The 55250-nt window shown below is 67.5% G+C and carries 58 protein-coding genes, 1 tRNA gene and 3 pseudogenes (2 of these 62 only partly in view); 34 read left to right on the top strand and 28 right to left on the bottom strand.

All coding sequences use genetic code 11. The features are described 5' to 3' along the window. The 3 genes from ACLIVD_RS26840 to ACLIVD_RS26830 all read right to left on the bottom strand — a co-directional run. Positions 1-648, bottom strand: partial view of an alpha-ketoacid dehydrogenase subunit beta gene (locus ACLIVD_RS26840; protein WP_283335839.1) — the 5' portion only. Its footprint begins 336 nt before the window's first position; the window shows 648 of its 984 coding nt (coding positions 1-648); it begins with the start codon at positions 646-648; its stop codon lies off the left edge, out of view. After that, positions 645-1742 carry a pyruvate dehydrogenase (acetyl-transferring) E1 component subunit alpha gene (pdhA, locus tag ACLIVD_RS26835; protein WP_283335841.1) on the bottom strand — a complete coding sequence of 366 codons (1098 nt, stop codon included), beginning with the start codon at positions 1740-1742 and terminating at the stop codon, positions 645-647. Before pdhA ends, ACLIVD_RS26840 begins: the two co-directional genes overlap by 4 nt. A gap of 242 nt (positions 1743-1984) precedes the next feature. Next, positions 1985-2353, bottom strand: a complete 369-nt coding sequence (locus ACLIVD_RS26830) for a DoxX family protein (RefSeq protein WP_283335842.1) — start codon at positions 2351-2353, stop codon at positions 1985-1987. Positions 2354-2468: 115 nt separating this feature from the next. Between ACLIVD_RS26830 and ACLIVD_RS26825 the strand changes: the two genes are divergently transcribed. Then, positions 2469-3497, top strand: coding sequence for a phosphotransferase family protein (locus tag ACLIVD_RS26825; RefSeq protein ID WP_283335843.1), 1029 nt, complete (start codon positions 2469-2471; stop codon positions 3495-3497). Between the two features lie 22 nt (positions 3498-3519). On the opposite strand, the gene ACLIVD_RS26820 is transcribed toward ACLIVD_RS26825, so the two are convergent. Continuing rightward, positions 3520-3981, bottom strand: coding sequence for an acyl-CoA thioesterase (locus ACLIVD_RS26820; protein WP_491930901.1), 462 nt, complete (start codon positions 3979-3981; stop codon positions 3520-3522). A gap of 59 nt (positions 3982-4040) precedes the next feature. Between ACLIVD_RS26820 and ACLIVD_RS26815 the strand changes: the two genes are divergently transcribed. From ACLIVD_RS26815 to ACLIVD_RS26805, 3 genes are all read left to right on the top strand, one after another. Beyond that, positions 4041-5231, top strand: a complete 1191-nt coding sequence (locus ACLIVD_RS26815; RefSeq protein ID WP_491930900.1) for a benzoate/H(+) symporter BenE family transporter — start codon at positions 4041-4043, stop codon at positions 5229-5231. Positions 5232-5238: 7 nt separating this feature from the next. Further along, the gene (locus tag ACLIVD_RS26810; protein ID WP_283335846.1) at positions 5239-5748 is read left to right on the top strand and encodes an O-acetyl-ADP-ribose deacetylase; all 510 of its coding nucleotides are present in this window, start codon (positions 5239-5241) and stop codon (positions 5746-5748) included. A 96-nt stretch (positions 5749-5844) separates the two neighbouring features. Next, positions 5845-7098, top strand: coding sequence for a cation:proton antiporter (locus tag ACLIVD_RS26805; protein WP_283335848.1), 1254 nt, complete (start codon positions 5845-5847; stop codon positions 7096-7098). A 46-nt stretch (positions 7099-7144) separates the two neighbouring features. Here ACLIVD_RS26805 and ACLIVD_RS26800 read toward each other — a convergent pair whose 3' ends face one another. The 6 genes and pseudogenes from ACLIVD_RS26800 to ACLIVD_RS26775 all read right to left on the bottom strand — a co-directional run bounded on the left by ACLIVD_RS26800 (position 7145) and on the right by ACLIVD_RS26775 (position 11520). Then, positions 7145-8578, bottom strand: a complete 1434-nt coding sequence (locus tag ACLIVD_RS26800) for a nucleobase:cation symporter-2 family protein (protein WP_280783673.1) — start codon at positions 8576-8578, stop codon at positions 7145-7147. 10 nt (positions 8579-8588) lie between these two features. Then, a complete protein-coding gene (gene pucL, locus ACLIVD_RS26795) occupies positions 8589-9482 on the bottom strand; it encodes a factor-independent urate hydroxylase (protein WP_280783672.1) in 894 nt (297 codons plus the stop codon). 2 nt (positions 9483-9484) lie between these two features. Next, positions 9485-9829: a hydroxyisourate hydrolase gene (uraH, locus tag ACLIVD_RS26790; protein WP_105422880.1), complete on the bottom strand. Its 345-nt coding sequence runs from the start codon at positions 9827-9829 to the stop codon at positions 9485-9487. Continuing rightward, a complete protein-coding gene (gene uraD, locus ACLIVD_RS26785) occupies positions 9826-10335 on the bottom strand; it encodes a 2-oxo-4-hydroxy-4-carboxy-5-ureidoimidazoline decarboxylase (protein WP_280783670.1) in 510 nt (169 codons plus the stop codon). Before uraD ends, uraH begins: the two co-directional genes overlap by 4 nt. Before the next feature lie 269 nt (positions 10336-10604). Further along, positions 10605-10703, bottom strand: a pseudogene (locus ACLIVD_RS26780) (DUF6328 family protein); the annotation flags it as partial. 1 nt (position 10704) lies between these two features. After that, on the bottom strand, positions 10705-11520 hold the full coding sequence (locus ACLIVD_RS26775; protein WP_491930899.1) for a shikimate 5-dehydrogenase: 816 nt from the start codon (positions 11518-11520) through the stop codon (positions 10705-10707). An 85-nt stretch (positions 11521-11605) separates the two neighbouring features. Here ACLIVD_RS26775 and ACLIVD_RS26770 point away from each other — a divergent pair, with 85 nt between their 5' ends. Beyond that, complete coding sequence (locus ACLIVD_RS26770; protein ID WP_491930898.1) at positions 11606-13180, top strand: molybdopterin-dependent oxidoreductase; 1575 nt, start codon at positions 11606-11608, stop codon at positions 13178-13180. 35 nt (positions 13181-13215) lie between these two features. Here ACLIVD_RS26770 and ACLIVD_RS26765 read toward each other — a convergent pair. After that, positions 13216-13497: pseudogene (locus ACLIVD_RS26765) on the bottom strand (HNH endonuclease family protein); the annotation flags it as partial. 238 nt (positions 13498-13735) lie between these two features. Between ACLIVD_RS26765 and ACLIVD_RS26760 the strand changes: the two are divergent. The 3 genes from ACLIVD_RS26760 (at position 13736) to ACLIVD_RS26750 (ending at position 17428) form a co-directional block, all read left to right on the top strand. Then, entirely contained in the window at positions 13736-14857 is a 1122-nt protein-coding gene (locus ACLIVD_RS26760) for a tyrosine-type recombinase/integrase (protein WP_491930897.1), read from the top strand. Positions 14858-15008: 151 nt separating this feature from the next. Next, positions 15009-17015, top strand: a complete 2007-nt coding sequence (locus ACLIVD_RS26755; protein ID WP_197487936.1) for a tyrosine-type recombinase/integrase — start codon at positions 15009-15011, stop codon at positions 17013-17015. Between the two features lie 11 nt (positions 17016-17026). After that, on the top strand, positions 17027-17428 hold the full coding sequence (locus tag ACLIVD_RS26750) for a DUF6262 family protein (RefSeq protein WP_061042815.1): 402 nt from the start codon (positions 17027-17029) through the stop codon (positions 17426-17428). A gap of 143 nt (positions 17429-17571) precedes the next feature. On the opposite strand, the pseudogene ACLIVD_RS26745 reads toward ACLIVD_RS26750, so the two are convergent. From ACLIVD_RS26745 to ACLIVD_RS26735, 3 genes and pseudogenes are all read right to left on the bottom strand, one after another. After that, positions 17572-18000 (bottom strand): annotated as a pseudogene (locus tag ACLIVD_RS26745) (deoxyribonuclease); the annotation flags it as partial. Between the two features lie 64 nt (positions 18001-18064). After that, positions 18065-18382, bottom strand: a complete 318-nt coding sequence (locus ACLIVD_RS26740; protein ID WP_037240073.1) for a hypothetical protein — start codon at positions 18380-18382, stop codon at positions 18065-18067. A 71-nt stretch (positions 18383-18453) separates the two neighbouring features. Continuing rightward, on the bottom strand, positions 18454-19356 hold the full coding sequence (locus ACLIVD_RS26735) for an NADP-dependent oxidoreductase (protein ID WP_491932923.1): 903 nt from the start codon (positions 19354-19356) through the stop codon (positions 18454-18456). Positions 19357-19718: 362 nt separating this feature from the next. Between ACLIVD_RS26735 and ACLIVD_RS26730 the strand changes: the two genes are divergently transcribed. The 6 genes from ACLIVD_RS26730 (at position 19719) to ACLIVD_RS26705 (ending at position 25512) form a co-directional block, all read left to right on the top strand. Then, a complete protein-coding gene (locus ACLIVD_RS26730; RefSeq protein WP_491930896.1) occupies positions 19719-22550 on the top strand; it encodes a DEAD/DEAH box helicase in 2832 nt (943 codons plus the stop codon). Continuing rightward, positions 22547-23320 (top strand): SWIM zinc finger family protein, encoded by a 774-nt coding sequence (locus ACLIVD_RS26725; RefSeq protein WP_105422892.1) that lies wholly within the window; start codon positions 22547-22549, stop codon positions 23318-23320. The genes ACLIVD_RS26730 and ACLIVD_RS26725 overlap by 4 nt, the downstream gene beginning before the upstream one ends. A gap of 59 nt (positions 23321-23379) precedes the next feature. Next, a complete protein-coding gene (locus ACLIVD_RS26720; RefSeq protein ID WP_283335861.1) occupies positions 23380-23664 on the top strand; it encodes an AfsR/SARP family transcriptional regulator in 285 nt (94 codons plus the stop codon). Between the two features lie 10 nt (positions 23665-23674). After that, on the top strand, positions 23675-24106 hold the full coding sequence (locus ACLIVD_RS26715) for a YkvA family protein (RefSeq protein ID WP_283353537.1): 432 nt from the start codon (positions 23675-23677) through the stop codon (positions 24104-24106). Positions 24107-24175: 69 nt separating this feature from the next. Then, the gene (locus tag ACLIVD_RS26710; RefSeq protein ID WP_283335864.1) at positions 24176-24655 is read left to right on the top strand and encodes a DUF1990 domain-containing protein; all 480 of its coding nucleotides are present in this window, start codon (positions 24176-24178) and stop codon (positions 24653-24655) included. 113 nt (positions 24656-24768) lie between these two features. After that, positions 24769-25512 (top strand): GntR family transcriptional regulator, encoded by a 744-nt coding sequence (locus tag ACLIVD_RS26705; RefSeq protein WP_491930895.1) that lies wholly within the window; start codon positions 24769-24771, stop codon positions 25510-25512. Between the two features lie 37 nt (positions 25513-25549). On the opposite strand, the gene ACLIVD_RS26700 is transcribed toward ACLIVD_RS26705, so the two are convergent. The 4 genes from ACLIVD_RS26700 to ACLIVD_RS26685 form a co-directional block, all read right to left on the bottom strand. Then, the gene (locus tag ACLIVD_RS26700) at positions 25550-26074 is read right to left on the bottom strand and encodes a YceI family protein (protein ID WP_491930894.1); all 525 of its coding nucleotides are present in this window, start codon (positions 26072-26074) and stop codon (positions 25550-25552) included. A gap of 31 nt (positions 26075-26105) precedes the next feature. Beyond that, on the bottom strand, positions 26106-26255 hold the full coding sequence (locus tag ACLIVD_RS26695) for a hypothetical protein (protein WP_167344014.1): 150 nt from the start codon (positions 26253-26255) through the stop codon (positions 26106-26108). Positions 26256-26417: 162 nt separating this feature from the next. Continuing rightward, complete coding sequence (locus ACLIVD_RS26690) at positions 26418-26882, bottom strand: PTS sugar transporter subunit IIA (protein WP_105422901.1); 465 nt, start codon at positions 26880-26882, stop codon at positions 26418-26420. Then, on the bottom strand, positions 26879-27109 hold the full coding sequence (locus ACLIVD_RS26685; protein WP_005563039.1) for a PTS sugar transporter subunit IIB: 231 nt from the start codon (positions 27107-27109) through the stop codon (positions 26879-26881). Before ACLIVD_RS26685 ends, ACLIVD_RS26690 begins: the two co-directional genes overlap by 4 nt. A 249-nt stretch (positions 27110-27358) precedes the next feature. Between ACLIVD_RS26685 and ACLIVD_RS26680 the strand changes: the two genes are divergently transcribed. The 8 genes from ACLIVD_RS26680 (at position 27359) to ACLIVD_RS26645 (ending at position 35487) form a co-directional block, all read left to right on the top strand. Next, complete coding sequence (locus tag ACLIVD_RS26680; protein WP_491930893.1) at positions 27359-28612, top strand: PTS transporter subunit EIIC; 1254 nt, start codon at positions 27359-27361, stop codon at positions 28610-28612. Then, positions 28609-28884 carry an HPr family phosphocarrier protein gene (locus tag ACLIVD_RS26675; RefSeq protein ID WP_283335868.1) on the top strand — a complete coding sequence of 92 codons (276 nt, stop codon included), beginning with the start codon at positions 28609-28611 and terminating at the stop codon, positions 28882-28884. Before ACLIVD_RS26680 ends, ACLIVD_RS26675 begins: the two co-directional genes overlap by 4 nt. After that, on the top strand, positions 28884-30563 hold the full coding sequence (ptsP, locus tag ACLIVD_RS26670) for a phosphoenolpyruvate--protein phosphotransferase (protein ID WP_491930892.1): 1680 nt from the start codon (positions 28884-28886) through the stop codon (positions 30561-30563). Before ACLIVD_RS26675 ends, ptsP begins: the two co-directional genes overlap by 1 nt. Further along, positions 30560-31744 carry an N-acetylglucosamine-6-phosphate deacetylase gene (locus ACLIVD_RS26665; RefSeq protein ID WP_491930891.1) on the top strand — a complete coding sequence of 395 codons (1185 nt, stop codon included), beginning with the start codon at positions 30560-30562 and terminating at the stop codon, positions 31742-31744. Before ptsP ends, ACLIVD_RS26665 begins: the two co-directional genes overlap by 4 nt. Next, entirely contained in the window at positions 31732-32511 is a 780-nt protein-coding gene (gene nagB / locus ACLIVD_RS26660) for a glucosamine-6-phosphate deaminase (protein ID WP_491930890.1), read from the top strand. The genes ACLIVD_RS26665 and nagB overlap by 13 nt, the downstream gene beginning before the upstream one ends. Next, positions 32512-33225, top strand: coding sequence for a copper homeostasis protein CutC (locus tag ACLIVD_RS26655; RefSeq protein ID WP_491930889.1), 714 nt, complete (start codon positions 32512-32514; stop codon positions 33223-33225). A gap of 412 nt (positions 33226-33637) precedes the next feature. After that, the gene (locus tag ACLIVD_RS26650; protein ID WP_491930888.1) at positions 33638-34960 is read left to right on the top strand and encodes an HNH endonuclease; all 1323 of its coding nucleotides are present in this window, start codon (positions 33638-33640) and stop codon (positions 34958-34960) included. Between the two features lie 35 nt (positions 34961-34995). Then, complete coding sequence (locus ACLIVD_RS26645) at positions 34996-35487, top strand: pyridoxamine 5'-phosphate oxidase family protein (RefSeq protein ID WP_491930887.1); 492 nt, start codon at positions 34996-34998, stop codon at positions 35485-35487. Positions 35488-35491: 4 nt separating this feature from the next. Here the strand turns inward: ACLIVD_RS26645 and ACLIVD_RS26640 are convergent, their stop codons facing one another. Continuing rightward, positions 35492-36079 carry a nucleotidyltransferase family protein gene (locus ACLIVD_RS26640; protein WP_491930886.1) on the bottom strand — a complete coding sequence of 196 codons (588 nt, stop codon included), beginning with the start codon at positions 36077-36079 and terminating at the stop codon, positions 35492-35494. A 99-nt stretch (positions 36080-36178) separates the two neighbouring features. Here ACLIVD_RS26640 and ACLIVD_RS26635 point away from each other — a divergent pair, with 99 nt between their 5' ends. The 5 genes from ACLIVD_RS26635 to ACLIVD_RS26615 are packed head-to-tail and all read left to right on the top strand — an operon-like array spanning position 36179 to position 41612. Continuing rightward, a complete protein-coding gene (locus ACLIVD_RS26635; protein WP_491930885.1) occupies positions 36179-37681 on the top strand; it encodes a CoA-acylating methylmalonate-semialdehyde dehydrogenase in 1503 nt (500 codons plus the stop codon). Between the two features lie 10 nt (positions 37682-37691). Next, the gene (locus ACLIVD_RS26630) at positions 37692-38843 is read left to right on the top strand and encodes an isobutyryl-CoA dehydrogenase (protein WP_491930884.1); all 1152 of its coding nucleotides are present in this window, start codon (positions 37692-37694) and stop codon (positions 38841-38843) included. Between the two features lie 5 nt (positions 38844-38848). Then, positions 38849-39907 carry an enoyl-CoA hydratase/isomerase family protein gene (locus tag ACLIVD_RS26625; RefSeq protein WP_491930883.1) on the top strand — a complete coding sequence of 353 codons (1059 nt, stop codon included), beginning with the start codon at positions 38849-38851 and terminating at the stop codon, positions 39905-39907. Beyond that, the gene (mmsB, locus tag ACLIVD_RS26620; RefSeq protein WP_274542891.1) at positions 39904-40839 is read left to right on the top strand and encodes a 3-hydroxyisobutyrate dehydrogenase; all 936 of its coding nucleotides are present in this window, start codon (positions 39904-39906) and stop codon (positions 40837-40839) included. Before ACLIVD_RS26625 ends, mmsB begins: the two co-directional genes overlap by 4 nt. After that, on the top strand, positions 40836-41612 hold the full coding sequence (locus ACLIVD_RS26615) for an enoyl-CoA hydratase (RefSeq protein WP_005252879.1): 777 nt from the start codon (positions 40836-40838) through the stop codon (positions 41610-41612). Before mmsB ends, ACLIVD_RS26615 begins: the two co-directional genes overlap by 4 nt. 58 nt (positions 41613-41670) lie before the next feature. Here ACLIVD_RS26615 and ACLIVD_RS26610 read toward each other — a convergent pair whose 3' ends face one another. Continuing rightward, on the bottom strand, positions 41671-42204 hold the full coding sequence (locus ACLIVD_RS26610; RefSeq protein ID WP_009474224.1) for a MarR family winged helix-turn-helix transcriptional regulator: 534 nt from the start codon (positions 42202-42204) through the stop codon (positions 41671-41673). A 54-nt stretch (positions 42205-42258) separates the two neighbouring features. Beyond that, on the bottom strand, positions 42259-43509 hold the full coding sequence (locus ACLIVD_RS26605; protein WP_283335878.1) for a multidrug effflux MFS transporter: 1251 nt from the start codon (positions 43507-43509) through the stop codon (positions 42259-42261). 93 nt (positions 43510-43602) lie between these two features. On the opposite strand from ACLIVD_RS26605, the gene ACLIVD_RS26600 reads away from it, so the two are divergent. Further along, positions 43603-43674 (top strand) — tRNA-Cys (locus tag ACLIVD_RS26600). A gap of 48 nt (positions 43675-43722) precedes the next feature. On the opposite strand, the gene ACLIVD_RS26595 is transcribed toward ACLIVD_RS26600, so the two are convergent. Further along, entirely contained in the window at positions 43723-45027 is a 1305-nt protein-coding gene (locus ACLIVD_RS26595; RefSeq protein WP_491930882.1) for an MFS transporter, read from the bottom strand. A gap of 53 nt (positions 45028-45080) precedes the next feature. Then, the gene (locus ACLIVD_RS26590; RefSeq protein WP_280783646.1) at positions 45081-46694 is read right to left on the bottom strand and encodes a class I adenylate-forming enzyme family protein; all 1614 of its coding nucleotides are present in this window, start codon (positions 46692-46694) and stop codon (positions 45081-45083) included. Between the two features lie 207 nt (positions 46695-46901). Between ACLIVD_RS26590 and ACLIVD_RS26585 the strand changes: the two genes are divergently transcribed. Both ACLIVD_RS26585 and ACLIVD_RS26580 read left to right on the top strand, forming a co-directional pair. Continuing rightward, positions 46902-47204: an ArsR/SmtB family transcription factor gene (locus ACLIVD_RS26585; protein WP_280783645.1), complete on the top strand. Its 303-nt coding sequence runs from the start codon at positions 46902-46904 to the stop codon at positions 47202-47204. Beyond that, positions 47201-47719: an SRPBCC domain-containing protein gene (locus tag ACLIVD_RS26580; RefSeq protein ID WP_280783644.1), complete on the top strand. Its 519-nt coding sequence runs from the start codon at positions 47201-47203 to the stop codon at positions 47717-47719. Before ACLIVD_RS26585 ends, ACLIVD_RS26580 begins: the two co-directional genes overlap by 4 nt. Before the next feature lie 181 nt (positions 47720-47900). On the opposite strand, the gene ACLIVD_RS26575 is transcribed toward ACLIVD_RS26580, so the two are convergent. Next, complete coding sequence (locus ACLIVD_RS26575; RefSeq protein ID WP_280783643.1) at positions 47901-48509, bottom strand: TetR/AcrR family transcriptional regulator; 609 nt, start codon at positions 48507-48509, stop codon at positions 47901-47903. 99 nt (positions 48510-48608) lie between these two features. On the opposite strand from ACLIVD_RS26575, the gene ACLIVD_RS26570 reads away from it, so the two are divergent. The 3 genes from ACLIVD_RS26570 (at position 48609) to ACLIVD_RS26560 (ending at position 51695) form a co-directional block, all read left to right on the top strand. After that, a complete protein-coding gene (locus ACLIVD_RS26570) occupies positions 48609-50396 on the top strand; it encodes an N-acyl-D-amino-acid deacylase family protein (RefSeq protein WP_491930881.1) in 1788 nt (595 codons plus the stop codon). Continuing rightward, the gene (locus ACLIVD_RS26565; protein WP_491930880.1) at positions 50393-51241 is read left to right on the top strand and encodes an alpha/beta fold hydrolase; all 849 of its coding nucleotides are present in this window, start codon (positions 50393-50395) and stop codon (positions 51239-51241) included. Before ACLIVD_RS26570 ends, ACLIVD_RS26565 begins: the two co-directional genes overlap by 4 nt. A gap of 106 nt (positions 51242-51347) precedes the next feature. Then, positions 51348-51695 (top strand): helix-turn-helix domain-containing protein, encoded by a 348-nt coding sequence (locus ACLIVD_RS26560; RefSeq protein WP_280783710.1) that lies wholly within the window; start codon positions 51348-51350, stop codon positions 51693-51695. A gap of 8 nt (positions 51696-51703) precedes the next feature. Here the strand turns inward: ACLIVD_RS26560 and ACLIVD_RS26555 are convergent, their stop codons facing one another. Both ACLIVD_RS26555 and ACLIVD_RS26550 read right to left on the bottom strand, forming a co-directional pair. Next, positions 51704-52288 (bottom strand): ATP-dependent Clp protease proteolytic subunit, encoded by a 585-nt coding sequence (locus ACLIVD_RS26555; protein ID WP_005264590.1) that lies wholly within the window; start codon positions 52286-52288, stop codon positions 51704-51706. Between the two features lie 4 nt (positions 52289-52292). Beyond that, positions 52293-52901 carry a ClpP family protease gene (locus ACLIVD_RS26550; protein ID WP_005568279.1) on the bottom strand — a complete coding sequence of 203 codons (609 nt, stop codon included), beginning with the start codon at positions 52899-52901 and terminating at the stop codon, positions 52293-52295. Positions 52902-53206: 305 nt separating this feature from the next. Between ACLIVD_RS26550 and ACLIVD_RS26545 the strand changes: the two genes are divergently transcribed. Next, positions 53207-53890 carry an arsenate reductase/protein-tyrosine-phosphatase family protein gene (locus tag ACLIVD_RS26545; RefSeq protein ID WP_491930879.1) on the top strand — a complete coding sequence of 228 codons (684 nt, stop codon included), beginning with the start codon at positions 53207-53209 and terminating at the stop codon, positions 53888-53890. On the opposite strand, the gene ACLIVD_RS26540 is transcribed toward ACLIVD_RS26545, so the two are convergent. Both ACLIVD_RS26540 and ACLIVD_RS26535 read right to left on the bottom strand, forming a co-directional pair. Beyond that, positions 53874-55031 (bottom strand): sulfotransferase family protein, encoded by a 1158-nt coding sequence (locus tag ACLIVD_RS26540; protein ID WP_283335885.1) that lies wholly within the window; start codon positions 55029-55031, stop codon positions 53874-53876. The two genes, ACLIVD_RS26545 and ACLIVD_RS26540, sit on opposite strands and share 17 nt — an antisense overlap. 19 nt (positions 55032-55050) lie before the next feature. After that, positions 55051-55250 carry the end of an SDR family oxidoreductase gene (locus ACLIVD_RS26535; RefSeq protein ID WP_317571334.1) on the bottom strand. 589 nt of this gene lie beyond the right edge of the window, so only the last 200 of its 789 coding nucleotides appear in the window; its start codon lies beyond the right edge, outside the window; it ends in the stop codon at positions 55051-55053.

Raw genomic sequence — 55250 nt, 5'->3', positions numbered from 1 at the left:
CACGACGGAACCGTACGCGACGACGGTGGCGTCCGTGCCCTCCCTGGTCACCCGGGCCCGGTGCAGTGGCAGGTCCGGTTCGGCGTCCACGTCGAACTCGGCCTTGTCCCAGTACCGCCGCTTCGGTTCGAAGAACACCACCGGGTCGTCCGCCGCGACGGACTGCTGGATCATGTGGAACGCGTCCGCCGGGTTGCTGGGAGTCACGACGCGCAGTCCGGCGGTGTGAGCGAAGTAGGCCTCCGGCGACTCCGAATGGTGCTCGACCGCGCCGATGCCGCCGCCGTACGGGATCCGGATCGTGAGGGGCGCGGTGACCCGGCCCTGCGTGCGGTAGTGAATCTTGGCCACCTGGGACACGATCTGGTCGAACGCGGGGTAGACGAAGCCGTCGAACTGGATCTCGCAGACGGGCCGGTAGCCGCGCAGGGCCATGCCGAACGCGGCGCCGATGATGCCGGACTCGGCGAGGGGGGTGTCGATGACCCGGTTGTCGCCGAAATCCTTCTGCAGGGTGTCGGTGACGCGGAAGACCCCGCCGAGGCGTCCGACGTCCTCACCCATGATCACGACCTTGCGGTCGTGTTCGAGGGCGCGCCGGAGGCCTGCGTTGAGTGCGGCGCCGAGCGACAGTGTGGTGGTGGTCATGACAGTGCCTCCTCGATGCCTGCGAAGCCCGCGAGGTACGCGGCGTACTGCTCGCGCTCCTCGTCGATGAGTGGGTGGTCGGTGGAATACACGTGCTCGAACAGGTCGAGCGGCTCCGGATCGGGAGCGCCGATGGTCCCGGACCGCAGTCGCGCCGCGACGTCGTCGGCGGTGGCCTGCACCCCGGCGAGGAACGTGTCGTCGAGCAGGCCCTCCCGGTCGAGGAGGCGCCTCATCCGGTCGATCGGGTCGCGGGCCTTCCAGACCTCGGTCTCGGCTGCCGCCCGATACCGGGTGGGATCGTCCGACGTGGTGTGGGGGCCCATCCGGTACGTGACGGCCTCGATGAAGGTCGGCCCACTGCCTTCGCGCGCCCGCTGAGTGGCCTGGCGGGTGACCGCGAGGACCGCGAGAACGTCGTTGCCGTCCACTCGGAGGGCGGGCATGCCGTACCCGGCGGCGCGCTGCGCGATGGGGACGGGACTCTGCAGGTGGACCGGTTCGCTGATCGCGAACTGGTTGTTCTGGCAGAAGAATACGACCGGCGCGTTGAAGCTCATCGAGAAGCCGAGGGCCTCGGCGAGGTCGCCCTGACTGGTGGCGCCGTCGCCGAAATAGGCGATCGTCGCGATCTCCGCGCCGTCCAGGTGGGCGCCCATGGCGTAGCCGGTGGCGTGCAGCCCCTGGGAGCCGACGACGATCGCGGGATTCGTCACGTTCACGGCACTCGGATCCCATGCGGAATGGGCGCATCCCCGCCACATGCGGGTCATCACCCCCGGGTCCACGCCCCGGCAGTAGGCGACGGCGTGTTCGCGGTAGCTGATGAACGCGTAGTCGTCGGGGCGGAGGGCGCGGGCGGAGCCGACCTGTGCGGCTTCCTGTCCGAGCATGGGGGCCCAGAGTCCCAGTTCGCCCTGGCGTTGCAGGGCGACCGCTTCGACATCCATCCGACGCGCGACCACGAGGTCCTCGTAGAGGCCGCGCAGTTGGTCGGGTCCGATGTCGCGGACCAGGCTCGTGTAGTCGGGTCTGAAGACCCGTCGGCCGTCCGGCTGGATGAGCTGGACCGGATAGGCAATCTTGTCGACCATCGGGGTCACCTCGCGTTGTCGAGTCCGTGAACCTTGTGGGTTCGTAGGAGACGGGTACTGCGGCAGGACAGGTGTGTGTCCTACTTCACAGCATCCACGGGAACGCGAAGTGCGCAAGTGGCACCGCCGGCTTCGGGCAGAATGCCCAGTTTCGGGGGGTCTGGAGGTGTCATGCTGCGTCTAATGACCAATTCGGACACAGCCGACGCCAGGTTGTTGCTGCAAGGGTCCGAGGACCCGGATCACCCCGCGAACACGAACCCGATCGAGGCGAGGACGGCCAGCACCGCGAGGTACACCGCGGGCATCGCGACGGCCCGGGTGTCGGGGTTGCCGTAGTCGCCGTGCCGGACGTGAAAGCCGATTGCGCACAGGAGGAGAATCAGCAGCGCCACCGCTGCGATCACTCCCAGTGGGGTCCAGTAGAGGCCGACGAGAACGCCGACACCCCCGGCGAGTTCCGCCACGCCGATCAGCCGGACCTGCTGCCCGCTCAGGCCCCGGGATTGCAACCCCGTCCACGCGGTTCCCTTCAGCCTCAGCTTGGGAATGCTCACGGCGACGGCACTCACGGCGAGGAGCACGCCGCACACGATGAGGAAAACTTCCACGTCGGTCCCTCCAGTTCCGGCCGAATCGGCCTCACTGTTGCCACCCTAGGGCCGCGACCTGCGGTGCGGACCGGTTCCCTCCGCATCGGGCTTCCGAGCGGTTAGCATCGAGCGCGTGAATGCTGTGGGGCTGAACGAAGATGCCGTTTCTGCGTGGATTGCCGGACTCGGCGTGGGAGCGATCGCGCCGCTGAGCTTCGAGAGGATCGGGAACGGTCAGTCGAATCTCACGTACGCGGTCAGCGACGCGGGTGGTGGTCGGTGGGTGCTGCGGCGGCCACCGCTCGGACATCTGCTCGCATCGGCGCACGACGTGGTCCGCGAACATCGGATTCTGTCCTCTCTGCAGGGATCCGACGTTCCGGTGCCGAAGATCCTCGGGCTCACCGACGATCCGGAGGTCACGGACGCGCCGCTCGTGCTGATGAGTTACGTCGCGGGGGTGGTGATCGACAGTATCGGCGTGGCGAAGAAGCTGACACCCGAACAGCGGAATGCCGTCGGACTGGCGATGCCGAAGGCTCTCGCGAAGATCCATGCGGTCGATCTCGGGGACGCCGGGCTGGAGGATCTGGCCAGTCACAAGCCGTACGCGGCAAGGCAGTTGAAGCGCTGGACGGATCAGTGGGAGAAGTCCCGTACCCGCGACGTCCCGGCGATCGAGGACCTGGCGGGCATCCTCGAGCGCAACATGCCGGAGCAGACCGAACTGTCGTTGGTGCACGGTGATTTTCACCTGAGCAACGTCATCACCTCGCCCGAGGAAGGTGAGGTGGTCGCAGTGGTCGACTGGGAACTGTGCACGCTGGGCGACCCCCTCGCCGACGTCGGCGCATTGCTGGCCTACTGGCCCGAGGCGGGCGACGAGGACGCCGGACCGTTCCCTGCCTCCACTCTGGAGGGATTCCCCACCCGGGCCGACCTCGTGGAGGCCTACGTCCACCACACGAAACGCGATGTCACGCATGTCGGGTACTGGCACGTGCTGGCGTTGTGGAAGTTGGCGATCATCGCCGAAGGCGTCCTGCGCCGGGTGATCGACGACCCCCGGAACAAGGCCGAGACCGGTGCGCCCACGGTCGCGCTGATCGACGGCATCATCGCCCGGGCGGTGGCCACGGCGGAGGCCGAGGGACTGCGCTGAACCGCCTGGTCGTGCCGGACGTTCAGACGGCGTCCGGCGCCACCAGAAGGGTTGCAGCGCTCCGGATTTCGGCGGGAATCGGCACCGGTCGCCGGGTCTTCGCGTCCACGTACACGTGCACGAAACGGCCGAGAGCCGCGAGTTCGAGCGCGTCGTCGTTCTCGCGGAAGATCGCGAGCGCATACACGATGCTCCGGGTGCCCAGCTTCTCGACGGACAACCCCACCTGCAGACGGTCCGGGAACGTCAGCTCGCTGACGTACTTGCAGGACGTCTCGGCGACCACGCCGATGGCGGGCAGATCGCGGATGTCGGTGCCCGTCGTCGCGATCAGCCAGCCGTTGACGGCCGTGTCGAAGTACGAGTAGTACGTGACGTTGTTGACGTGCCCGTAGTGGTCGTTGTCGGCCCAACGGGTCGGCACCGGCCACAGGGCGGGGAAGTCGGCGGCGGTCGGCAGTGCGGGGGCGTCGTCGTGTTTCACCGTGCCGACCCTAATGCCACGGATCCCCCCGGACCACGCGTCGGGCAGAATCGCGTCCTATGTCCGTGCCCGACAGCGATGTGCGCTCACCCGATTCCGCCGCCCAGCCGATCAGCGCCGGAATCGTCACCGCCCTGGTGGGCTTCACCAGTTCGTTCGCGGTCGTCCTCACCGGACTGACGGCGGTGGGAGCGAACTCCGCCCAGGCCGCGTCGGGACTGCTGGCGTTGTGTGTGACGCAGGCGCTGGGCATGCTGTGGATGTCGCGGCACTACCGCATGCCGATCACGCTGGCGTGGTCGACGCCGGGCGCCGCTCTCCTCGCCGGTGCGGGGACGGTGAGCGGCGGCTGGCCGGCGGCGGTCGGGGCGTTCGTCGTCGTGGGGGCGGCGGTGATCCTCACGGGGCTGTGGCCGCGGCTGGGACGGCTCATCGCGGCCATCCCCTCGGCGTTGGCGCAGGCGATGCTCGCGGGGGTGCTGCTGCCGCTGTGCCTGGCGCCGGTGCTGGCGCTGCGTGACGCTCCGCTGGCCGTCGCGCCCGTGATTCTCGTGTGGCTGGTCCTGCAGCGGTACTCGCCGCGGTGGGCGGTGCCGGCCGCGTTCGGGGCCGCCGCAGTGGTGATCGCGATCGGTCTCGCCTCCGGCAGCGACGGGCTGGACACCAGCGCGCTCCTGCCGAGACTCGACGTCACCGCACCGGCCTGGACGTGGCAGCCGATGATCGGGATCGCGATCCCGCTGTACATCGTGACGATGGCGTCCCAGAACATCCCCGGGACCGCCGTCATGAATTCGTTCGGCTACCGGGTGCCGTGGCGGCCGGCCATGCTGGTGACCGGAGTCGGGACCCTGGTGGGCGCGCCCGCCGGTGGACACGCCATCAACCTCGCCGCCATCAGCGCCGCCCTCGCCGCCGCACCGTCCGCACACCCCGATCCCAAAAAGCGCTGGGTCGCGGCCTTCACGGCAGGCTGGGCCTACCTGGTGCTCGCCGCCTGTTCCGCCGCGGTGGCCACGCTCATCGCCGCGGCACCTGAGGGCGTCGTGGAGGCCGTCGCCGGTCTCGCGCTCCTCGGCACCCTCGGCGGGGCACTGGCCTCCGCCCTCGACGACGTCCGCGAACGGGAAGGCGCCGTCGTCACCTTCCTGATCGCCGCGTCGGGGGTGAGCATCCTCGGCATCGGGTCCGCGTTCTGGGCGCTGGTCGCCGGACTGATCGTGCGGGTCGCGGTGAGCTCGCGGCGATAATGGGGTGATGACCACCATCGAGGTAGTGCAGGGTGACATCACGACGGTCGAGGTCGACGCCATCGTCAACGCCGCCAACTCCGGTCTGCTCGGCGGTGGTGGCGTGGACGGCGCCATCCACCGGGCCGGTGGCCCCGAGATCCTCGCCGAATGCAGGCAGCTGCGGGCCACCACACTGCAGGACGGGCTCCCGGCGGGGCAGGCGGTCGCGACGACGGCGGGCCGGTTGCCGGCTCGATGGGTGATCCACACGGTCGGCCCCGTGTACTCCGCGTCGGACGATCGGTCGGCCACCCTGCGCAGCGCCTACACCAGCAGCCTGGCGGTGGCCTCCGATCTCGGCGCGCAGTCCGTCGCGTTCCCGCTGATCTCGTCCGGGGTGTACGGCTGGCCCGCGGACGACGCCGTCCGGCAGGCGGTCGGTGCCGTCCGTGAGTCGGACGCCGAAATCCCCCGGGTGCTGTTCGTGGCGTTCGACGCACGAATGGCGTCCCTGCTGCGGGGTGAGGTGGGGTGACGGCGCTGGTTCGGATTCGCGCACGGGGGTAACCGGAGGCGACCGGACTGGATCTTCCCCACGCGGAGGCGGTGGACCGCGCTGAACACCGATTTCGTGTATCTCACGGCAGGACTGGCTCTTCTGCTGGCGGCCACCGTTCCGCGCCTGTTCCAGGACCGTGCCGTCTCGGCGCCGCTGATCGTCCTGGCGGTCGGAGCCGGCGGCGGCCTGCTGCTCGGCGAGTCGGGCACGGACACCCTGTCGCCGGCACTGCATCCGGCTGTGACGGAGCACCTGAGTGAAACCTGCGTCATCGTCGCCCTGATGGGTGTGGGACTGGCGATCGACAGGCCTCTGGGCTGGCGGACGTGGAATTCGACGTGGCGCCTGCTGCTCATCGCGATGCCTCTCGGAATCGCCGCTGTCGCGCTGCTCGGCTGGTGGGTGGCGGCACTGACCCCCGCCGTCGCGATCCTGCTCGGGGCCGTCCTCGCGCCCACCGACCCGGTTCTGGCGTCCGACGTGCAGGTGGAGGGTCCCACCTCGGGCGGCGAGTCCCATCGGGAGGACGACGAGGTCCGGTTCGCGCTCACCTCGGAGGCCGGGCTCAACGACGCTCTCGCTTTCCCGTTCGTGTATCTGGCGCTGTTCATGATCGGCAAGGGACCGATCGAGCAGTGGATCGTGCAGTGGGTGGCCTGGGAGCTGATCGGCAAGGTCGTCATCGGCGCGGCCCTGGGGTGGATTGCCGGTGATCTGTTCGGCCGCGCGGTCTTCCGCTTCCCGATCACACACATGCGCCTCGCCGAACGCAGCGAACCCATCTTCGCGCTCGCCGCCACGTTCGCCGTGTACGGACTCACCGAACTGGCCGGGGGATACGGCTTTCTCGCCGTCTTCGCCTGCGCGGTCGCGATCCGTCGGACGGAGCGGGCCCACGACTACCACGCCGAGATGCACAGCCTGATCGAGCAACTCGAACACGTGCTCACCCTCGCCGTTCTGCTCCTGCTGGGGGTGGCACTCACCTCCGGTCTGCTGACCGGACTGACGTGGGGCGGGGTTCTCGTCGCGACAGCCCTCGTGTTCGTCATCCGGCCGGTGGTGGGATGGCTTTCGCTGCTGGGCTGCGAGGAGATGTCCGGTCCCGAGCGCCGGGTCACCGCGTTCTTCGGGGTTCGCGGAATCGGATCGATCTACTATCTCGCCTACGCCGCTGCGGAAGCCGGCGTGGACGACGAGAAATGGTTGTGGTCGACGGTGGCCTTCACCGTCGTCCTCTCCGTCCTCGTTCACGGGGTGAGTGCGACACGGGTGATGCGCCTGCTCGATCTTCGCAGGGAGGGCGGTGCAGTCGCGGACCGGTAGCATCGCGACCGCACCGCCCGACCAGGGGGTGGCCTGTTCCGGCTGCTTATTCGTTCCGCACGGCGGAGGTGCGCGCCGTGTCTGCCGGGTGCTCCGAGTCCTCGGCTGGGTGGACGAGGACGGGTGGCGCCGCCGAGACCACCGAGGGAGTGGGCCGGTTGCCGGCCTTGATCTCGTTGAACAGGATGTTGAGCAGCACCGCGACGATGCTGGCCGCGCTGATTCCCGAGTCGAAGACGATGTGGACCCATTCCGGGAAGGCCGCGTAGAATTCGGGCACCGCGATCGGAATGACCCCGAATCCGAGGGCCACCGCGACGATCACCAGGTTGAGGTTGCCGTCGTACGACACCTTGGACAGGGTCCGGATTCCGCTCGCGGCCACCGAACCGAAGAGGACGATCCCCGCACCGCCGAGGACCGGCAGCGGCACGGACGCCACCAGTCGCCCCAGGACGGGGAACAGTCCGAGAGCGAACAGAACCGAACCTCCGGCCGCGACAACGTATCTGCTCTTGATTCCGGTGATCGCGACCAGCCCGACGTTCTGAGCGAACGCGCTGGCCGGGAACGTGCCGAATACCGGTGCCACGGTGGTGGCGAGCATGTCGGCGCGCAGACCGTCGCCCACCCGGCGGGCGTCGACTTTCGTTTCCACGATCTCGCCGACGGCCAGGATGTCCGCCGTCGTCTCGGTCATGATCACGAGGATCACCACCGTCATCGAGATGATCGCGCCGATCTGGAACAGGGGAGTGCCGAACGAGAACACCTGCGGCAGTTCGAAGATCGCGCCCTTTCCGACGGCACCGAAGTCGGCCTTGCCGATCAGCGCGGCGAACAGGGTTCCCACGACGATGCCGATCAGGATCGACAACCGCGACAGGGTTCCCTGCACCAGCCGGCTCACCAGCAACACGATGAACAGGCTGAACCCGGCGAGTCCGATATTGGACATCGACCCCCAGTCCGGAGCCTTGGCGTTGCCGCCCATCGCCCAGCGCACCGCGACCGGAAGGAGGGAGATGCCGATGACCGTGATGATCGATCCGGTGACGACGGGCGGAAAGTAGCGCACGATCCTGCAGAAGAACGGGCTGATCAACAGCCCGATCGCACCGGCGACCATGATGGCTCCGAACACCGAGCGCAGTCCGCCCGGACCGCTGGCCACCGCCACCATCGTGGACACCGAGGCAAAGGAAATGCCCTGAACGAGGGGAAGTTTTGCCCCGAAATACGGAACGCCGAGGGTCTGCAGCAGTGTGGCCGCACCGCTGACGAACAAAGCCGCCGACACGAGCAGTCCGATCTCGACGCCGGTCAGTCCGGCGGCGCCGCCGACGATCAGGGGAGGCGCGATCACGCCGCCGTACATCGTCAGGATGTGCTGCAAACCGTAGACATACGACTTTCCGAGCGGCAAACGCTCGTCCTCGGGTCCGGGAGTTCCGGCAACCCGGTGTCCGATCCGCTTCATCGCCGCGCTCCTAGCAGAATCCGGGAACGGAATCCCAGGCGCGGCCGGCGTCGGGAGCGTCCTCGCGCTCGACGGTCGCCTCGATCAACCCGTAGGGGCGGTCGGCCGCGAAGAACACCTCGCCGGGGTTGTCGAGTCCGAACGGTTCCAGGTCGACGAGGAAGTGGTGTTTGTTCGGCATCGAGAACTTCACCTCGGCGATCTCGGGGTGCGCCTCGAGTACCGCCGAACCCATCTGGAACAGGGACTGCTGCAGCGCGAGCGAATGCGTCGTGGCGAAGGCCTCCAGCATGATTGCCCGCACGTTCTCGAAGGTCTTGTCGAAGTCGACGTCGGTGGTGAGGTACCGCCATCGGGCGCTCACCGACGTCGCGAGGATCCGGTCGGACGTCTCCTGCAGCGTGGTGTACTTGTCCTTCGGGTAGCCCCGGAACTCCGAGCCCGTCGACTTCAACACCACCATGTTGCTGAGACCGGACACGATCCACGTCCGATCGCCGTCGATGGTGACCACGGTGTTTCGCCGTTCGTCGCTCGATCGGACGAAGGAATGGTCGTGGCCCTCACCGTCGACCGGGATCCGCGCCCACGAGTACTGCTCGATCTCCCACCGGCCGCCGGTGATCCACTCGAATTCCCCCGTGAAGTGCTGTCCGAGCCGCATGGCGAACGTCTCGATCGAGCCGACGCCGTCGCGGGCGAACGCGTACACCGTGTTCTTCTGGGTGTCCGTGGCCACGACGTGCGCGTTGTCGCCGTCGGTGTGCACCGCGTCGAGGTCGCCGCGCAGTTGCGACGTCACGGTGACGTCTTCGATCTCGTGTCGCTTCGTGTCCCGGGTGATCTTGACCAACCGGACTTCTGCCTTGCCGTACTGGTTCTGGCCGAGCACGATCTTGCTCATGATTAGCTCCCTCGGTAGGTCGAGTATGCGAACGGGCTGAGAAGGACTGGTACGTGGTAGTGCTGTTCGCTGTCGGTCAGCGCGAACGTGATGGTGATGTCGGGGTAGAACGCCGGACGTCCCTTCGCGGCGAAATAGCGTCCGGTGTCGAAGACGATCCGGTAGGTGCCCGGCTCGAGTCGGGCGGGACCCAGGGTCGTGACGCGTCCGTCGTCGTCGGTGACGGCCTCGGCCACGGTGATCCAGTCGGACTGCCGCTGGACCGTCAGCGTGACCGGCACCTCCCGCGCGGGCATGCCTTCGGCCGCATCCAGCACGTGGGTGGTGACCTGGCTGATCTCGCTCATGCGTCCAGCATCCCGGCGAGCCGACGTGCGGCGATGTCGCGCAGTTCCTCTGCGACAACGGCTAATTCGCTGTCCTCGTCGTTGAGGAGCCGGCGGTCGAGTGCGGTGAGGATGTCGGACGTGCTGCGGCCGGCGGCGCGGACGAGGAAGACCCGGCCGAACTTGTCCTCGTAGGCGCGGTTGCCGTCGGTGAGCCGCTTCTGCGCCGCCGCATCGGACGAATCGACGTTCGACTGCTCCGAGCGTGCCAGGTGCGCCTGGGCGTCGTCGCCTCCCGGGGGTTCACCGATTCGGGGATGGTGCGCGAGGGCTTGCTCGATCTCGTCCGCGGAGAGCGGTCCCGAGCCCGACCTGGCGGCGGTGAGAAGCGAGGCGCGATCGGTGTACGGCCGGGCGGACACGAGTTCGTCTGCCCACCGGGGAATATCCAGGCAGATTCGCGCCAGTTCCGTTGCCTCGGAGTGTGAAGCCTCGTTGAATCGTTGGAGTCCTGCATCGAGATCCATGCGACCCTTCTTCCACAATGCGAAATAATGATTCCGTATAGAGAAGCGTGACAGGGGTCACAATTCATGTCAAGACCCAAAATTGAATTAATCCAGATTCGGATGCGAGTGCGGTCCGCGGCGTGCTGGAATCACGACCCGCGAAAGCTGTTGTAGGACAACAGTGCGCGGGCGCGGTCGCGCCGAAATGCGGGGTTCAGGTCCTCACCGCCGGCGCGAACAGGTCGGCCTTGCGCAGGATGTCGTCCCGGTGAAGGCGACCGCGAGGAGGCGGACAGGATCTGCACGCCTGCCTGCGCGACACGGAGTTCCTGCAGCAGCTCGCTCGAGTTGCGTGTGAGCCGTTGCAAGAACTCCTCGGTGTTCACCTCACGACCGTGAGTACTCGGAGGCCCTGCGGATCTCTTCGGGGGACGGGCGGACACCGGTGTAGAGCACGAACTGCTCCGCCGCTTGCAGTGCAATCACCTCGGCGCCGGTGATGACGGTCTTGTGGCGTTCGGCCGCGGCCCGGATCAGCGGCGTCGCGGCGGGCATGGCAACCACATCGAACACGGCCTCCGCCGCATCGATCGCATCGAGTTCGAACGCCAGATCGTCCGCTTCGGGACCGCCCGCCATGCCGACGGGGGTGGCATTGATCAGGAGCCCCGGCCGTGCCGCGCCGAGTTCGGGTTGCCAGTCGAATCCGTACTGCTTCGCGACGGCGCCGCCCGTCGTCTCGTTGCGGGCGACCACGGTGACGTCGGTGAAGCCGTAGTCGCGCACGGCGGCGACCACCGCTTTGGCCATTCCGCCGCTCCCGGCCACCGCGACGGACAGCGAGTGGGGCAACGCGTTGTCGCGCAACAGGTTCGCGATGGCCTGATAGTCGGTGTTGTAGGCGTGCAACACCCCGTCCTCGTTGACCACCGTGTTGACGGACTCGATGACCGACGCCGATTCGTGCATCACGTCGACGTACTCGATGATCTGCTCCTTGAACGGCATGGAGACGCCGGCGCCGCGAATGCCCAGCGCGCGGATGCCGCCGACCGCAGCCCGGAGGTCGTTGGTGGTGAACGCTTTGTAGACGAAATTGAGGCCCACCTCGCCGTACAGATAATTGTGAAATCGGGTGCCGATGTTGCTCGGTCGGCCGGAGAGCGAGATGCAGAGAAGAGTGTCTTTGTCGAGCTGGTTCATCCGGTAAATACTAGTAGTGGGCTCCCATCCGTGCGCGTTCTCAGCTCCGAATACACGGTGACGACGGCAAAGGAGCAGGGCTGCGATGACTACGACGATCGGTGACCGGCACGAGGCGGCGCGGACGCCCCGGAGACCGCGGCACCTGTTCTCCCGCGCGCTCGCCGGAGTGATCGCCGCCGGAGTCGTGCTCGGGGTGGGCGAACTGCTGTCGGTGCTGATCGACCCGAACTCGTCGCCGTTCTACGCGGTCGGATCGACGACGGTGGACCGCAGTCCTGCCTGGGCTCGCGAGTTCGCGATCGACACGTTCGGCACCAACGACAAACCCGCACTGTTCGTCGGGATGACGATCCTCATCGTGCTCCTCGCCGCGACAGCGGGCATCGTCGAGCGTCCCCGCGCCCCGTTCGGCAGCGCGATCCTGGCGGTTCTCGGGCTGGTGGGAATCTTTGCCTCGACCCAGCGTCCCAGCGCCACGTGGATGTTTGCGCTTCCGACCGTGGTGGGAGTCGTCGCCGGCATCGCGGTTCTGCGGGTGCTGACGACCGCCGCGCGGGCGCCCGAGGACTCCGATGCCGAGGATTCGTGGTTGCCGCGCCGGACTTTTCTACTGTTGGCCGCGGCCGCCGCCGCGACGGCCGCTGCCGCGGGAGCCGCCGGCCGGTACCTCGGGCAGCAGGCCGCGGGAGCTCTGGACAACCGCCGCGCCTTCGCCCTTCCCGACGTGTCGGACCGGGCGGCCCCGATCGCTCCCGGCACCGACGTCGACGTGCCGGGAGCCACCCCGTTCGTCACGTCGAACGAGGAGTTCTACCGGATCGACACCGCCCTGCGGGTCCCGCGGTTGACGACGGACGACTGGCAACTGCACATCCACGGCATGGTCGACCGCGAGCTCACGCTGACGTGGGACGACCTGGTCGCGAGGACGCCCGTCGAACGGGTGATCACGCTGACGTGCGTGTCCAACGAGGTCGGCGGAAACCTTGCCGGCAACGCGACGTGGATCGGCTACCCGATCAAGGACATCCTCGACGAGGCCGGCGTGCACCCGGGCGCCGACATGCTGCTGTCCACGAGTAGCGACGACTTCACGGCGGGCACCCCGGTCGAGGCCCTGCGGGACGGCCGCGACGCGATTCTCGCGGTGGCGATGAACGGTCAGCCGTTGCCGTTCGAGCACGGCTATCCGGTGCGGCAGGTCGTCCCCGGTCTCTACGGCTACGTGTCGGCCACCAAATGGGTGGTGGATTGGGAACTCACGCGATTCGACGAGGCGGAGGCCTACTGGACCCAACGCGGATGGTCCGCGAAGGGTCCGATCAAGACCGCGTCGCGGATCGACGTGCCCGCCTCGTTCGCGCCCACCGCACCCGGACCCGTCCTCGTCGCCGGAACCGCGTGGGCGCAGCACCGCGGCATCGCGAAGGTGGAGGTGCGGGTCGACAATGGCGAATGGCAGAACGCGACCCTCGCCCCGCAGTACACCATCGACACCTGGCGGCAGTGGACCTGGGAGTGGCAGGCCGCGTCCGGCCTGCACACCCTCCAGGTGCGGGCCACGGATCTGGACGGCAACGTTCAGGTGGAGGAGCGGACGCCGCCGATTCCGGGTGGCGCGACCGGCTGGCACACGCGTTCCTTCACCGTGTCCTGAGGCACCGTCTTCTGAGGCACCGTCTTCTGAGGCGCTCACGGACACTTCTCCGCCACCTCGGCGAGCGCGTCGCGGTCCGCCACCGTCACCGGAAGCCCGTACTCCACCGCCACCGACAGGTATTTGCCCGCGTAGAAGCAGTGGTACGCCGGATTCGGTGGCAGCCAGTCCTGCGGGGTCTGGTCGCCCTTGTCCTGGTTATCCGCACCGTTGACGGCCAGCAGATTGAACGTGACGTCGTTGGCGAACCGCAGCCGACGCTCGGGCGACCACGTCGACGCGCCCATGTCCCACGCCGCCGCCAAAGGGTAGACGTGGTATCCGGTACTAGGAGTGTTGTGCCGTTCACATCATCGACATGGGTGTAGTTCATTGGCCATCCTCGTCACTGGTACGCGTATCGGACATTGGCATGCGATGCCGACGACATCGCTGACACACCGGACGGCAATCCCGAGACCGAGGCGTTGAGCGCGTTAGCGTGGTCACGTCGAAGGAGACCAGATGGCGTCCACTCAACGTGTGATGACCGGTGGAGAGACGACGTGGACGGTGGTGTCCGATTCCCACACACTCGTCGAACCGATCGAGCAGTATCTGGAATTCGCTCGTCAATCGGAGTTCTCTCCAAACACCATCAAAACGTACGCGCGTGGTCTAGCGCTCTGGTGGTCCTACCTGGAGAAGTCCGATCGGCAGTGGGATACGGTCCAGCTCAGCGACTTCGGCCATTTCCTGATGGCCGTGCGCACCGGCCAGTTCGACCCGTTCGTCCGGCAACTTCATCCGGAAGCGACTGTCACAGAAGCGACCGTGGCGATCCGCATACGACCGGTGATGAGCTTCTACCGATACCATGCCGCGTTCGGCGTCGATGCCGCATCGTTCCTCTACGAGCACGTGCGATCACGACCGGCTAGGTATATGCCGATTCTCGAACATATTGCTCGTCGAAATGCTCAGCGACGGACAGCTATCCGCGTGAGACTCCGAAACCGGCAGACTCCACTGCTGGAGCCGGACTCCATCGATGCCCTGATCGCAGCCGAGGCATCTTGCGCGCCGACCGGCGACTGGTCAGGAGATCTGCGGTACCGATTTCTCTGGACCTTGCTGGCCGAGACCGGCATGCGAATCGGTGAAGCACTCTCACTTCAGCATCGAGACTGGAACACCAGCCGTGGAGACACGGCATCGGTTGCCATCGTGCCACGACCACACCCCCACGGGCTGATACCGAAATCCGGCTACCGCAAGGTCTTCGTCGGCAGCCGCCTCGACCGCCTCTACGGCGATTTCGTGTGGTGGCTCTGCGAGCACGGCGCAGACGGTGTAATCGACGACTGGGACAGTGGATACATCTTTTGCAACACCCGACGCGAACCGCTCTACGCACCGCTGCGCGGCGAAAGTGTGTATGCGCACCTGCGGGCGATGAAGCGGAAGGTGCCGCAGCTACCGGAGGCGATGACGCCGCATTGGTTCCGTCATTCCCACGCCACCGCACTGCTGCTCGCGGGAACACCTCTGCATGTGGTCAGCAGGCGCCTTGGGCACCGAGACGTGCAAACCACGATCAACAGGTATGGGCACGTCACCGAGGACGCTGAGCTGGAAGCGCTGGCGAACTGGCGCGACGTCGTATCGGGATGGGAGACGAAAACCGATGTCCCGTAGCCCAAGACGCGAGCCCGGGCCAGAACCTAAACGTCTCGAAGGCCGCGACCTGCGGCTGCCTGTCTCGGAGATGTTCGACCCCCTTCGGGCACGGCAGCTGTGGGATTCACTGCCCGAGCCATGCCGCAGCGATCATTTCGACAAGAAGAACATGCCCGACATCTACGCCCCCGCGGTCGCCGAGCGCAGTGTGGGAGGAGGACCATGGACGTCGGTAGCCCTGAACTTTCGCTCGCTGCCGGAACCGATGACCTGGGAGCTGGCCTGGCTGATCCACCGGGAGGTGGAATTGGGCAGAATTATCCACCCGACGCACTTCAACGCCACCACAGGAATCCTGCGCGCCGCTACTGGCTATGGCGGGAAGACTGCCCGGTCAGCGGAGTCATTGCTGCACCTCACCCCCGAACAGTGGCTGAGAGAGGCGCAGCGGGCGCAGTTGCGCGGCCTGCAGCGCGGGACCAGCAACGACAGCAAGGCTCTCCACCGTTTGCGTCGCCTGCAGGACATTCTCGTCTACCCCTACCATCAGGGCCCGTGGTGGCAGCTGAACCTGTGGAATCCACAACTCGACCCCCGCGTTCCCCAGCGTGAACACGAACCGATGAGTCACCACAGCGCCAACTTCAGTCGACTGAGCAGTGACTGGCTCCGTGAGGGAGCCAAACTATGGCTCTCGGAGAACCTCGAGAACGGCCGCTACAGCTGGAGCACGATCAAATCGCGTCTCGACGCACTCAAATGGCTTCAACGCCATCTCGACACGGTCGGCGACGCCGGCCCCACCCTGACCAGCGACCCCTCCGCTTTCCGGCCGTTCGTGCGGGGATTCTGCGAGATGCTACGCACGCACACCGTCACCACCGGAAAGAACAAGAACCAGCTCCTGGGCAAGAATCCGCGCCGAAACATCATGACCGCAATCGAGCAGTTCTACCAATGGATGTTTGACCATCGCGACGAAGCGTCCCACACGCTGGGCCAACCCGAATGGCGGCTGCTGCGCCCCGAGCACTGCGTGTTGTTCCGGCCCGAAGACAAACCACGCCTGACCAACAAGCGACACGACGATGACATGGTCCTCGAAGACGCGGTGGTCACCAGAATCGCCGCCGGCGCCGAACTGCTCGCGAAGCCACGCACCGAGGGTGGCCTCGGTGACATTCAGGCCTTTCACATATTGATGCTCCTCATTCGCACCGGACGCCGAGTCAACGAGATCCTCATGATGGACTTTGACCCCTTGATCCCACTCCAGAGGACATCGAAGTCGCCTCCCGACACGGTCGACAGCGCAGACTTCGTGGCCCGCCTGCGCTACCAACAGACGAAGATCGAATCCGCACACCCCGCCTCGATCCCGGTCGACGCCGAAATCGTCACCGTCATCAGGGCTCAACAACAGGTCGCCCGAGAGCACATGGCGCGAGTCGGCAGACCAGATCAGACCCCCAGATACCTTTTCCTGAGACGTATTCAGAACCGCAACGGCACCGCGTCCTACCCGATGCCCACGTTGCATACGCACCTGGCCGCACTCGCGGATCGCTTGGCGATCACCGACAGTGCCGGACACCCGGTAATGATCAGTAAGACACACCGCTTCCGACACACGGCCGCCACCAACCTGCTCAACGCGGGCGTTCCATTGCACGTGGTGATGAGATACTTCGGACACGTCAGCCCGGAAATGACCATGCATTATGCGGTGACGCTGTCGGAAACCCAGGAGCGTGAATTCCTGCGCTACAAGAAGGTCACCAGCGACGGCCGAACCCCGGGGATCGACACCTCGGATCTCTACGACTTCCTCAAGCTCGACAGCCGGGCCGATCGCGTTCTGCCGAACGGTTGGTGCACCCTCCCACCGAGGCAATCCTGCGACAAGGGAAACGCGTGCTTGACCTGCCCGAAGTTCGTCACTGATGCCACCCACGCCGCCGAACTCTCCCGGCAACTCGAGGAAACCCAGCGGCTCATCGAGATCCGCAAGGAGACATTTGCGGCCCGCTACGGAACGCAGATGAGCGAGGACAACGTCTGGCTACAAGGCCGCACCGACGAGGTCACCTCACTCAACCAGATCCTGCTCGCGATCACCGACACCGCCGACCAACACGGAATCCGCGGCGCCGGAGTCCGAGACCAGACCGCCTGATAGGAGTCGACATGTCCGAACACCTCCAGCGAGCTGCGCGCCTCCGACACGACCAGGCCATGGCACGCGCCACCGACGCACTCCGCGAGCTCTCCGCCGCGGGCCAGCAAATCACCTTCGTGAGTGTCGCCCGCAGGGCGCATCTCTCGACCGACTTCCTCTACAAGCACAGCGACCTCCGCCGAAAGATCGAAGACCTTCGCACCTCGACCGGTCACCGCAGCACGGGCCCCGACGCAGCACCCGACGAGCAACCGACCACATCCTCCGCAGTCCGCGCACTGGCCACCCAGCTGAAGGAAATCCGCAGCCGCCACCACGCAGAAGTGCTGGCGCTCCGCCAAGCCCTCGCCGCCGCCCACGGCGAGAATCTCACACTCCGCCGCGAAATAGCCCAGCTCAGACCGCTCTAACTACACGGCGGTCATACGGCCCCCATCGGCCAGGGCAATGCCTCGATGCCGCGCTTACCTACGACCGGTTCCGGCGTCATCGGCATGTCGATGACACTATGACCTGGGCTTATTCGGGGATATATCGTCGAAGTGACGGATACGACGTGGTCGATCTGAACGGCTTTCGCGTCGGCCCGGTCGAATGGAAGCACCTCGCCGGAATACGGATCGGCGAGGACGCCGCTCAGCACCACGCAACCGCGGGTGCCGTCGCGGAACGCCACCGAGCGGAGATCGAGCGCGAGAACGTTGTTGCGGGTGTCGCACCCGTCGTGACCCGCCGCGGCGTCCTGGTCGTCGGTCCAGGCCGGGCCGAACACACACAACTCCTTGCCGGAGCAGCCGCGCTGGTATCCGCCGGGGTGCGGGCGGGACTCGACCGTCGTGACCCGGCCGAGCAACTCCTCGATGTGTGCGCGGGGCGGACTGCCCGGCGCAGGGCCGGGACCGCTGAGGTCGAGAAGCGACACCCCGCAACCGCAGACCGCCAGGATCGCCGCCAGCCACACGGCCACGTACAGAAGTCTCATGCGTCCCCCGGCGCTCGACCCATCTCCCCCTACCACCGGGAGTATGCACCGGGCCCCCGACAGGTCAAGTGAAGGGCAGGCGCACAGCGGCGATCGATGACAGGTGCATGCCGTCGTGGCCGATCACCCAGGAACCTCCGCTCTGCCTGCACTCGGCGAGCAGGTCGAGGGTGCGGAGGAGGAAGAAGATCGCCTCGCTGGGGGTGGGGGTGACCGCAAGCCTGTGTGCCTCACCGTGTTTCATCCCGTCGAGCCACACACCCGACTGTCCGTCCAGTCGAATCGTCACGATGTGCGTGGCATCGACGAAGGCGTACTTCCGTTGCTCCCACGGAGTGGTGAGCGCGTACCCCTGTTCGAGAACCTGGATCAGGATGCTCATGACCGACTCCCGAGTGTCCGGCAGTTACGTCTCTCCAGCATCTACCTCGGAACGGGTGAAAGCCAGACCTGCTAACCGAACTCGATCACGACCTTGCCGCTCGTGTGACCGGACTCGACCATGGCGAGAGCGTCACCGGCGTGTGCGAACGGGAATCGGTGGGCGACCCGCGGGTCCAGGGTCCCGTCCGCCACCAGTGCGGCCACCTCCGCGAACACCGCGGACGTTCGACGCCGTTCCACTCCCGAGCCGCCGAGATCGCGCGCGGCGAGCGAGTCGCCGACGCTGATGATCGCCGCCGGATCCGCGACCACCCGCGCGGCCTCGGCGAGCGCGTCACCGCCGACGAGGTCGAAGACGGCGTCGACCGGGCCGGGTATGCGTGCGGCCAGTCCGTCTCCGGACGCCACCCAGGTGGCACCGAGCGATTCGACGACCTCCCGCTTGCTCTCGCTCGCGACGCCGATCACCGTGACGTCCCGCGCCGCGGCCAACTGCAGCGCCGCCACCCCCACGCCGCCGCCCGCACCGACGACGAGCAACCGACTGCCGGGCGCCAGGTCCAGGGTGGTCAGCGCGTCGTACGCGGTTCCCGCCGCGACGGGGAGCGTGGCCGCGTCCGCGAACGAGACCGGGTCGGGCTTGTGCGCCGCCGAGGCCGTGTTGAGCAGGGTGTACTCGGTGTATCCGCCGAATCCGGTGGAGGTCGCGCCGAACACGGCGTCGCCGACCGCGAAGCCGGTCACCCGGGGGCCGACATCCGCGACCACACCGGCGACCTCCCGGCCCAGAACGGCGGGAAGGGTGACGGGGACGGTGTCCTTGCGCGTGCCCGCCCGCACCTTCCAATCGGCGGGATTCACGCCGGCCGCGTGGACGGCGACCAGCAACTGTCCGGGGCCGGGGGAGGGAACGGGGACGTCGAAGAACTGCTGCGTCTCGGGGCCGCCGTACTCGCTGAAGCCGTATGCCATGCTCACGCCCACAGTCCTATCACGAACCGGGGCCGGGATTCGGGCACGACGAAGGCCCGCCGAGGTGGAGTCGACGGGCCTTTCTCGTGAGAACTCAGCCGCCCAGGGAACCCAGGGAGCCTGTGCCTCCGCCGCCACCCATCAACGGTCCGAGAACCTGGATGAGTTGAACGAGAACTTCCAAGATCTGTTCCATGTCCATTTCGACTTCCTCCGATCACTGCGATCACGTACGGCAGCGATCCCGGTGAGTTACCGGCGTGGACAGCCGCCAACTCGTTCATCGGTGGAATATGGTCGAGGGTTACACGTCACGAGCAGGGATTTCACGCGCTGTCGGTCGCACCTGCTTGGATGGGTGCATGCTGCACGGCCTCTGGACACCGGGTTCGGGTCTCATGCTGTGGGTGGAGGACCGGAATCCGGCCACCGAGGAGCCGACGGATGCGGTCGGTCGGGTGCTGGCACGGAAGTTCCGGCATCACGTGAAGGTGCCGATGCCGACGCCGTCGGGGCTGGAGATGCTCGAGTGGGCCGCGGTGGCGCTCGCACCGCCGGACGCGACGGAGTTCCTGCTGTCGGTGTCGGCCCGCGACCCCCGGGTCGCCGGGGATCTGCGCTACCTCGCCCACGTCGCCCGCGGTGTCGAGCGGTGGGCACGCGCCGGGCGGGTGGTGCCCGAGGTGCACCGCGCGGAGGGCGGCTGGTGGCCGCGCTGGCGGCTGCTCGGCGGTGAACGGCAGCGTGCGTGGCTCACGGAGCTGGCCGTCGCGATGCCGCCGGTCCAGCGTCACGGCACGACCCCCCGGGCCGTGCTCGACGACATGGTCACCGAGCTGACCGACCCCGTCGCCCGCCGTGTCCTCGAACGCAGGCACCCGGACGATTCCGGCAGCGACGTGGATCATCCGCTGATCGACGCGCTCGTGCGGGGTGACCAGTTCGCCGAGGGCACCGCCCAGCTGTCGGGCTCGCTGGACGGGTGGCGCGACAGCCTCAAGGTGGACGAGCCCGAACTGGTGCTGCGGCTCCTCGAGCCGGAAGACGTGGACGTGGAGGGGGATTGGGACCCGGACACGGTGCTGTGGCGACTGGAGGTCTGTCTTCGTCCGGAAGGCGAAGCGCCGGTGCCGATTCCGCTGCACCGCACGGAGGCGAGTCGCCTGCAGATCGGGGTGCGCAAGCTGACGGAGGCCGTGGCCGCCTACCCGCGACTGCAGGATGTTCCCAGTGACCCCGACAGCCTGGACCTGATGTTGCCCACCGCCGTGGTCATCGACCTCGTGGGGCACGGTGCGGTGGCGTTGAAGGAGAAGGGCATCAGCCTGCTGCTGCCGCGGGCGTGGAGTGTGGCGTCGCCGTCGATGCGTCTGCGGGTGAGCTCGCCGAGCACTCCGGCGAGCGCGGAGAACCGGGCCGTCGGCAAAGACCAGCTGGTGCAGTACAACTGGGAGCTGGCACTCGGCGACACGGTGCTCACCGCCGCGGAGATGAATCGGCTGGTCAACTCCAAGAGCGATCTCGTGCGGCTGCGCGGTGAGTGGGTCCGGGCGGATCAGGAGGTGCTCTCCCGCGCCGCGCGCTACGTGGCGGAGCGGCACGCCAGCGGCGACCGGGCCATCGTGGACCTGCTGAAGGACCTGATCGCGGACGATCTGTCCGATCTCCCCGTGGAGGAGGTCACGGCCACCGGCTGGGCGGCCGCGTTGCTGGACGGCGACACGAAGCCGCAGGACGTGCCGACCCCGGACGGCTTGGACGCGACGCTGCGCCCGTACCAGAAGCGGGGGCTCGACTGGCTGGTGTTCATGAGCCGCCTCGGCCTCGGGGCCGTTCTCGCCGACGACATGGGTCTCGGCAAGACACTGCAGTTGCTGGCACTGCTGGCACACGAGAAGGCGCCCACGCCCACCTTGCTGGTGTGCCCGATGTCGGTGGTCGGGAACTGGCAGCGCGAGGCGGCGCGCTTCGTTCCCTCGCTGCGGGTGCTCGTCCACCACGGTCCGCAGCGGCTGAGCGGTGCGGAGTTCACCACCGCCGTTGCGCAGAGCGATCTGGTGATCACCACGTATGCGCTGCTGGCCCGCGACGTCGCGCACCTGAAGGAGCAGGACTGGCGGCGTGTCGTTCTGGACGAGGCGCAGCACATCAAGAACGCGAAGACGTCGCAGGCGCGGGCGGCGCGGAGCATTCCGGCGGCGCACCGCGTCGCTTTGACGGGCACTCCGGTCGAGAACCGCCTCGACGAACTGCGCTCGATCCTCGACTTCGCGAACTCGGGCATCCTGGGCTCGGAGGCGATGTTCCGCAAGCGTTTCGTGGTGCCGATCGAGCGGGAGCAGGACCAGACGGCCGTCGCCCGGCTCCGCGCCGTCACGTCGCCGTTCGTGCTGCGCCGGGTCAAGACCGATCCCGCGGTCATCGCCGACCTCCCGGACAAGTTCGAGATGACGGTCCGCGCCAACCTCACCGCGGAGCAGGCCGCGCTGTACCGGGCGGTGGTCGACGACATGATGGCGCAGATCAAGGACAAGAAGGGGATGAAGCGCAAGGGCGCCGTCCTCGCCGCCCTGACGAAACTGAAGCAGGTGTGCAACCACCCGGCGCACTTCCTGCGCGACGGGTCGGCGGTGATGCGGCGCGGACAGCACCGCTCCGGCAAGCTGGGGCTCGTCGAGGACATCCTGGATTCCGTGGTCGCGGACGGCGAGAAGGCGTTGCTGTTCACCCAGTTCCGGGAATTCGGCGACCTCGTGACCCCGTACCTCGCGGAGCGGTTCGGTACTCCCGTGCCGTTTCTGCACGGGGGCGTCTCCAAGCAGAAACGCGACGACATGGTGGCCTCGTTCCAGGGCGACGACGGGCCGCCGATCATGTTGCTCTCGCTGAAGGCGGGCGGGACGGGTTTGAACCTCACCGCGGCCAATCACGTCGTCCACCTCGACCGGTGGTGGAATCCGGCGGTCGAGAACCAGGCCACGGACCGGGCGTTCCGGATCGGTCAGCGGCGGGACGTGCAGGTGCGCAAGCTCGTGTGCGTCGGCACCCTGGAGGAGCGGATCGACGCGATGATCGCCACCAAACAGGAGCTGGCCGATCTCGCCGTCGGGACGGGCGAGAACTGGGTGACGGAGATGAGCACCGAACAACTCGGCGAACTGCTCCGGCTCGGCGACGAGGCGGTGGGCGAATGACGAATCGGCGACCGGGGCCCCACTTCGGTCAGTACGGCAAGCGTCGACCGGTGACGGGCGGGCTGGAGGCACGGTCCCAGCGCGGATCGTTCGGGCGCACCTGGTGGGGCCGCGAGTTCGTGGACATCATCGAGTTCGTCGCCGACAAGGGCCGGATGAGCCGTGGGCGGAGCTACGCGCGCAGCGGTCAGGTGATCTCGCTCGAGATCGCCGCTGGGATGGTGACGGGGGAGGTCCAGGGCAGTCAGCTCCAGCCGTTCGTCGCGACCGTCTCGATCGATCGCCTCGACGACGCGGAGGTCGCGGAACTCGTCGCGCTGGTGCGTCGGCAACCCGGCAGTCTCGCGATGCTGGCGGGCGGCGGAGTTCCGGAGGTTCTCGGACCCCTGCTGCTGCCCGCCGGGGCGTCCGCGCTGAATTACGACTGCACCTGCCCGGACGACGGCTGGCCCTGCAAGCATGCGGCGGCGGTCGCGTACCTCACCACCGAACGCATCGACGAGAACCCGCTCGAAATCCTGACGTTGCGGGGCGTCGACCTGGACATGCTGATCGACGGCGTCGGCGGCGACTCCTCCGACGCGGACGTCGACGACTGGTTCGGTGACGAGTCCCCGCTGCCCGCCCTGCCCGACGCCGACTTCCGGGCGGCGATCGACGACCTCGACCCGCTGCTGTTGCGGAAGGCGATCCGATCGGTCAGCGAGGACGAGCGTGCGGTGGACGCCGCGATCCGGGAGCTGAAAGCGCTGTACCAGCACTTCCGCTGACCATGCGATGATGAGGACGCGGAAGCTCGCCTCGTTCCGCGACCGGGAGCTGGTCAGTCATGTTGACGGTCTACCTGCTCGGCGAACAGCGCGTATCGAACCCGGAAGATGTCAGGGTCGGCCCCATCTCGTCACGGGCGATCGCGTTGCTGGCCTACCTCGTGCTGCATGCCGGTCTCGCTCAGTCCAGGACCCGTCTCGCGGGGCTGTTCTGGCCCGAATCGAGCGAGCAGCAGGCCCGCACCAACCTCCGGCGGGAACTACACAACCTCCGTGGCCTCCTGGGATCGGACGGTGCGCTCGCGGACCAGAACATCCGTCCCGCGGTCCGGTCGGAGCAATAGGCGCGGCCGTATGGATGCGGGGCAGGTGTGGGCGGCGGCATGGCCCGTCCTGATCGGCGCGGCAGCGGGCCTGCTGGCCGTCTGGGTGGTACTGGCGCTCGTGCTGTGGCGATCGAGACCCGACGGCACCGGGATCGGGGAGGCGATCCGGGTGCTGCCGGACCTGCTCCGTCTCCTGCGCCGGCTCGCCGCCGATCCGGACCTGCCCCGGGGTGTGCGCGTCCGGCTCGTCCTGCTGCTTGCCTATCTCGCGGTTCCGATCGACCTGATACCCGATTTCGTCCCCGTCATCGGATACGCCGACGACGTAATCATCATCGGCCTCACGCTCCGTTCGGTGGTTCGCCGCGCAGGTCCGCAAGTCGTGGCGCGGCACTGGCCGGGGACCCCTGACGGGCTCGAGACCGTGCGCCGGGTAACGTGCCTTCCCACCTGCTCGTGACGTCCGGACCGAGAGGATCCCGCCATCAGTACCTCCCGAGACGACCTGCCCGCGTTCACGTACCCCGAGGTGGGTGCGAGCCGCGATGTTCCCTTCCCGGCGGGATATCACCACCTGACGGAGCAGAAGGTGATCGGTTACGGGGCAGACGCATTCGACGCAGCCGCCACCCACCTGTGTACCTGGGGGATGCACCGCGGCGCCGGGCTCGACGTACGGGCCGACGCTCCGACGGCCGCGCCCGGCACGTCGGTCGAACTGCGATGGGGCATCGGTCCGTTCCGGCTGACGTTCTCCTGCCGCGTCGTCTACGTGCTCGACGAACCGAACCGGAAGGGATTCGCCTACGGGACGCTGCCGGGCCACCCCGAGCGCGGCGAGGAGAGCTTCGTCGTCGAACAGCGGCCGGACGGCACCGTGCTCGCCACCATCTCGGCATTCTCCACACCGGATCGGTGGTTCACCCGGCTCGGTGGACCCGCCGGCCGGGTCGTGCAGCGGGTGATGACGCGCAAGTATCTGGAGGCGTTGGCCGAGGCCGCACGGTAGGCCGGAGCGCCCGGATCACGTATTCTCGTGGTTGGACCGGACCGGACGGGACCTTTGCAGTCCGACTGCCTGATCCGATGTGTCCCACCACTGACAGAGCTGGAGCCGCCGGAATGATGCCCGTACATCTACGCGACAGCGTGATTCCGAAGCACGAGCAACTCCGTGCCATCCTGCTGCACAAGTGCACCAAGGAACTTCAGCCCGGCGACCTGATGACGAGTGAACGAAAACTGATGCAGGACTACGGCGTCAGTCGGATCACGGTTCGTGAGGCGATCGGGCAGCTCGTCAACGAGGGTCACCTGGTGCGGGTGCGTGGCAAGGGCACGTTCGTGGCGCATCGTCCGGTGCAGTCGAAACTCCACCTGGCCTCGTTCACGGAGGAGATGCGGGCGCAGGGGCACAAGCCGACGACAGTGGTGCTCCAGAGCGAGGAGGAGGCGGCGCCGGAGGCCACCGCGAAGGCGCTGCGCATCGCCCCGGACACCAGCGCCTATCACGTCAAACGGTTGCGGCTGGCGGACGGCGAACCGGTCAGCGTCGACGACGGCTGGTTCAACGCCGCACTGCTTCCGGGCCTGCTGGACCTCGACCTCACCGGCTCGATCTACCGGGCGACCGCCGACAAGTACGGCATGCCGATCGACCGGGCGGAGCAGACCGTGAGCGCCGACGGGGCGAGCCAGGAGATCGCGACGTTGCTCGGCATCAAGAAGGGCGCCCCGGTGATGTACTTCGACCGGGTGTCCTTCAGCGGTCCCACACCGGTCGAGCACACCCGCAGCTGGTACCGGTCCGATCGCTATCAACTCCAGATGGAAGTCCAGGGGGAGCGGGCTCAGCGCAGCGTCTGAGCCACCGAATACGGCCGGGGTCGTTCCGTCCGCGTCGTCAGGATTTGCTGAAGTGCGCCTTGATCACGACGCGGGTGGCGAGCAGGGAGCCCTTTTTCGTGTAGGTCAGGCCCCAGCTGCTGCGGTCGAGGTGCACTTCGGTGGTGATCGTCGCGGTGTCCTCCGTGGCGACGACATTGGCTGGGACGGTGAGTGGTCGAGTCTGGCCGTGAACGGTCAGATCGCCGTCGAGATGGAGGTGTCCCGGTTCGGCGGGGCGTGCGTCTGTCACGGTGAAGATGATGGTGGGGTACTTCTGGACGTCGAAAAAGTCGGCGGAGTGCAGATGCTTGTCGCGTGTGGCGTTCTCGGTGTTCACGGAGGTGGCGTCGACGACCAGAGTTCCGGTGATACGTCCGTCGTCGCCGACAGTTCCGGCGCCCTCGACGGCGTGGAAGGTCCCGGTGACCGGGAGTAGCCATAACGCCTTGGTGTGGAAAGTGATCGAGGTGCGAGCGGGGTCCAATGTCCAGGCCCCCACGAGCGTGGACAGCTGGGGGACGGACTCCATGGGCGATGTCATCGTGTACCTCCGTTGTCGAGCGTCTGGCCGGTCAGATGACGATGGGTGCACCCGTGACGAGGTCCCAGAGTCCCAGCCCCAGGAACAGCACAGCACCCACTGCCGACTGCACCGGGTTTCCGTTCAGAAAACCCTCGGCACCCCAGGCGACCAGATCGGTGAAAATCTCAGACGAACCCATAGTTCTCGCTCCTTGTTGTCGGCATATCGTCTCGGCACCTTGATCGTTCGGACCGACCGGTCTGTTACAGAGTCGAGCAGGTCGCCGGCACTGGACAAGCCGGCACTGGACAAAAGGGTGCGGGCCGGCGCTTCCTTGCCGACCCGCACCACGTCGATGTTTCTACGGCGCCGTCCAGTCGAACAGGGCGTCGCCGGTGGCCACGTCGGACCCGATGGTGTCGGTGGACACCGAATCCGGCTTGGAATCCATGACGACGACCGGGCAGATGGCGGAGTATCCGGTGCCGTCGATCTCGGTCGGATCGAACCGCACCACGGGGTCGCCCGCGTCGACGTCGTCGCCTTCCGCTGCCAGCAGGGTGAACCCTTCGCCCTTCAGCTTCACGGTGTCGATTCCCAGGTGCACCAGCACACCGCCGCCCGCCGAGCCGAGGATGACGAACGCGTGCGGGTGCAATTTGAGGATCTTGCCCGAGATCGGCGCGAGCACGTCGAGGGCGCCGCGGTCACGCGCCGGCTCGATCGCGACTCCGGAACCCACCATCTGTCCGGCGAACACGGGGTCGGGCACGTCGGCCAGGGCGAGCACGCGGCCGGGCAGTGGAGCCTGCACGGACTGGCTCACAGGATGTCCTCGATGTCCTCGGCCAGGGTGTCCGCCTCGGGGCCGACGATGACCTGGACGACGCTGCCCGCCTTCAACACGCCGTGGGCGCCTGCGGCCTTGAGCGCGGCCTCGTCGACCTTGGCGCCGTCCTTGACCTCGGTGCGCAGCCGGGTGATGCAGGCCTCGATCTCGACGATGTTGTCGGCACCGCCGAGGCCGCTGATGATTGCGTCCGCTTTGGACATCGGTTCTCCCTCGTAGTTCGTGTTCGAGCCGCAGGTGATGGTGTCGGATGGGTTAGCTGGATCACATTTGCCTGTTGACATCCTGTGCTCACCTGGTCAAACTAGCAACTGGTTATGACCGGACAGTACCCGTTGGGGGTGCTGGTCCACAATAGTTTTCCCGAAGCCGTACGACGCGCTCGCCGCCACCGGTTTCGGGACTCACCAGACGCCGATTCGGCGACCGAAGCGCACACAGAGAAGGCCGATATGACTGTCGTAGACAGCCCGAAAAAGGAATCAGCGGTGTTTGCCGGGTTGCAGCGCCTCGGGCGCAGCCTGATGCTGCCGATCGCGGTACTTCCCGCGGCCGGCATCTTGCTGCGGCTCGGCCAGGACGACCTCCTCGGCCGATTCGACTCGATGCACACCGCCGCGTCCGTCATCTCCGCAGCCGGCCAGGCCGTGTTCACCTGGCTGCCCCTCATCTTCGCGGTGGGCATCGCCATCGGATGGGCCAAGAAGGCCGACGGTTCCACCGCCCTGGCCGCCGTGGTCGGATACATGGTCATCAACGGCGTGTTCGAGGCCATGTCGCCGGTCGTCCTCGAAGGCAAGACCGATCCGAACGGCGACCAGGCGCTGATCAACTACGGTGTGCTCGCCGGCATCGTGATGGGTCTGCTGTCCGCGATTCTGTGGCAGCGGTTCTACCGCACCAAACTGCCCGACTACCTCGGATTCTTCAACGGGCGCAGGCTCGTTCCCATCCTCACCGCCGTCACCGGTCTCGTCGTCGGCGTCCTGATGGCGTTTCTGTACCCGGCCTTCAACTCCGCACTGACGTGGGTGGGCGAGACCGTCGCCGAGAACTCCGTCGTCGGTGGCGGCGTCTACGGCATGGCGAACCGCCTGCTCATCCCGACCGGACTGCACCACATCCTGAACTCCACCGTGTGGTTCCTCGTCGGCGACTACCAGGACGCGAGCGGCGAGCTGGTCCGCGGCGACCTCAACCGGTTCTTCGCCGGCGACCCGAGGGCAGGCATCTTCATGACCGGCTTCTTCCCGATCATGATGTTCGCCCTTCCCGCTGCCGCACTGGCAATCTGGCGCAACGCCCGGCCGTCGCAGAAGAAGGTCGTGGGTGGGATCATGCTTTCCACCGCACTGACGGCGTTCCTCACCGGCATCACCGAGCCCCTCGAATTCGCGTTCATGTTCGTGGCCTGGCCGCTGTACCTGATCCACGCGTTCCTCACCGGCACGTCGATGGCGCTCGTCAACGCGCTCGGCATCCACGACGGATTCACGTTCTCCGCAGGCTTCTTCGACTACGTGCTCAACTTCGGCAAGGCCACCAACGCGTGGATGCTGATCCCCATCGGGCTCGGGTACGCGGTCATCTATTACGTCCTGTTCAGCTTCGTCATCAAGAAGTGGAACCTGCGCACTCCCGGCCGGGAGGACGACGCGGAAACGAACGCCGACACCAACGCCGACACGGAAAAGGCAGGTCAGTGAGCATGGCTACACGAACGGTCCTCATCGGTTCCAAGGTCGGACTGCACGCCCGCCCCGCTGCGAAGTTCACTCAGGCCGCCGCGGCGATACCGGTCGCAGTGCAGATCGCGGTCGGCGAGTCCGCGCCGGTGGACGCAGGCAGCATGCTCGCGGTGATGACCCTCGGCGCCGAATTCGGTACCGAGGTGACGATCACCGCGGAAGGGGAGGGCAGCGAGGAGGCCCTCGACCGCCTCGCAGACCTGCTCGCCTCCGACCTCGACGCCGCCTGATGTCGACGGCTACGGAAGTTCTCGTACACGGCCTCGGGGTGAGTCCGGGGCTGGTCTGCGCACCCTGGCTCGCGTTGGGGACACCGGTCGCGACGTCGGCCGAAGACCCTGTCGGCGAATCGATCACGGCCGAGTCCGCCCGTGCGCGGGACGCCCTCGCGACCGTGTCCGGCGACCTCGAAGCCCGCGCCGCCCAGGTGGACGGCGTCGCGTCCGAGATCCTGCTCGTGTCGGCGGCCATGGCCCGCGACCCGGGAATCGTGTCCGCCGCCGAGGAGAACCTTCGCGCCGGCATGCCGACGGCACACGCCGTGAGCGTCGCGTTCGACGGTTACTGCGCCAAACTCGAGGCCCTCGGTGGGTACCTGGCCGAACGCGTTGCGGACCTGCGTGACCTCGGGCATCGCGCGGTCGCGGTGCTGCTGGGAGTGCCGATGCCCGGCATCCCCGATCCCGGGTATCCGTTCGTTCTCGTCGCCAGGGACCTGTCGCCCGCGGACACCGCGATGCTCGGCGGCAGCGACGTGGTCGGTCTGCTCACCGCCGAGGGCGGGCCGACGAGCCACACTGCGATCCTGGCGAAATCCCTCGGTCTGCCGGCGATCGTGAACTGCGCCGACCTCGACCGGTTGGTCGAGGGAAGACCGGTGGTGCTCGACGGGACGACTGGCGAGATCGTCGTCGACCCCGGCGACCTTCGGCAGGCAGAGGTGGCCGAGCAGGTCGCGGAGGCGCGAGCGCGGGTTGCGGCCACGAGTGGACCCGGCCGCACCCGGGACGGGGCACCCGTCGGACTGCTCGTCAACATCGGCACCGTCGACGACGCCACCCGCGCCGCCACCGCGGATTCCGAGGGCGTCGGGCTGTTCCGCACCGAATTCCTGTACCTCGGCAGGCAGATCGCGCCCACCCTCGACGAACAGTTCGCCACCTACACGTCGGTGCTGGAGCAGTTCGCGGGACGCAAGGTGGTGGTCCGGACCCTCGACAGCGGCTCCGACAAACCACTGCCGTTCCTCGACCTCGGCGCGGAGGAGAACCCGGCACTCGGCGTGCGGGGGCTGCGGGTCGGCACCGTCTACCCGGAAGTCCTGGCCACCCAGTTGGAGGCTCTCGGCGCCGCGGCGGCCACCACCGGCGCGGACCTGTGGGTGATGGCGCCGATGGTGGCGACGGCGGAGGAAGCGGAGGGCTTCGCCGCGCTCGCCCGCTCAGCCGGTATCGCCACGGTCGGGGCGATGATCGAAATCCCCTCGGCAGCGCTGCGTGCACGCGACCTGCTCGAGCACCTCGATTTCGTCAGTATCGGGACCAACGACCTGAGCCAGTACACGTGTGCCGCGGACCGGATGGCGGGCAGTCTCGCGCCACTGCTCGACCCGTGGCAGCCCGCCGTCCTGGACCTGATCGGCCTGGTCGGCGCGGCAGGAGCGGAGGCAGGCGCACCCGTCGGCGTCTGCGGGGAGGCCGCGTCCGATCCCGCGCTGGCGCCGGTGCTGGTCGGGTTGGGCGTCACCAGCCTGTCGATGGTGGCCCCGTCGCTGGGTGCCGTGCGTGCCAGTCTGGCCGCCACCGACCTCGGCCTGTGCCGGGACATGGCCGCCGCCGCACGCGGCGCACGGTCCTCGCAGGCCGCACGATCGGCGGTCGCCGCGCTCGCGTCCGGAGCGTCTCGATGATCCTGCGGGGCGAGGTCGTCGTGGAGGACGGCGTCATCGACGACGGCGTGGTGACAACCGACGGCGACCGAATCTCCTGGGTCGGGTCCGCGGCGCAGTACCACGGACAGGTGCCGCTGCCGGAACCGAGTTCGTCGATACTGCTGCCGGGTCTGATCGACCTGCATTGCCACGGCGGCGCCGGCGCGGGATTTCCTAACACCGACGCCGACGGGGCAAGGCAGGCCGCGGACCATCACCGCGAGCACGGCACCACCGGACTGCTCGGCAGCCTCGTCTCGGCAGGGGAGCAGGACCTGCTCCGGCAGGCCAGGATTCTCGCCGATCTGGTGGAACGCGGTGAGCTCCTCGGGATCCACCTGGAGGGCCCGTTCATCTCCGGTGCCCAGTGCGGCGCGCAGGATCCCGCGTCCGTGATCCCCGGCGATCCCGATTTGTTCGAAAGGATCTGCGACGCCGCGCGTGGCACCGTCCGGTCGATGACGCTCGCGCCGGAGACCGCGCACTTCGGCGAACTTCTCGCCGCGATGCGACGGCGTGACGTGCTACCCAGCCTCGGCCACACCGACACCGACGCGGCGACCACGTCCGCGAGGATCGCCGCCGCCGCCGGCGGCCCACTGACCGCCACCCACCTGTTCAACGCGATGCCGCCGCTGCACCACCGCGCGCCGGGACCGGTGGCCGCGTTCCTGGCCGCGGCCGGTCGCGGCGACATCGTCGTCGAATTGATTGCGGACGGAGTGCATCTCGCGCCCGAGACCGTGTCGATGGTGTTCGATACCGTCGGGCCCGACCAGATCGTCCTCGTCAGTGACGCCATGGCCGCCGCCGGCGTCTCGGACGGCGACTACCAGCTCGGGCCGCTGGACGTGCGCGTCGCGCACGGTGTGGCCCGGCTCGCGACCACCGACGGGTCCGAGGGGGCCATCGCGGGCGGCACCGCACGGCTGCTGGACGTGGTGCGCACCGCCGTCGTCGACAGCGGCATCGGACTCGTCGACGCCGTCGCTTCCGCCACCAGGACTCCGGCCCGGCTGCTCGGCCTGGAGTCCGACCGCGGCACGCTGGCCCCGGGCCGCCGCGCCGATATCGTCGTGACCGATCACCAACTGCGCCCCCGCGGCGTGTTCGTCGGCGGAATGCCCGCCGAAACGGAAGGACTCGCATGGAAATCGTAATTCGGCAGACGCCGTCGGAGATCAGCTCGACCGTCGCCGACATCGTCGAGGGGTACGTGCGACGCGGTCCGGCGACGCTGGGCCTCGCGACCGGCTCGTCCCCCCTCGGGAGCTACCGGGAACTCGCACGCAGGCACCGTGAGTCCGGACTGGACTTCTCGCGAGCACGAGCCTTCCTGCTGGACGAGTACGTCGGACTTCCGAAAAGCCATGACCAGTCGTACTTCTCGGTGATCCGCTCGGAGTTCGTCGACCACGTCAACCTCGACACCGATCGTGTGCTCAGCCCGAACGGCGAATCGCCCGACATCGCCGAGGAAGGTGCGCGGTACGACGCATCCATCGCCGAGGCAGGCGGCGTCGACGTGCAGCTTCTCGGCATCGGGACCGACGGCCACATCGGCTTCAACGAGCCGGGCTCCGCGCTGACGTCACGCACCCGCGTCAAGACACTCACCGAGCAGACCCGCCTCGACAACGCGCGGTTCTTCGACAGCGTCGACGACGTCCCGCACCACGTCCTCACTCAGGGTCTGGGCACCATCAGCGAGGCCCGGCACCTGGTGATGATCGCGTTCGGCAAGGGCAAGGCCGAGGCGATCGCCGCAGCCGCGGAAGGTCCGCTCTCCGCGTTCTGCCCGGCATCGGTGATGCAGCTGCACCGGCACGTGACCGTCGTGATCGACGAAGCCGCAGCGAGCAAGCTGCAACTCGCCGACTACTACCGGTATGCGCTGGAACACAAGCCTTCCTGGCAGTCGTTCTAGATGACACCCGTACTCGAATTAGCGGTCCAGGATGTCGCGGGCGCCCGGATCGCACGACGTGCCGGCGCGGTGCGCGTCGAGTTGTGCACCGCACTCGGCGCGACCGGCGGGTTGACACCGAGCATCGGCATGATCGAAGCCGTCGCGGCCCAGGGGATCGCGGTGCACCCGCTGATCCGGTGCCGGCCCGGCGGATTCGTCTACGACGCCGACGAGATCGCCGTCATGGCTCGCGACGTCCTGGCCGCGGTGAACGTCGGCGCCTCCGGGGTCGTGCTCGGCGCACTCACTCCCGACATGTCCGTCGACCGCGACGCTCTGCGCCGACTGCTCGACGGCATCGACCCGTACACGGTCGAGGTGACGTTCCATCGTGCGATGGACGTCGTCGCCGAGAGGGCGACCGCCGTCGACACGCTCGCGCGGTCGGGCATCATCCGGGTCCTCACCTCGGGCGGAGCACCGCGGTGCATCGACGGTCTCGAAGCTCTGTCCGGCATGGTCGCTCACGCGCACGGGCGAATTCAAGTAATGGCAGGTGGCGGAATCCGCGTCGAGGACATCGCCGCGGTCGCAGGCACCGGGGTCGACGCCGTGCACCTCTCCGCCCGCCGCACCGTCGCCGACAACGGCGGACCGGGCGGTGGCTCCGGCGGCTACGATGCCGTCGACGAAACCCTCGCGCGGGCGGCGGCCGCGGCGCTGGGGCTCTGACTTCGGTGGCTCCCTGTTGCCTCAGGTCACGATGCCCGCGAAGTCTGATTCGTTGACTCATCCAGAAATGCCCCCGTGGCAGCGGCTTCTCTCGTTGGTGTTCGTGGCGGTGGCGATGAGCTCGGTGGTCAACGCCTGTATTTGACGTTGGACGGCGGTGGGGTTGGTCGGGAGTATCTGTCCGCGAGGATTGCTTGTCCTCTCCGGTGACGGCATCGTGCTGGTCTGCAGCACCCAAATTTGATTGAGCAGCAACAACTCTGCAGAGGTGACCGCTACGCCGGCATTCTCGGGTGAGGCGACGGATGGACTATGCGGGCACCTCGGAAGAGTCAACGCGGACTATTGCCACGGGGCAAGGGCTGTTGCTAGAATCGAACATACATTCTAACGGCCTTGGGGGAGGTTGGCTGTGGGGGAATTGATTGCGCCGGATCTGGCCGAGTTGCGTGTGTTCGCGGCGCGGCTGCGAGTGGTTTCTGCTGGCGGTGATGCGGGGTTGGGGATCGATCTGCTCGACGCGATCGAGGCGTTGAAGTCGGTCGGGTGTGCGGTGCAGGCGGTGATCACCGACGACGTCGCCGCGTCTATCCGCGCGGACCGCAAGGCTGCCGGGTTGCCGCGGGCGGATTGGGACCGCGGCATTGCCTCGCAGATTGCGTTGGCGCGCAGTGAATCCCCGAACCGCGGTGGTCGGCATCTCGGGTTCGCGCAGGCGTTGGTGCACGAGATGCCGCACACCCTGGCGATGTTGCGGTCGGGCCGGTTGAACGAATGGCGAGCCACGCTGCTCGTGCGGGAGACGGCGTGCCTGTCGGCGACGGATCGGGGCATCGTGGACCGTCGGTTGTGTTCGGACCCGGCCACTCTCGACGGGGTCGGCGACCGGGGTCTGATCGCGCGGGCGAAGGCGTTGGCGGTCGAACTCGATGCCGCGGCGGTTGTAGCCCGGCATCGCACGGCGGTGTCCGAGCGTCGGGTCACGACACGGCCGGCGCCGGATTCGATGGCATATCTGAGTGTGCTGATGCCCGTCGAGCAGGCGGTGTGTGTGCAGGCCACGCTGGGTCGGGATGCCGATAGCTTGATTGCGACCGGGAACAGTGGCGGCCGGACCCGCAATCAGCTGATGGTGGACTTGTTGTTCGACCGCGGAACCGGCCGGACCGCTGCGAGTGGTGTTCCCGTCGCGGTGAATCTGGTGCTCTCGGACGAGACCTTGCTGGCCGGCGGGCACGAGGCCGCGCAGCTGCAGGGCTTCGGGCCGGTGCCGGCGGGGATCGCGCGGCAGCTGGTGGCGGACGCCGTCGACAATGACACCGAGACGTCGCTACGGCGGGTGTATTCGTGCCCGCAGTCGGGGGCGTTGACGGCGATGGAGTCCCGGTCACGCACGTTCCCGAAGGGCCTGCGACAGCTGATCGACCTGCGGGATCGGACGTGCAGGACTGCGTGGTGTGATGCGCCGATCCGGCATCACGATCACATCCGCTCACGCAGGAAATTGGGTAAGACCACCGCGCGAAACGGGTCCGGACTCTGTGAGGCGTGCAATTACGCGAAGGAAGCACCGGGGTGGACCGCCCGCCCGATACAGCGGCCCGGCCACACTCACCTCATCGACCTCGGCACCCCGACCGGGCACCACTACCGGTCGGCGGCCCCGCCGCTCCCGGCCGCGGCACGACAGTCGGAGGTCGAGGCGGTGCTCATCGCGCAATTGCGGGCGTCTTGACCCAGCGGCCACGGGATTCGTCGTAGGGTCGTGGCATGGCCAGCTGGAATGAGTTCGCCGACGCTGCTCCGCGGATTGCCGCTATTTTCTCCCGCAGACACGCGGCGACCGGAAACCTCTGCATGCTCGGCACGCTTCGCTCCGACGGATTCCCGCGGATCAGCCCGGTCGAGCCGAGATTCTTCGAGAATCAGTTGTGGATCGCCGGAATGCCGAACACTACGAAGTTCCGGGATCTGGCTCGTGATCCGCGCTTCTGCCTGCACACCGCGACCGTCGATACCGAGGTTAAGGAGGGCGACGCGAAACTGTGGGGTGTCGTCGACGACGTCCAGGACAAGGCCCTGCATCAGCGTTTCGCGCAGGCGCTGTTCGACGAGACCGGGTTCGACATCCGGGGGCAGGAATTCGATCACTGTTACCGTGCCGACCTGACCGGCGGCTCGGCAGTGGAGGTCGGCGACGGTCACATGGACATCACCATCTGGAAACCGGGAGAGCCCGAGCACGTCGTGCGGAAGCACTGACTGCTCACTCCGGCCACGGCACCACCGTCGGACGAGGCCATTCCTTCTGCCACCGGGCGGCTTTGGATTCGTACACCTCCCGCGGGGCGAGGACGGGGTTCGGGCGCAGGATCATGTCGAAGAGGTCGGTGAATCCGTGGGGAGCGTAGATCTCGTCGTCTCCGCTGGGTGTTCTCCGGATGCCGTAGCAGCAGGTGGTGGAGGCGAAGTGGTCGATGGCGTCGTTGCAGTCGGTGAAGGGTGTCGAGGGCACGCCGAAGTGGTCTTCGTACCAAAGATGCACCCGTGCTTCGTTTCTGACCTCGACACGCACGTCGAGGTCGTCGAACAGTGCGTCGGCCTTGCGGATGACGTCGTCTTCGGCCTCGTAGCTGGTGTCGCTGTCGTCGAAGTAGAAGAGGTCGTAGTCGTTGATTCCCGACTGCGGGTCGCGGCCGTCGAGGTGGTTCCAGGCCGTCTGGAACACGGCGCCTGCGGTGAGGTACCACTCCGAGAGGCCGAGTTGGGGTGCGCGGTCCAGGATGGTGGTGATGCACGGGTTGGTCCGGAGGATGCGGACGAAGTTCAGCTCCTCGGGAGAGTGACTCTGCATGATCCGATCGTATGGTCTGGACATGCATGGACATCCAACTATAGGATGGGCTACATATTCGGAACTCCCTCATCATCGAGCAAGAAACGGGTTCGCACAATGGTTCAAGAGCTATCCCACTTCGTCGGCGGCAAGCGCGTCCCCGGTGCCTCCAGCAAGTTCGGCGACGTCTACGACCCCAACACCGGTGAGGTGCAGGCGCGTGTGCCTCTCGCCGACAAGGCCGAGACCGAGGCGATCATCGCGAACGCGGTGGATGCTCAGCGGGAATGGGCGCTGTTCAACCCGCAGAAGCGGGCCCGCGTCCTGATGAAGTTCCTCCAGCTCGCGCAGGAGGAGATGGATTCACTGGCGCGCCTCCTGTCGTCCGAGCACGGCAAGACGATCCCCGACGCGAAGGGCGACATCCAGCGCGGCCTCGAGGTCATCGAGTTCGCACTCGGCGCCCCGCACCTTCTCAAGGGTGAGTACACGGAATCCGCCGGAACCGGCATCGACGTGTACTCGATGCGTCAGCCGCTCGGTGTCGTCGCGGGCATCACGCCCTTCAACTTCCCGGCCATGATCCCGCTGTGGAAGGCCGGCCCCGCGCTGGCCGCCGGCAACGCGTTCATCCTCAAGCCGTCCGAGCGCGACCCGTCGGTGCCGCTGCGTCTGGCCGAGCTGTTCCTCGAAGCAGGTCTGCCCGCAGGCGTGTTCAACGTGGTCAACGGTGACAAGGAAGTGGTGGACGTCCTGCTCACCGACGACCGCGTCAAGGCTGTCGGCTTCGTCGGCTCCACGCCGATCGCGCAGTACATCTACGAGACCGCCGCGGCCCACGGCAAGCGTGCCCAGTGCTTCGGCGGCGCGAAGAACCACGCGATCATCATGCCCGACGCCGACCTCGACGAGGTGGCAGACGCCCTCATCGGCGCTGGTTACGGCTCCGCGGGTGAGCGGTGCATGGCCATTTCCGTCGCGGTCCCGGTGGGCGAGGAGACGGCGGATGCGCTGGTCGCCAAGCTGACCGAACGGGTCGCCAAGCTCACGATCGGCCGCAGCGACGACGAGTCCGCCGACTTCGGTCCGCTCGTCAGCAAGGACGCCCTCGAGCGGGTGAACAGCTACATCCAGATCGGCATCGACGAGGGCGCGGAGGCCGTGATCGACGGCCGCGGCTTCACCCTCGAGGGCCACGAGAACGGCTTCTTCGCCGGCGCGACCCTGTTCGACAAGGTCACCACCGACATGCGCGTCTACAAGGAAGAGATCTTCGGACCCGTCCTGCTCGTCGCCCGTGCCGCGGACTACGAGGAAGCACTCCGCCTGCCGACCGAGCACGAGTACGGCAACGGCGTCGCGATCTTCACCCGCGACGGCGACACCGCCCGCGACTTCACCAACCGCGTGAACGTCGGCATGGTCGGCGTCAACGTCCCGATCCCCGTGCCGATCGCGTACCACACGTTCGGCGGCTGGAAGCGCTCCGGCTTCGGCGACCTGAATCAGCACGGTCCCGACTCGTTCCGCTTCTACACCAAGACCAAGACCGTGACGCAGCGTTGGCCCTCAGGCAAGAAGGAAGAGACCAACCACTTCGTCATCCCCACCATGAACTGAACGGACCTCCATGTTCACCTTGACCGATGACGAGCGGGCGATCAGCGACACTGCCCGCGATTTCGCGGCCGAGTATCTCGCGCCGCACGCCGTGGAATGGGATCAGGCCAAGCATTTCCCCGTGGATGTCCTGCGTAAGGCGGCGTCGTTGGGGATGGGTGGGATCTACATCCGCGAGGACGTGGGTGGGTCCGAGCTCACTCGTGTCGACGCGGCCCGCATCTTCGAGCAGCTCGCGAAGGGGTGCCCGTCGATCGCCGCGTACATTTCCATCCACAACATGGTCACGTGGATGATCGACAGGTTCGGCACCGACGAGCAGCGCCGTGCGTGGGTGCCGGGGTTGTGTTCGATGGATCAGCTGGGCAGTTACTGCCTGACCGAGCCGGGGGCCGGTTCGGATGCGGCGGCGCTGAGTACCCGGGCGGTCCGTGACGGCGACGACTACGTCCTGAACGGGGTCAAGCAGTTCATCTCCGGTGCGGGCACCTCGGATGTGTACGTGGTGATGGCCCGCACCGGGGAGGGCGGGCCGCGGGGGATTTCGGCGTTCATCGTCCCGAAGGGGTCGCCGGGTCTGTCGTTCGGGCCGAACGAGGTGAAGATGGGCTGGAACGCTCAGCCCACCCGTCAGGTGATCTTCGAGGACGTGCGGGTGCCGGCGGCGAATCTGCTCGGTTCCGAGGGCGGTGGCTTCCGGATCGCGATGGCCGGCCTCAACGGTGGCCGGCTCAACATCGCGGCGTGCTCGGTGGGCGGCGCGCAGACCGCGTTGGAGCGGGCCGTCGCCTACCTGACGGACCGGAAGGCGTTCGGTTCGCCGCTGATCGACTCGCAGGCGCTGCAGTTTCAGCTCGCCGACATGCGCACCGAACTGGAGGCGGCCCGCACCCTGCTGTGGCGGGCGGCGGCCGCGCTCGAGGACGGCGCCCCCGATGTCGTCGAACTGTGTGCGATGGCCAAACGCTTCGCCACCGACACCGGTTTCGAGGTGGCCAACAAGGCGCTGCAACTGCACGGCGGTTACGGCTATCTTGCCGAGTACGGAATCGAGAAGATCGTCCGGGACCTGCGCGTCCACCAGATCCTCGAAGGCAGCAACGAGATCATGCGGGTGGTCATCGCCCGCAGCGTCGTCGGAAATAGAGGAACGGCAGGGTGACCTACGTGAATTCTGAATCTGAGGTAATTGTCGAGAAGCGGGACGGTCTGGGCCGCATCGTGCTCAATCGGCCCAGGGCGATCAACGCCCTCAATCACGGCATGGTGCGGCAGATCGCGGCGGCCTTGGCCGAGTGGTCCGGCGACGACGCGGTGCGGGCGGTGGTGATCACCGGTGCGGGGGAGCGTGGCCTGTGCGCGGGCGGCGACATCGTGTCGATCTACCACGACGCCAAGGACGGGGGCACCGGTTCGCGGGAGTTCTGGCGCGAGGAGTACATCCTCAACGCGGCCATCGCGGGCTACGGCAAACCGTATGTGGCGATCATGGACGGCATCGTGATGGGCGGCGGGGTCGGGGTGTCGGCGCACGGCAGCGTGCGGATCGTCACCGAGCGGTCGATGATCGGGATGCCCGAGACCGGGATCGGTTTCGTCCCCGATGTCGGGGGCACCTACCTGCTCGCCCGCACCCCGGGCGAGTTGGGCACCCACATCGCCCTGACCACCGCCCGGCTCAGTGCCGGCGACGCGATCGCGTGCGGGTTCGCCGACCACTTCATCCCGTCGGAGAAGATCGAGCAGTTCCTCGACGCGCTGTCGACCACGTCGGTTCAGGAGGCGCTCGCACAGTTCACCGAACCGGCACCGGCATCGGAGTTGCTGGGCCAGCAGGGCTGGATCGACGCCGCGTACTCGGCGAACAGTGTCGCCGACATCGTCGCCCGGCTGCGCGGCAGTGGGGTGCCGGAAGCTGCGAAGGCGGCCGAGCAGGTGCGCTCGAAGTCGCCGACCGCGTGCGCGGTCACCCTGACATCGCTGCGCCGCGCACGGCAGGCCGGCAGCCTCGAGGAAGTACTCAATGACGAGTTCCGGGTGTCCGTCGCCTGCCTGAGCTCGCCCGACCTCGTCGAGGGCATCCGGGCGCAGGTCGTGGACAAGGACCGCAACCCGCAGTGGTCGCCCGCCACCATCGAGGAGGTCGACCCGGCGCAGGTCGACGCGTTCTTCGCCCCACTCGGCGACCTCGAACTCGGCCTGACGGCCCCGCAGCGCCAGCACTGACCACCAGCCACACGCGTCCAGGAGGGACTGCTATGAGCACTACCGTCGGATTTCTGGGACTCGGCCACATGGGTGGTCCCATGGCGGCCAACCTCGTCAAGGCGGGGCACACGGTGGTCGGCTTCGACCTCGCGCCCGCCGCACTCGAACAGGCAGTGAAAGACGGTGTCACCGTCGCTGATTCGGCCGTCGAGGCCGTGCGCGAGGTGGACGTCGTGATCACGATGCTTCCGAGCGGCAAGCACGTTCTCGGGCTCTACGCGGAGATCCTGCCCGCCGCGAAGCCGGGCACCCTGTTCATCGATTCGTCCACTATCGACGTCGCGGACGCCCGGGCGGCGCACGACGAGGCGGTCGAGGCGGGCCACCGTTCGGTGGACGCACCCGTCTCCGGCGGCGTCGTCGGCGCCACCGCGGGAACGCTCGCGTTCATGGTCGGCGGCACGGCGGACGACTTCGAGTCCGCGAAGCCGCTGCTGGACGTGATGGGCAAGAAGGTCGTCCACTGCGGAGATCCGGGCAACGGTCAGGCCGCGAAGATCTGCAACAACATGATTCTGGGCGTGTCGATGATCGCCATCAGTGAGGCGTTCGTCCTCGGCGAGAAGCTGGGTCTGAGCAACCAGGCCCTGTTCGACGTCGCGTCCAACGCGTCGGGTCAGTGCTGGGCGCTCACCACCAACTGTCCTGTGCCCGGACCGGTTCCGACGAGCCCGGCCAACAACGACTACCAGCCGGGCTTCGCGGCCGCGCTGATGGACAAGGACCTCGGTCTCGCCGCGAACGCGCTGAAGACCAACGGCGTCGAGGCCGACCTCGGGCTGCGGGCCGCCGAGCTGTACAGCCGGTTCCACGCCGCCGGTGGTGGTGGCCAGGACTTCTCGGCCATCATCAACGATATCCGCGACCGTTCTACCAAGGGAGACCAGTGACCGACTTCGAGACCATCCTGCTCGAACGCAAGGGCCGGGTGGGGATCATCACCCTCAACCGTCCGAAAGCGCTCAACGCACTGAACTCCGAGCTGATGCGCGAGGTCGTGTCGGCGGTGGAGGAGTTGGAGAAGGATTCGGAGATCGGTGCCATTCTGATCACCGGTTCCGATCGGGCATTCGCGGCGGGCGCCGACATCAAGGAGATGCAGCCCAAGTCGTACATGGACGTCTACCTCGACGACTTCTTCGCCGCGTGGGATCGGCTCGCCGCGGCCCGCAAGCCGACGATCGCTGCCGTCGCCGGTTACGCACTCGGCGGCGGATGCGAGCTGGCGATGCTCTGCGACATCCTGATCGCCGCCGACACCGCGAAGTTCGGTCAGCCGGAGATCAAGCTCGGTGTCATCCCCGGCATCGGCGGCTCGCAGCGGCTGACCCGCGCGGTGGGGAAGGCCAAGGCTATGGAACTGTGCCTGACCGGCCGGAACATGGACGCCGAGGAGGCCGAACGTGCCGGGCTGGTGTCGCGGATCGTGCCCGCCGCGGATCTCCTGGACGAGGCGCTGCAGACGGCGACCACCATCGCCGAAATGTCGCTTCCGGTCGCGATGATGGCGAAGGAAGCCGTCAACCGCTCGTTCGAGACCACCCTCACCGAAGGTGTCCGGTTCGAGCGTCGGGTGTTCCATTCGACGTTCGCCACCGAAGATCAGAAGGAAGGGATGGCGGCGTTCGTCGAGAAGCGTGCGCCCGTCTTCAAGCACCGCTAGAAGCCCTGAAAACGACTGTCGCCCCGCACCGGATCCGGTGCGGGGCGACAGTCGTCTCTCACCACTTGGTGGGGGCGTCTCCGGTGTCGAAATCGCCTGCCTCGCGGCGCAGTTCGGCGAGGATCGTGACCAGTTGTTCCAGCTTGTCACCGGACACCCCGGGGCGCGAGAACACCTGGGCGTTGAGTCGCTCGGTGGACTCGACGGCCAGTTTCCTTCCCGCGTCGGTGATTTCGATCAGGGTCGCGCGGCGATCGCTCGGATGCGGGACACGTCGCACGAGATTCGCCGTCTCGAGCCGGTCGACAGCGTTCGTCACGCTGGTCGGGTGAACCTGAAGGCGCGCGCTGGCCTTCGCCATCGGGAGCGCACCCGTACGCGTGAACGTCAGCAGCGTCAGCAATTCGTACCGGGCGAACGTGAGCCCCGACGGCTTGAGCACCTCTTCCACCCGGGCCATCATGATCTGCTGTGCCCGCATCACCGAGGTCACCGCGGCCATGCCGTCGGCGACATCACCCCAGCCGTGCTTCGTCCACTGCCGGTGGGCCTCTTCGATGGGGTCGAGATGAAGTGGTGACGGTGGTGGCATGCGTCGATCATCCCATGACGGGTGATGGGCCGCGAAAATCTGCCGAACGTGTCGTCAGTGCGCTTCCGCCTTCGCGGCGGCCGCCAACGCCACGAGTCCGAGTCCCGCGCACGCCGTCATCGTGACCGCGAGTGCGACGCCGGTGTTGCCGAGCACGCCGACCAGGGGAGCGATCAGCGCGCCGACACCGAACTGCAGGGCGCCGAGCAGCGCGGCCGCCGTACCGGCCGCCTCCCCGTGCCGGCCGAGAGCCAGTGCCGGGGCGTTCGGCAGGACGAAGCCGACACCGGCGAGGAGGAACCACAGCGGAACGACGAACCCGACGAGCCCGCCGAACTCGAAGTGGGCGGTGGTGACCAGCGCCAGCCCGGCCACCGTCGCGAAGGCGAGGGCCGACACCGTGATCTGCAGCGGTGACCACCGTGCGAGGGCGCGGACGTTGAGTTGCGAGGCGCCGATCAGAGCGATCGCGCCGGAGCTGAACAGCAGCGCGAACTGCTGCTCGTCCAGGCCGTACTGGTCCTGGAACACGAACGACGCACCGGAGACGTACGAGAACAACGATCCCATCGCCACACTCGACACGAGGGCGAGCACCATGAACGCGCGGTCGCCCAGCAGGCTCTTGTAGGTGCCCAGCACGGCGCGCAGATTGCTCTTGCGCCGCCGCTCCGGCGGCAGCGTCTCCGTCAGACCCCACACACCGATCAACGCCGTCAGCATGCCGATCACGGCGAGGACGACGAAGATCCCGCGCCAGTCGACGGCGATGAGGAGCGCCCCGCCGATACTCGGGGCGAGAACGGGTGCGACCCCGAGCACGAGCATCAGTCGCGACATCACGACGGCCACGGTGTTCCCCGAGAAAAGGTCGCGGACGACGGCGAGCGCGACCACCGCTGCGGCGGCGGCCCCTATGCCCTGGAAGACGCGGAGCACACCCAGCACGGCCACGGTCGGCGCGAAGACCGCGAGCACGGACGCGACGACGTGGACACCGATACCGGCGATCAGGGGACGCCTGCGCCCGAGGCTGTCCGCGAGCGGTCCGACGATCAACTGCCCCAGCGCGAGGCCGAGCAGGGTGCCGGTGATGGTCAGCTGGACCGCGGACGAGGACGCGCCGAGGTCGGTTCCGATGTCCGGAAGCGCGGGCAGGTACATGTCGATGGTGAAGGGGCCGAGGGCCACCATCGCGCCGAGTACCAGGATCACCCGAAGGCTGGGACGGGTGGTTGTCCGGTCGGCGGTCGGGGCGGCGCGTTCTTCGGTGTCGGTCACGAAGCAACACAGCAACGAGGGCACGTGGTTTGTTCCCGCCCCGGCGTGTCGGTTTCAGAATCACCGTGAGCGCAACCCTCGCGCCCGGGGCACCGGCCGGGCACAGTGATCATCGATGCGGGTGTGACTGAGTGGTTGAGGTACCGGCCTGCAAAGCCGTTCACACGGGTTCGAATCCCGTCACTCGCTCGGGTGAGAACCGGCAGGTGATGCACCTGCCGGTTCTCTTTCGCGTGGTCACACGTCTTCGAGGCGAATGCCCTTGGTCTCCTTCATGAACAGGCACGCGACGCCGGTGAGGACGGCCAGCACCATGATGTAGACGCCGAACACCCAGCCGAGGTCGAGTCCGAGGAGAAGCTGGTTCAGGTACGGGGCGGTGCCACCGAACACCGCTACGGAGAACGAGTACGCGAATCCGATCGCCTGGGTGCGTAGTCGCGTCGGGAAGCTCTCCGACAGCGTGGAGGACAGAATCGACGCCGGGACCGCGACGATCAGCAGGGCGGCGGTGGTGGCGACGAGCAGGGTCCACCCATCGGACGTGATCATCATCGTCAGCGGCAACTGCAGGACGAACATCAGAACCGCGAAGGCCCCCAGCATGGGCCGTCGGCCGATCTTGTCGGAGAGCAACCCGAGGAACGGCAGCGAGACCAGAGCGATCAGCTGAGCGATCACCAGCATCCAGTACGCGGTGTCGGGATTCATGCCCTGCTGCGTGATCGCGTACGTGGAGATGTACGACGTCCACGTGTAGTGCGCGGCCGTGATGCCCGAGGTCATCCCGATCATCAGGAGGATCGCCCGGACGACGGTGCGGCGGGGGATGCTCGGCTGATCGTCATCCTTCTGCGCAGCATCGAAGACGTCGCTCTCGTCCATGCTGCGGCGCAGGTACAGGGCGAACAGTGCCAGGAGCGCGCCGATGAGGAAGGGGATACGCCAACCCCATTGACCGACAGCGGTGTCGGACAGGGAGGAGGTGACGACGCCGCCGACGGTGTAGGCCAGCACCGAACCGCCGAAGATCGCGATGAACGCGACGCTGCCCCACATGCCGCGCCGGTGCGGAGGTGCGATCTCACCGACGTAGGAATACGCGGTCGCGGACTCGCCGCCGTGCGCGAAGCCCTGCATGACGCGCGCGGTGAGCAGGATCAGCGACGCCCACGCGCCGATCGTCGAGTAGGTGGGCATCACCCCGATGATCAGGCTGCCGGTGGCCATCATCAGCATGGTCGTGACGAGGACGAACTTGCGTCCGCGCTTGTCGGCGATCCGGCCGAAGATGATCCCGCCGAGCGGGCGCATCAGGAACCCGACCGCGAACACGGCGAGCGTGGACAGCAGGGCCGAGACCGGGTCCGAGTTGCTGAACATCGCCGCCGCGATGAACGGGGCGAACACCGCGTACGCGCTCCACTCGTACCACTCGAGGACGTTGCCGACGGAGCTGGCGAGGAGCGATTTCTTGCGGGAGGCGAGGGTGGTGCCGGAATGGGTTTCAGGCTGCGCCTGGCGAGTGAGGTCGACGTTCACGTGCAGTCACTTTCGTCGGGGTCGCGGAGTCGAGATGTCGAGGGGAGGAGCCGTCAACGCAGGTCGCTGCGACGGATCTTGCCTGTCTGGGTCTTCGGGAGGTCGGTGATGATGTGCACCAGCCGCGGCCGCTTGTACGCGGCGAGCCGGTCGCGGGCGAACGCGACGAGTTCGTCCTCGGTGGCGGTCGCGCCCTTGCGGAGCGAGACGTAGGCCACCACCGATTCGCCCTGGTAGTCGTCGGGTTGCCCGACGACGGCGGCCTCGTGCACGGCCGGGTGTTCGTAAAGGGTGTCCTCGACCTCACGGGGCCACACCTTGTACCCGGACACGTTGATCTGATCCTTGAGCCGGTCGACGAGGTACACCCACCCCGCCTCGTCGATGATCGCGACGTCCCCGGTGCGCAACCGTCCGCCGGGCAGTGTGTCCCGGGAGGCGTCCGGGTTGCGCCAGTAGCCCGAAACAACCTGCGGTCCGGCGATTTCCAGTTCGCCCGCGGTGTGGGGCGGAACAGGGTCACCATTCGGGTCGACGGCGCGGATGTCCACCCGGGGCAGCGGGAGACCGATGGACAGTGAGCCACTCGACGGGTCGACCGGCGCCCGCAGGCCGGGTGGCACCGCAATCACTCCGGCCGTCGTCTCGGTCATCCCGTACGCGTTGTGGATGTACTTGCCGAATCGGGCTTCGAACTTCTCCACGGTGGCAGGCGGGATGGGCGCGCCGCCCGAGTAGAGGGTCTTGACCGAGGCGAAGTGGTCCGCGCTCACCCCCGGAACCTCGGACAGCGCGTTGAACACGGTGATCGAGCCGATCGTGTAGGTCACCCGGTGCTCCACGAGCGTCTCCAGTGCGACGGCCGCGTTGAACCTGTTCGCGAAGACGAGCAGGCAGTCCCGGACGAGGGCGACACCCGCATTGAGCACGGCGCCGGTGATGTGGAACAGGGGAGCGACGGCGAACACGACGTCACCGTCGACGACGCCGGCGCACTCACCGAAGTCGAGTGCGGTGGCCAGCACGTTCGCGTGGGAGTTGAGCGCGCCCTTCGGTGGGCCGGTGGTCCCGGAGGTGTAGGTGAGCAGCGCGAGGTCGTCTCCGTCGAGTTCGACCAGGGGAGGCCGCCTGCCGCGAAAGCGCGCGAGGAGTTCGACGAGGTCGCCGTCGGCCGCCGGCGTGGCACGCGTGGTGGACTCGAACACCCGCGGATCGTTGCGGGTCTGGAAATCGAGGGCGCTGGTGCTGATCGAGAATCGCACGCTGCTGCCTCGCAGGGTCTCCGCCGTGGCCGCGGCGCTCACGTCTTCGCAGAGGATGCCGATCGGCTCCGCATCGTCGACGAGGCGGCGGAGTTCGTTTCCGCGGTACATCGGATTGAGCACCAGCGCTGCTGCGCCGACCTTCCACAGCGCCAGCAGGGCGAGGACGTACTGCGGCACATTCTGCAGGTAGATGCCCACCCGGTCACCGCGCCCGACGCCCCACTCGCTCAGCGCGACGGCGAGGGCGTCCGACAGGTCGTCGACCTCACGGGCAGTGAGGACACCATCGAAATAGGCCACGGCCGGGTGATCGGGATACGCCTGCACGCGCGCCTGCCACGCGTCGAGCGTGGTCGCCACGGGTGGCTCCTGGATTCCGTCGTTGATGAACGTCGACGACACCGCATGTCCTTTCTCCGGCTCGGTCCGAACGGGATGTCCGAATTCGAGCGGCCGACCGATCACTCGCTCGGTCGGTGTGGGCAAGTGTCGTGTGTCACATGAGGTGTGTCAAGTCGGGGCCCCGCCCGCCGCCCGGAGGAAGCCGGGGTTGCCGTGAAGACCTCGGTGACGGTTGCCACTCATATTTCCGTCTGGCAATATGAGGCTATGAGCGCCTACGCCGCCCTGGCCGAGCCGCACCGCAGACAGATTCTCGACCTGCTGCGTGAGGGTGAGCGGCCCGCCGGAGAACTGGTGGAGCGCATCGCGCTCAGTCAGCCCGGCGTGTCCAAGCACCTCAAGGTACTGCGCGAGGCCGGGCTCGTCGTGGTGCGCGTGGACGGCAAGCAACGTCTGTACGCGCTGCGCCCAGAACCCCTCGCCGAGGTCGACCAGTGGCTGGAGCCGTACCGCGCGTACTGGTCGAGGCGCCTCGACGCCCTCGAACGACACCTGGAGGAGAACCCATGACCGACGGAACCCTGGAGACGATCGACGGCCGCCCGGCGCTGCGCTTCGAGCGCACGCTCGCCCACTCGATCGAACGCGTGTGGCGGGCGGTCAGCGTGCCGGCAGAGCTCGAGCGCTGGTTTCCCGCCGCCGCCGAGTGGACACCGGCGACAGGGGAGACCTTCGAGGCCTACGGCGCGACCGGCGAGGTGACCGAGGTCGATGAACCCCATCGGCTGGCGTGGACCTTCGGCGGTGAGCGGTACAGCTTCGATCTGACCGCTGAGGGCGACGGATGCCGGCTGATCTTCATCCATGTCTTCGGCGACCGTGCGATCGCAGCGCAGACCGCGGCCGGCTGGGAGACCTACCTGTCGCGGCTCGAGCCTCATCTCGCAGGCGGGTACCTCTCCGAGGCGGAGGCGCACGGGTCGTGGGACCGGTGGGAGGAACTTCACGAGCGCTACGCCGAGCGCTTCGGCGTCGACCCGACGCCGGGACGGAAATTCCTGGAGGCGCAGCGCGCCGGCCAATGACGTCCGGTAGACCCTCTGCCGAAACGGCGCTCGTCCAGCAGTTCCAGCCTGCACCGGACGCGCTCCGGGAGAGACCGGGTGCCGCCTCGACGGGAGCGGCGAACACCTGGCACGCGTCGACCAACCCGGCCGCGAAGGCGTGGGAGGCGAGCCCGGGGTTGCTGTCCGGGTGTGATCCGGATCAGCGTGTCACGTCCAGTGCGTCGACGTCGACGCCTGCCGCCGGAAGCAGGTGATAGAAAGCGCGTTCGCAGAGATCGATCATGTCCGTGCGGTCCATGGTCGGCTCGTCGAGCCACGACAGCACGATCTCCTCCATGAACGCCTGCCAGCCCGAAATCGCGGCCTCGAGCGCGGGTGTCGTCGGCACCCCGAGCTCGGCCAGCGACGCGCCTATCCAGCGGGTGAACGTGCGCCGCATGCCGCGGTAGATCTTCCGCATCCGCTCGTCACCGCTACCGGCCATCCGCATGACCGCCAGGTAGATGGTGGGGTGCTCGATCACCGCGTCCGCGAACGTTTCGACGCCGGCTCGGAGCTGCCCGGACACGGGGAGCGTCGCGTCGGGTGTCATCCGGCGTTGCAATTCGGAGGCCGAGGCCTCGAGGACGGCGTTGCGAAAACCCTGCTTGTTCTTGAAGTAGTGGAACAGCAGGGGCGGGGAGACGCCCGCCTCGGCCGCCACCTGGTCCATCGACAGGTCGTCGAACGGCACCGTCTCGAGAAGCCGGACGGCCACGTCGAGGATCTGCGCGCGCCGATCTTCGGGAGAGCGGGGTGCGGCGGCCACCCCTGCACTCTATTGAGGAACCCTCGCGCCGTCCATTGACTTTTACTCAACGGGATACGTAACCTCGGGTTACACATACCGAGTGTGAGGAGCGCAACAATGTCGGATTTCGATGTCGTCGTCAATGGTGGGCTGTGGTTCGACGGGACCGGATCCGCGCCCCGGCGGCGCAATCTCGGCATCCGCGACGGTGTCGTCGTCCGCGCATCGATCCGTCCGCTGCCCGTCGGGCCCGACACCGAGATCATCGATGCGGCAGGCAAATGGGTGGTCCCCGGATTCGTCGACGTGCACACTCACTACGACGCCGAGGTGCTCGTCAGCCCCGGGCTGCCGGAATCGGTGCGACACGGCGTGACCACCGTCGTCCTCGGAAACTGCTCCCTGTCCACCGTGTACTCGACGCCGCGTGAATGCGCCGACCTGTTCAGCCGGGTCGAGGCCGTGCCACACGACTCCGTGCTCAGGATCCTGGACGAGAACAAGATCTGGCAGAGCCCGGCGGAGTACGTCGAGGCACTCGAATCGCTGCCGCTCGGCCCCAATATCGCCGGTTTCATCGGGCACTCCGACATCCGCACCCACGTGCTCGGCCTCGGCCGGGGCACCGACAAGCGGACCACGCCGAGCACCCGCGAACTCGAGCGGATGGGCGCGATGCTCACCGAGGCCGTCGACGCCGGCTTCCTCGGCCTGTCCTCGATGACAAATGCGCTCGACAAGATCGACGGCGACGAATACCGTTCGCGCTCATTGCCGTCCACGTATGCGCGGTGGAAGGAGTTCCGCTTCCTCAACCGCATCCTGCGCGAGCGCGGCAAGATCCTGCAGAGCGCGCCGACGATCAACCTGCACCCCAACATCGCGGGATTCTTCGCGGAGAGTTCGGGTCTGGGACGACGCAAGCCCCTCAAGACGTCGCTGCTGTCGGCCGCGGACTCGAAGGCCTACCCGCCGATCGTGTACTTCATGCTCGCCGCGGCGCCCCTGCTGAACCGCTTCGCCAAGACCGACTTCAAGTGGCAGCACCTCCCGGTGCCGTTCACCGTCTACGCGGACGGCATCGACCTCGTGGTGTTCGAGGAGTTCGGCGCCGGCGCGGCGGCACTGCATCTCAAGGACCAGGTGGAGCGAAACGCCCTGCTGCAGGACGAGTCCTACCGACGCCGGTTCCGCAAGGACTACGACAACAAGTTCAGCCCCCGCATCTGGCACCGCAATTTCTACGACGCGGTGATCGTCGGGTGCCCCGACGAGGCGCTGATCGGCAAGACGTTCGGCGCGGTGGGCGACCTGCGTGGCGTCCACCCGGTCGACGCGTATCTCGATCTCGTCGTGAAGTACGGCACCGATCTGCGGTGGCGGACCACCATCGCCAACCATCGTCCCAAGTTCGCGAAGAAGCTCGCGGCCAGCTCCGGCGTGCAGATGGGATTCGGCGACGCAGGTGCGCACCTGCGCAACATGGCGTTCTACAACTATCCGATCCGGTTGCTGAAGAAGGTCAAGGACGCGCAATCCGACCGCAAACCGTTCCTGTCCGTCGAGCGTGCCGTCCACCGGCTGACGGGCGAGCTGGCCGACTGGTACGGCATCGATGCCGGCCACCTGCGCGAAGGGGACCGCGCCGACCTCGTCGTCATCGATCCGGCGGGTCTCGACGCGACGGTGGACGGATTGTTCGAGGCCGAGGTCCCCGAGTACGGCGGTCTGCGCCGGATGGTGAACCGCAGTGACGGCGCGACGGTCGCGACGGTGATCAACGGCAGGCTCGTCTACCGCGACGGGGAGTTCACCGGCGGGTTCGGCGCCACCAAAACGGGACGGTTCCTCCGCGCCGGAGCGTCGGCCGCAGACCACAGCGAGCGTGAGCCGGCCGTCCGATGAGCGGCACGGAACGGATCGGCACATTCACCCGGGACGGGCTCGTGTTCGACGTTCGCGACGAGGGTCCGATCGACGGCACGCCGGTGGTGCTGTTACATGGATTTCCGCAGGACTCGCGGTCGTGGGACGAACTGGCGCCGCTGCTGCACCGGCGGGGATTTCGCACCCTCGCGCCGGACCAGCGCGGCTATTCGGCCGGGGCCCGGCCCCGCGCCCGCTGGGCGTACCGCACCGCGGAACTGGTCGCGGACGTCGTCGCGCTCATCGACCAGGCGGGCCTCGGGCCGGCGCATGTCGTCGGGCACGACTGGGGCGCGGCGGTGGCCTGGGGTATCGCGGCGGAACGGCCCGACCGGGTTCGCACGCTCACGGCGCTGTCGGTGCCGCATCCGGCGGCGTTCGTGCGGGCGATGGTCACCAGTCGCCAGATCCTGAAGTCCTGGTACATGTTCGCGTTCCAGCTGCCGTGGATTCCGGAGCGGCTGATCACCCCGGACGGTTACGGCTACCGGGCACTGCTCGCCAGCGGCCAGTCTGCGGACGGGGCGAAGCGCGACCTGGAGCCCATGCGCGACCGGACGCGGGCCCGGGGCGCCCTGAACTGGTATCGGGCCATGCCGTTCACCGCACCCCGTTCGGCCTCCCGGAAGGTCCGGGTGCCCACGCTCTTCGTGTGGAGCGACGGCGACACGGCGATCGGGCCGGTAGGTCCCGAGCTGACCGCACGCTTCGTCGACGGCCCGTACACCTACGAGGTGTTCCGCGGCGTGAGCCATTGGATTCCGGACGAGGCGGCCGAGCGCGTCGACGAACTACTCGGCAACCACCTGCTCGATGAGTCGTGACGCCGATCGGTCCGTCCGCGCCCCGTCGCCGGGCGGTACTGATCGGCTGTCCGCTGTCGGTGAACGCCGCTCCGTCCGGGTGCGTCGTCTGGAAGACTCCGAAGGTATGGAAGCTCAGCGCAGACTGACGCTGGTGACGGCCGCTCCCGAGCAATCACGGGAGGAGCCGCTGGTGCGTGAGCTGTACGGGCGAGTGCTCCGCGAGGCCCGCCGGGACCAGGATCGGAGTCTCGAGGACGTCGCCGCCGCCGTCGGCATGTCGAAGCAGTACCTCTCCGAGATCGAACGCGGGAAGAAGGAGCCGTCGTCGGAAATGCTGCGCGCGGTGTGCGGCGCGCTCGGTCTGCCGGTGGAACACCTGCTGTTCCGGTCCGGGCGCCGGCTCGGCGCGGCGAACCGGAACCCGGCGACCAGGAGCGTGAACCGGCAGGTGCCCACGCTGCTCGCCGCGTAGCGTCCTCGTCAGGCCGCGACGAGCGTGTCGGCCAGGCCGTACTCGATGGCCTCCTCGGCTGTGAAGATGCGGTCCCGGTCGGTGTCCCGCCGCAGGCGTTCGACGGTCTGACCGGTGTGTTTGCTCAGGATCGCCTCGGTCTGCGAACGGACCCGCATGATCTCCGCGGCCTGGAGCGCCAGGTCGGAGATCGTGCCGTTGCCCTGTGTCGACGGCTGGTGCAGCAGCGTCCGGGAATGGGCCAGGACGTGGCGGTGTCCCTTGGTTCCCGCCGCCAGGAGCACGGCAGCGGCGGACGCGGCCTGACCCATGCAGTACGTGGCGATGGTCGGTCGGAGGAACTGCATCGTGTCGTAGATCGCGAGCATCGCGGTCGTGGAGCCGCCGGGCGAATTGATGTACAGACCGATCTCCTGATCGGAACTGTCCGCCTGGAGGTGGAGTAGCTGTGCCATCACGACATTGGCGACTCCGTCGTCGATCTCGGTGCCCAGGAAGACGATCCGCTCGTTCAGCAGTCGGCTGAAGATGTCGAACGACCGCTCGCCTGCCGGGGTGCGCTCGATGACGTGGGGAATGGTGTATTGGGACATGGCTTCACAATCCAATTCTCGGGGCGGTGGTGTGCGGGGCGATCTCGGCGAACGAGGACACGACGCGGTCGACGATCCCGTAGTCGCGGGCTTCGTCGGCGGTGAACCACCGGTCCCGGTCGCTGTCCTCGGCGATCTGCTCGACCGGATGCCCCGTCTCGGCGGCGAGGATCTCCTGCGACTGTCGTTTCATCCGTTCGAGGCTCTCGGCCTGGATGGCGATGTCGACGGCGGTGCCGCCGATGCCGGCCGAGGGCTGGTGCATCATGATGCGGCTGTGCGCCAGACTGATCCGTTTGCCGTGGGTGCCCGAGCACAGCAGTACCTGGCCCATGCTGGCGGCGAAACCCATGGCGACGGTCACCACGTCGTTGGGAACGAGCTTCATCGTGTCGTAGATGGCCAGGCCGGCGAAGACGGAGCCGCCCGGGGAATTGATGTACAGCACGATGTCGCGTTTGGGGTCGGCGGCCGCGAGCAGCACCAGTTCGGAGCAGGCCCGCTCGGCCATGGCGTCGTCCACCTCGCCGGTGAGGAGGATCGTGCGCTGACGAAATAGTCTGTCCGCCAACAGGTCGCGGTAGTTCAGGTCGGGTAGTGCGGCTGTGGTCATGCCTCCATTACTACCGCCGCGCCGGCGCCGGACCGGCACTTGTCTGCTGTGGGCAGACGACCCGTGCCGGGGAGGTTCCGAACCCCCGGCGACGGCGGGGCGCCCACCCCGGGAAGTGACGCAGATCGCATACGCGGCGACACTCCGGTGTCGACCGCGGTGAACTGGGCGTTCGTGATTCGACGTGACCGCGAGGAGTCCGAGGGGTGAACGACTCACCACGGGAAGGTGAACGTTCGAAACAGACCGCTCGGACAGTGGAATTGCCCGCGCGCGAAGGCGAAGTCGCTGGTTAGGGTGCCCTCATGCACGTTCTGTTCATCTGCAGCGGGAACGTCTGCCGCTCGCCGATCGCAGAGCGGCTGACGCACGCGTTCGCGCTTGCCCACGACCTGCCGCACCTCACCGCGGAGAGCGCCGGCGTCCGAGCCCTCGTGGGCTTTCCGATCGAACCCGTCGCCGCCCGCGTCATCGAAGGCCTCGGCGCGAGCGCCGACGGATTCCGAGCGCGCCGCCTTCGGCCCGAGATGATCAAACGCGCCGACCTCGTCCTCGCGATGACCGAGCAGATCCGGGACCGTTCGATGGAACTGCTCCTCGGGACGAGCCACTGCACGTTCACGCTTCGCGAGGCCCGCCGGATCGCCACCGACACCGGTGCCCGCACCGTCGCCGAACTCGCCATCGCGCGAAGGGAGTACGGCCCCATCGACGACGCGAACATCAGCGACCCCGTCGGCCTCGGCGAGGCGGCGTTCACACAGGTAGGAGATCGGATCGCCGCCGAACTGATGCCGCTGCTCGACGCACTCGACCTCGGCAGCGGCACGAAGATGCGGGAACCCGAACCAGAACCAGAGCCCGGACCCGAGCCCGAGCCCGTACCGCTGCTGTCCCCGGTCGTCCACCTGCCGCTGTCGCCCAGGCCGCTGATCGCGGCGCGGGCGGCGTCGTCGATCCTCGACTATCCCGTCAGCTGGTCGCGCTGAACTGATAGTTGGCGAATCTCTCGTCCACCTGCTCGGCCGTCAGCCCGAATTCCTCGAGCGTGTACTTGTGGGACGGGCGGCGGTCGCCGCTGCGACTTTCGGCGTGCATCGCCTCCATCGCCGACTGGGCCGAGGAGCTGAGATCGAGCCCGAAGTGCGTGTAGACCCCTTCGACGGTGCCGAGGGGATCGGCCACGAATTCGTGGTAGTCGACGTCGATGAACTGAGCGGGGTCGTGCCGGGTGCGCGCCGCGGTGAACTGCTCGAGCCCCCGGGCCCACAGCTCGAGCTGGCTCTCACCGATGACGCTGCCCCGGAACTTCTCCGACCACCCTTCCGTCGCCTGTTCCGCCAGGCTGCACACCGACGGGACGATCGTGCGCGGCGGCCGGTGGGTCTGGATGATCAGGGCGTCCGGATAGACGGCGAGCAACTCGTCGAGCGCGAACAGGTGGCTGGGGTTCTTCAGCACCCAGCGGCGGTCCCGGTCGGGAAGCCCGATCAGCTGCAGGTTCTTCTTGTGCCGCTGATAGGCGTTGGTCCAGTCCTGGCCTTCCAGCCAGCGGGAGTACGTCGGGAGAGACGCCAGGCACTCGTAGGAGATCGACTTGAACGTCTGCCGCAGCAGCTGCCAGCACTCCTCGACCTCGCTCGCCGACATATAGTGCACGCCCATGAATTCGGGGCGTTCGATGTGGTGGCGGCTGAAGCCCTCCTCGATCTTCTGGAACACGGGATTCGATTCCCAGGTCTCGCGCGGCGGCCGGGGCTGGGGCATCTCGGTCAGCCACATCTCCAGGCCCTGATGCGACGGGTCCGCGGTGAGCAGCCGGTGCAGCGCCGTCGTTCCGGTGCGGGGAAGCCCGGTGACGAAGATCGGCCGCTCGATCCGCACGTCCGCGTGCTCGGGGTGCTGCTTCCACGCCGCCTCGCTCAGCAGCCGCGCCACCAGGGCGCCGCGGAGGAACACCCGCGACACCTTGCTGCCGAGCGGGGTCAGTTGCTCGTCGACGTGGTAGGAGTCCAGCAGGACGCCGAGGGCCTCGGTGTAGTCGTCCACGCCGAAGTCGGTGAGGCCGGTCAGGCGGGTGGCCGAGGCGTGAAGGTCCTCGACCGTCCCGACGGTGGTGCGCTCGCTCATGATGCTCCGGTTCTCGTCGCTAGTGATGGAATTCGCCGCAGTTGACGTCGAGGCACTGGCCGGTCACGGCGCTCGCCAGCGGTGAGGCCAGGAAGATCACGGCGTCGGCCACTTCCTCGGTGGTGGGGAGCCTCTTCAGGTCGGTGTTCGCGGCGGTGTGTTCGTAGATCTGCTCGACGGTCGTCCCGTACTTCTCGGCCTGGTGCGTGAAGTACTGCT

This window comes from Rhodococcus sp. G6(2025), from assembly GCF_058628105.1.
This window is presented reverse-complemented; position numbering and strand designations above follow the sequence as displayed.

Excerpts from the sequence above, each read along its gene's own strand:
- pdhA (WP_283335841.1), bottom strand. The coding sequence starts at position 1,742 with ATGGTCGACAAGATTGCCTATCCGGTCCAGCTCATCCAGCCGGACGGC.
- ACLIVD_RS26815 (WP_491930900.1), top strand. The coding sequence starts at position 4,041 with ATGTCCGTGCCCGACAGCGATGTGCGCTCACCCGATTCCGCCGCCCAG.
- ACLIVD_RS26810 (WP_283335846.1), top strand. The coding sequence starts at position 5,239 with ATGACCACCATCGAGGTAGTGCAGGGTGACATCACGACGGTCGAGGTC.
- ACLIVD_RS26800 (WP_280783673.1), bottom strand. The coding sequence starts at position 8,578 with ATGAAGCGGATCGGACACCGGGTTGCCGGAACTCCCGGACCCGAGGAC.
- pucL (WP_280783672.1), bottom strand. The coding sequence starts at position 9,482 with ATGAGCAAGATCGTGCTCGGCCAGAACCAGTACGGCAAGGCAGAAGTC.
- uraH (WP_105422880.1), bottom strand. The coding sequence starts at position 9,829 with ATGAGCGAGATCAGCCAGGTCACCACCCACGTGCTGGATGCGGCCGAA.
- uraD (WP_280783670.1), bottom strand. The coding sequence starts at position 10,335 with ATGGATCTCGATGCAGGACTCCAACGATTCAACGAGGCTTCACACTCC.
- ACLIVD_RS26775 (WP_491930899.1), bottom strand. The coding sequence starts at position 11,520 with ATGAACCAGCTCGACAAAGACACTCTTCTCTGCATCTCGCTCTCCGGC.
- ACLIVD_RS26770 (WP_491930898.1), top strand. The coding sequence starts at position 11,606 with ATGACTACGACGATCGGTGACCGGCACGAGGCGGCGCGGACGCCCCGG.
- ACLIVD_RS26755 (WP_197487936.1), top strand. The coding sequence starts at position 15,009 with ATGCCCGACATCTACGCCCCCGCGGTCGCCGAGCGCAGTGTGGGAGGA.
- ACLIVD_RS26750 (WP_061042815.1), top strand. The coding sequence starts at position 17,027 with ATGTCCGAACACCTCCAGCGAGCTGCGCGCCTCCGACACGACCAGGCC.
- ACLIVD_RS26740 (WP_037240073.1), bottom strand. The coding sequence starts at position 18,382 with ATGAGCATCCTGATCCAGGTTCTCGAACAGGGGTACGCGCTCACCACT.
- ACLIVD_RS26735 (WP_491932923.1), bottom strand. The coding sequence starts at position 19,356 with ATGGCATACGGCTTCAGCGAGTACGGCGGCCCCGAGACGCAGCAGTTC.
- ACLIVD_RS26730 (WP_491930896.1), top strand. The coding sequence starts at position 19,719 with ATGCTGCACGGCCTCTGGACACCGGGTTCGGGTCTCATGCTGTGGGTG.
- ACLIVD_RS26725 (WP_105422892.1), top strand. The coding sequence starts at position 22,547 with ATGACGAATCGGCGACCGGGGCCCCACTTCGGTCAGTACGGCAAGCGT.
- ACLIVD_RS26720 (WP_283335861.1), top strand. The coding sequence starts at position 23,380 with ATGTTGACGGTCTACCTGCTCGGCGAACAGCGCGTATCGAACCCGGAA.
- ACLIVD_RS26715 (WP_283353537.1), top strand. The coding sequence starts at position 23,675 with ATGGATGCGGGGCAGGTGTGGGCGGCGGCATGGCCCGTCCTGATCGGC.
- ACLIVD_RS26705 (WP_491930895.1), top strand. The coding sequence starts at position 24,769 with ATGATGCCCGTACATCTACGCGACAGCGTGATTCCGAAGCACGAGCAA.
- ACLIVD_RS26700 (WP_491930894.1), bottom strand. The coding sequence starts at position 26,074 with ATGACATCGCCCATGGAGTCCGTCCCCCAGCTGTCCACGCTCGTGGGG.
- ACLIVD_RS26695 (WP_167344014.1), bottom strand. The coding sequence starts at position 26,255 with ATGGGTTCGTCTGAGATTTTCACCGATCTGGTCGCCTGGGGTGCCGAG.
- ACLIVD_RS26685 (WP_005563039.1), bottom strand. The coding sequence starts at position 27,109 with ATGTCCAAAGCGGACGCAATCATCAGCGGCCTCGGCGGTGCCGACAAC.
- ACLIVD_RS26680 (WP_491930893.1), top strand. The coding sequence starts at position 27,359 with ATGACTGTCGTAGACAGCCCGAAAAAGGAATCAGCGGTGTTTGCCGGG.
- ptsP (WP_491930892.1), top strand. The coding sequence starts at position 28,884 with ATGTCGACGGCTACGGAAGTTCTCGTACACGGCCTCGGGGTGAGTCCG.
- ACLIVD_RS26665 (WP_491930891.1), top strand. The coding sequence starts at position 30,560 with ATGATCCTGCGGGGCGAGGTCGTCGTGGAGGACGGCGTCATCGACGAC.
- nagB (WP_491930890.1), top strand. The coding sequence starts at position 31,732 with ATGGAAATCGTAATTCGGCAGACGCCGTCGGAGATCAGCTCGACCGTC.
- ACLIVD_RS26655 (WP_491930889.1), top strand. The coding sequence starts at position 32,512 with ATGACACCCGTACTCGAATTAGCGGTCCAGGATGTCGCGGGCGCCCGG.
- ACLIVD_RS26645 (WP_491930887.1), top strand. The coding sequence starts at position 34,996 with ATGGCCAGCTGGAATGAGTTCGCCGACGCTGCTCCGCGGATTGCCGCT.
- ACLIVD_RS26640 (WP_491930886.1), bottom strand. The coding sequence starts at position 36,079 with ATGCAGAGTCACTCTCCCGAGGAGCTGAACTTCGTCCGCATCCTCCGG.
- ACLIVD_RS26635 (WP_491930885.1), top strand. The coding sequence starts at position 36,179 with ATGGTTCAAGAGCTATCCCACTTCGTCGGCGGCAAGCGCGTCCCCGGT.
- ACLIVD_RS26630 (WP_491930884.1), top strand. The coding sequence starts at position 37,692 with ATGTTCACCTTGACCGATGACGAGCGGGCGATCAGCGACACTGCCCGC.
- ACLIVD_RS26610 (WP_009474224.1), bottom strand. The coding sequence starts at position 42,204 with ATGCCACCACCGTCACCACTTCATCTCGACCCCATCGAAGAGGCCCAC.
- ACLIVD_RS26585 (WP_280783645.1), top strand. The coding sequence starts at position 46,902 with ATGAGCGCCTACGCCGCCCTGGCCGAGCCGCACCGCAGACAGATTCTC.
- ACLIVD_RS26580 (WP_280783644.1), top strand. The coding sequence starts at position 47,201 with ATGACCGACGGAACCCTGGAGACGATCGACGGCCGCCCGGCGCTGCGC.
- ACLIVD_RS26570 (WP_491930881.1), top strand. The coding sequence starts at position 48,609 with ATGTCGGATTTCGATGTCGTCGTCAATGGTGGGCTGTGGTTCGACGGG.
- ACLIVD_RS26565 (WP_491930880.1), top strand. The coding sequence starts at position 50,393 with ATGAGCGGCACGGAACGGATCGGCACATTCACCCGGGACGGGCTCGTG.
- ACLIVD_RS26560 (WP_280783710.1), top strand. The coding sequence starts at position 51,348 with ATGGAAGCTCAGCGCAGACTGACGCTGGTGACGGCCGCTCCCGAGCAA.
- ACLIVD_RS26555 (WP_005264590.1), bottom strand. The coding sequence starts at position 52,288 with ATGTCCCAATACACCATTCCCCACGTCATCGAGCGCACCCCGGCAGGC.
- ACLIVD_RS26550 (WP_005568279.1), bottom strand. The coding sequence starts at position 52,901 with ATGACCACAGCCGCACTACCCGACCTGAACTACCGCGACCTGTTGGCG.
- ACLIVD_RS26545 (WP_491930879.1), top strand. The coding sequence starts at position 53,207 with ATGCACGTTCTGTTCATCTGCAGCGGGAACGTCTGCCGCTCGCCGATC.
- ACLIVD_RS26540 (WP_283335885.1), bottom strand. The coding sequence starts at position 55,031 with ATGAGCGAGCGCACCACCGTCGGGACGGTCGAGGACCTTCACGCCTCG.